The 57110-nt window shown below is 58.6% G+C and carries 56 protein-coding genes (1 of these 56 running past the window's edge); 39 read left to right on the forward strand and 17 right to left on the reverse strand.

From position 1 onward, the window contains the following. Positions 1-192 precede the first annotated feature (192 nt). The 5 genes from F3H58_RS27295 (at position 193) to F3H58_RS19995 (ending at position 5635) form a co-directional block, all read left to right on the forward strand. Complete coding sequence (locus tag F3H58_RS27295) at positions 193-399, forward strand: hypothetical protein (protein ID WP_188128995.1); 207 nt, start codon at positions 193-195, stop codon at positions 397-399. Further along, the gene (locus F3H58_RS19980; RefSeq protein WP_149743458.1) at positions 396-1196 is read left to right on the forward strand and encodes a phosphoenolpyruvate hydrolase family protein; all 801 of its coding nucleotides are present in this window, start codon (positions 396-398) and stop codon (positions 1194-1196) included. The genes F3H58_RS27295 and F3H58_RS19980 overlap by 4 nt, the downstream gene beginning before the upstream one ends. Before the next feature lie 39 nt (positions 1197-1235). Beyond that, positions 1236-1955, forward strand: coding sequence for an alpha/beta fold hydrolase (locus F3H58_RS19985; RefSeq protein ID WP_149743459.1), 720 nt, complete (start codon positions 1236-1238; stop codon positions 1953-1955). A gap of 1441 nt (positions 1956-3396) precedes the next feature. Continuing rightward, positions 3397-4098 carry a carbonic anhydrase gene (locus F3H58_RS19990; protein ID WP_149743460.1) on the forward strand — a complete coding sequence of 234 codons (702 nt, stop codon included), beginning with the start codon at positions 3397-3399 and terminating at the stop codon, positions 4096-4098. 4 nt (positions 4099-4102) lie between these two features. Then, positions 4103-5635 carry a SulP family inorganic anion transporter gene (locus F3H58_RS19995; protein WP_149743461.1) on the forward strand — a complete coding sequence of 511 codons (1533 nt, stop codon included), beginning with the start codon at positions 4103-4105 and terminating at the stop codon, positions 5633-5635. Between the two features lie 443 nt (positions 5636-6078). On the opposite strand, the gene F3H58_RS20000 is transcribed toward F3H58_RS19995, so the two are convergent. After that, a complete protein-coding gene (locus F3H58_RS20000; protein ID WP_286169834.1) occupies positions 6079-6678 on the reverse strand; it encodes a TetR/AcrR family transcriptional regulator in 600 nt (199 codons plus the stop codon). A gap of 66 nt (positions 6679-6744) precedes the next feature. Between F3H58_RS20000 and F3H58_RS20005 the strand changes: the two genes are divergently transcribed. Both F3H58_RS20005 and opgC read left to right on the forward strand, forming a co-directional pair. Continuing rightward, the gene (locus tag F3H58_RS20005; protein ID WP_149743463.1) at positions 6745-7770 is read left to right on the forward strand and encodes an NAD(P)-dependent oxidoreductase; all 1026 of its coding nucleotides are present in this window, start codon (positions 6745-6747) and stop codon (positions 7768-7770) included. A 308-nt stretch (positions 7771-8078) separates the two neighbouring features. Beyond that, entirely contained in the window at positions 8079-9284 is a 1206-nt protein-coding gene (gene opgC / locus F3H58_RS20010) for an OpgC domain-containing protein (protein ID WP_149743464.1), read from the forward strand. 300 nt (positions 9285-9584) lie between these two features. Here opgC and F3H58_RS20015 read toward each other — a convergent pair whose 3' ends face one another. The 5 genes from F3H58_RS20015 to F3H58_RS20035 form a co-directional block, all read right to left on the reverse strand. Beyond that, positions 9585-10310 (reverse strand): SDR family NAD(P)-dependent oxidoreductase, encoded by a 726-nt coding sequence (locus F3H58_RS20015; RefSeq protein WP_149743465.1) that lies wholly within the window; start codon positions 10308-10310, stop codon positions 9585-9587. Positions 10311-10568: 258 nt separating this feature from the next. Further along, a complete protein-coding gene (locus tag F3H58_RS20020; protein ID WP_149743466.1) occupies positions 10569-12227 on the reverse strand; it encodes a thiamine pyrophosphate-binding protein in 1659 nt (552 codons plus the stop codon). Positions 12228-12648: 421 nt separating this feature from the next. Continuing rightward, on the reverse strand, positions 12649-13059 hold the full coding sequence (locus F3H58_RS20025) for a DUF4260 domain-containing protein (protein ID WP_149743467.1): 411 nt from the start codon (positions 13057-13059) through the stop codon (positions 12649-12651). Positions 13060-13179: 120 nt separating this feature from the next. Beyond that, on the reverse strand, positions 13180-14079 hold the full coding sequence (locus tag F3H58_RS20030; RefSeq protein ID WP_149743468.1) for a hydroxymethylglutaryl-CoA lyase: 900 nt from the start codon (positions 14077-14079) through the stop codon (positions 13180-13182). Further along, positions 14072-15469: an aminotransferase-like domain-containing protein gene (locus F3H58_RS20035; RefSeq protein WP_149743469.1), complete on the reverse strand. Its 1398-nt coding sequence runs from the start codon at positions 15467-15469 to the stop codon at positions 14072-14074. The genes F3H58_RS20030 and F3H58_RS20035 overlap by 8 nt, the downstream gene beginning before the upstream one ends. A 125-nt stretch (positions 15470-15594) precedes the next feature. Here F3H58_RS20035 and F3H58_RS20040 point away from each other — a divergent pair, with 125 nt between their 5' ends. From F3H58_RS20040 to F3H58_RS20060, 5 genes are all read left to right on the forward strand, one after another. Then, positions 15595-16887: a hydroxymethylglutaryl-CoA reductase, degradative gene (locus tag F3H58_RS20040; protein WP_149743470.1), complete on the forward strand. Its 1293-nt coding sequence runs from the start codon at positions 15595-15597 to the stop codon at positions 16885-16887. Between the two features lie 60 nt (positions 16888-16947). Further along, positions 16948-17406: a hypothetical protein gene (locus F3H58_RS20045; RefSeq protein ID WP_149743471.1), complete on the forward strand. Its 459-nt coding sequence runs from the start codon at positions 16948-16950 to the stop codon at positions 17404-17406. Positions 17407-17408: 2 nt separating this feature from the next. Next, positions 17409-18791: a tripartite tricarboxylate transporter permease gene (locus F3H58_RS20050; protein WP_149743472.1), complete on the forward strand. Its 1383-nt coding sequence runs from the start codon at positions 17409-17411 to the stop codon at positions 18789-18791. Positions 18792-18840: 49 nt separating this feature from the next. Beyond that, complete coding sequence (locus F3H58_RS20055) at positions 18841-19860, forward strand: SMP-30/gluconolactonase/LRE family protein (protein WP_210246922.1); 1020 nt, start codon at positions 18841-18843, stop codon at positions 19858-19860. Positions 19861-20076: 216 nt separating this feature from the next. After that, positions 20077-21648, forward strand: coding sequence for a methyltransferase regulatory domain-containing protein (locus F3H58_RS20060; protein ID WP_149743473.1), 1572 nt, complete (start codon positions 20077-20079; stop codon positions 21646-21648). Positions 21649-21773: 125 nt separating this feature from the next. Here F3H58_RS20060 and F3H58_RS20065 read toward each other — a convergent pair whose 3' ends face one another. Then, positions 21774-22697, reverse strand: coding sequence for an AraC family transcriptional regulator (locus F3H58_RS20065; RefSeq protein ID WP_188129004.1), 924 nt, complete (start codon positions 22695-22697; stop codon positions 21774-21776). A gap of 162 nt (positions 22698-22859) precedes the next feature. Between F3H58_RS20065 and F3H58_RS20070 the strand changes: the two genes are divergently transcribed. From F3H58_RS20070 to F3H58_RS20140, 15 genes are all read left to right on the forward strand, one after another. Continuing rightward, positions 22860-24173: an MFS transporter gene (locus F3H58_RS20070; RefSeq protein WP_149743474.1), complete on the forward strand. Its 1314-nt coding sequence runs from the start codon at positions 22860-22862 to the stop codon at positions 24171-24173. A gap of 62 nt (positions 24174-24235) precedes the next feature. Then, positions 24236-25081, forward strand: coding sequence for an SDR family oxidoreductase (locus F3H58_RS20075; protein WP_149743475.1), 846 nt, complete (start codon positions 24236-24238; stop codon positions 25079-25081). A 70-nt stretch (positions 25082-25151) separates the two neighbouring features. After that, positions 25152-26201 (forward strand): aldo/keto reductase, encoded by a 1050-nt coding sequence (locus tag F3H58_RS20080; RefSeq protein ID WP_149743476.1) that lies wholly within the window; start codon positions 25152-25154, stop codon positions 26199-26201. A 136-nt stretch (positions 26202-26337) separates the two neighbouring features. Continuing rightward, positions 26338-27321 carry an SDR family oxidoreductase gene (locus tag F3H58_RS20085; RefSeq protein ID WP_149743477.1) on the forward strand — a complete coding sequence of 328 codons (984 nt, stop codon included), beginning with the start codon at positions 26338-26340 and terminating at the stop codon, positions 27319-27321. A 3-nt stretch (positions 27322-27324) separates the two neighbouring features. Continuing rightward, entirely contained in the window at positions 27325-27960 is a 636-nt protein-coding gene (locus F3H58_RS20090; RefSeq protein ID WP_149743478.1) for a DedA family protein, read from the forward strand. After that, positions 27957-28571: a class I SAM-dependent methyltransferase gene (locus F3H58_RS20095; protein WP_149743479.1), complete on the forward strand. Its 615-nt coding sequence runs from the start codon at positions 27957-27959 to the stop codon at positions 28569-28571. Before F3H58_RS20090 ends, F3H58_RS20095 begins: the two co-directional genes overlap by 4 nt. Before the next feature lie 140 nt (positions 28572-28711). Continuing rightward, on the forward strand, positions 28712-29275 hold the full coding sequence (locus F3H58_RS20100) for a class I SAM-dependent methyltransferase (protein ID WP_149743480.1): 564 nt from the start codon (positions 28712-28714) through the stop codon (positions 29273-29275). Positions 29276-29473: 198 nt separating this feature from the next. Then, positions 29474-29947 carry a DUF2147 domain-containing protein gene (locus F3H58_RS20105; protein ID WP_188128996.1) on the forward strand — a complete coding sequence of 158 codons (474 nt, stop codon included), beginning with the start codon at positions 29474-29476 and terminating at the stop codon, positions 29945-29947. Positions 29948-30006: 59 nt separating this feature from the next. Next, the gene (locus tag F3H58_RS20110; RefSeq protein ID WP_286169838.1) at positions 30007-30771 is read left to right on the forward strand and encodes a DUF2306 domain-containing protein; all 765 of its coding nucleotides are present in this window, start codon (positions 30007-30009) and stop codon (positions 30769-30771) included. A 91-nt stretch (positions 30772-30862) separates the two neighbouring features. Beyond that, positions 30863-31330 (forward strand): (2Fe-2S)-binding protein, encoded by a 468-nt coding sequence (locus F3H58_RS20115; protein WP_149743482.1) that lies wholly within the window; start codon positions 30863-30865, stop codon positions 31328-31330. Then, on the forward strand, positions 31327-32019 hold the full coding sequence (locus F3H58_RS20120) for an Isoquinoline 1-oxidoreductase subunit (RefSeq protein WP_149743483.1): 693 nt from the start codon (positions 31327-31329) through the stop codon (positions 32017-32019). The genes F3H58_RS20115 and F3H58_RS20120 overlap by 4 nt, the downstream gene beginning before the upstream one ends. A 43-nt stretch (positions 32020-32062) precedes the next feature. Further along, positions 32063-34282: a xanthine dehydrogenase family protein molybdopterin-binding subunit gene (locus tag F3H58_RS20125; protein WP_149743484.1), complete on the forward strand. Its 2220-nt coding sequence runs from the start codon at positions 32063-32065 to the stop codon at positions 34280-34282. Positions 34283-34455: 173 nt separating this feature from the next. Further along, positions 34456-35073 carry a (2Fe-2S)-binding protein gene (locus F3H58_RS20130; protein ID WP_149743485.1) on the forward strand — a complete coding sequence of 206 codons (618 nt, stop codon included), beginning with the start codon at positions 34456-34458 and terminating at the stop codon, positions 35071-35073. Between the two features lie 3 nt (positions 35074-35076). Continuing rightward, the gene (locus F3H58_RS20135) at positions 35077-36078 is read left to right on the forward strand and encodes an FAD binding domain-containing protein (protein ID WP_149743486.1); all 1002 of its coding nucleotides are present in this window, start codon (positions 35077-35079) and stop codon (positions 36076-36078) included. Then, complete coding sequence (locus tag F3H58_RS20140) at positions 36075-38255, forward strand: xanthine dehydrogenase family protein molybdopterin-binding subunit (RefSeq protein WP_149743487.1); 2181 nt, start codon at positions 36075-36077, stop codon at positions 38253-38255. The genes F3H58_RS20135 and F3H58_RS20140 overlap by 4 nt, the downstream gene beginning before the upstream one ends. Positions 38256-38381: 126 nt before the next feature. On the opposite strand, the gene F3H58_RS20145 is transcribed toward F3H58_RS20140, so the two are convergent. After that, positions 38382-38747: a DUF1330 domain-containing protein gene (locus F3H58_RS20145; RefSeq protein WP_149743488.1), complete on the reverse strand. Its 366-nt coding sequence runs from the start codon at positions 38745-38747 to the stop codon at positions 38382-38384. Positions 38748-38859: 112 nt separating this feature from the next. Here F3H58_RS20145 and F3H58_RS20150 point away from each other — a divergent pair, with 112 nt between their 5' ends. After that, positions 38860-39840 carry an AraC family transcriptional regulator gene (locus tag F3H58_RS20150; RefSeq protein WP_149743489.1) on the forward strand — a complete coding sequence of 327 codons (981 nt, stop codon included), beginning with the start codon at positions 38860-38862 and terminating at the stop codon, positions 39838-39840. Here the strand turns inward: F3H58_RS20150 and F3H58_RS20155 are convergent. Further along, complete coding sequence (locus F3H58_RS20155; RefSeq protein ID WP_286169839.1) at positions 39818-40516, reverse strand: TetR/AcrR family transcriptional regulator; 699 nt, start codon at positions 40514-40516, stop codon at positions 39818-39820. The genes F3H58_RS20150 and F3H58_RS20155 overlap by 23 nt on opposite strands. Before the next feature lie 79 nt (positions 40517-40595). Here F3H58_RS20155 and F3H58_RS20160 point away from each other — a divergent pair, with 79 nt between their 5' ends. The 7 genes from F3H58_RS20160 (at position 40596) to F3H58_RS20190 (ending at position 47011) form a co-directional block, all read left to right on the forward strand. Continuing rightward, entirely contained in the window at positions 40596-41336 is a 741-nt protein-coding gene (locus F3H58_RS20160) for an SDR family NAD(P)-dependent oxidoreductase (protein WP_188129005.1), read from the forward strand. Positions 41337-41817: 481 nt separating this feature from the next. Then, positions 41818-42396: an acyltransferase gene (locus F3H58_RS20165; protein WP_286169840.1), complete on the forward strand. Its 579-nt coding sequence runs from the start codon at positions 41818-41820 to the stop codon at positions 42394-42396. A gap of 117 nt (positions 42397-42513) precedes the next feature. Then, positions 42514-43401 (forward strand): AraC family transcriptional regulator, encoded by an 888-nt coding sequence (locus F3H58_RS20170; protein WP_149743491.1) that lies wholly within the window; start codon positions 42514-42516, stop codon positions 43399-43401. Positions 43402-43549: 148 nt separating this feature from the next. Beyond that, positions 43550-43939, forward strand: coding sequence for a limonene-1,2-epoxide hydrolase family protein (locus F3H58_RS20175; protein ID WP_149743492.1), 390 nt, complete (start codon positions 43550-43552; stop codon positions 43937-43939). 228 nt (positions 43940-44167) lie between these two features. Next, positions 44168-45307 carry an epoxide hydrolase family protein gene (locus F3H58_RS20180; RefSeq protein WP_149743493.1) on the forward strand — a complete coding sequence of 380 codons (1140 nt, stop codon included), beginning with the start codon at positions 44168-44170 and terminating at the stop codon, positions 45305-45307. Between the two features lie 106 nt (positions 45308-45413). Beyond that, entirely contained in the window at positions 45414-46373 is a 960-nt protein-coding gene (locus tag F3H58_RS20185; RefSeq protein WP_149743494.1) for a quinone oxidoreductase family protein, read from the forward strand. A gap of 314 nt (positions 46374-46687) precedes the next feature. Further along, on the forward strand, positions 46688-47011 hold the full coding sequence (locus tag F3H58_RS20190) for a hypothetical protein (RefSeq protein WP_149743495.1): 324 nt from the start codon (positions 46688-46690) through the stop codon (positions 47009-47011). A 152-nt stretch (positions 47012-47163) separates the two neighbouring features. On the opposite strand, the gene F3H58_RS20195 is transcribed toward F3H58_RS20190, so the two are convergent. The 3 genes from F3H58_RS20195 to F3H58_RS20205 are packed head-to-tail and all read right to left on the reverse strand — an operon-like array spanning position 47164 to position 49907. Continuing rightward, entirely contained in the window at positions 47164-47748 is a 585-nt protein-coding gene (locus F3H58_RS20195) for a dioxygenase family protein (protein ID WP_149743496.1), read from the reverse strand. Positions 47749-47801: 53 nt separating this feature from the next. Further along, on the reverse strand, positions 47802-48884 hold the full coding sequence (locus F3H58_RS20200; protein WP_149743497.1) for an aldo/keto reductase: 1083 nt from the start codon (positions 48882-48884) through the stop codon (positions 47802-47804). Between the two features lie 30 nt (positions 48885-48914). Beyond that, a complete protein-coding gene (locus tag F3H58_RS20205) occupies positions 48915-49907 on the reverse strand; it encodes an MBL fold metallo-hydrolase (RefSeq protein ID WP_149743587.1) in 993 nt (330 codons plus the stop codon). 175 nt (positions 49908-50082) lie between these two features. Here F3H58_RS20205 and F3H58_RS20210 point away from each other — a divergent pair, with 175 nt between their 5' ends. After that, the gene (locus F3H58_RS20210; RefSeq protein ID WP_149743498.1) at positions 50083-50991 is read left to right on the forward strand and encodes a LysR family transcriptional regulator; all 909 of its coding nucleotides are present in this window, start codon (positions 50083-50085) and stop codon (positions 50989-50991) included. 26 nt (positions 50992-51017) lie between these two features. Here F3H58_RS20210 and F3H58_RS20215 read toward each other — a convergent pair whose 3' ends face one another. Together F3H58_RS20215 and F3H58_RS20220 are read right to left on the reverse strand one after the other, a co-directional pair. Then, positions 51018-51512, reverse strand: a complete 495-nt coding sequence (locus tag F3H58_RS20215) for a lipocalin-like domain-containing protein (RefSeq protein ID WP_149743588.1) — start codon at positions 51510-51512, stop codon at positions 51018-51020. Between the two features lie 50 nt (positions 51513-51562). Further along, positions 51563-52396, reverse strand: coding sequence for an SDR family oxidoreductase (locus tag F3H58_RS20220; RefSeq protein WP_149743499.1), 834 nt, complete (start codon positions 52394-52396; stop codon positions 51563-51565). 95 nt (positions 52397-52491) lie between these two features. On the opposite strand from F3H58_RS20220, the gene F3H58_RS20225 reads away from it, so the two are divergent. Then, positions 52492-53391, forward strand: a complete 900-nt coding sequence (locus F3H58_RS20225) for a LysR family transcriptional regulator (RefSeq protein WP_149743500.1) — start codon at positions 52492-52494, stop codon at positions 53389-53391. A 97-nt stretch (positions 53392-53488) separates the two neighbouring features. Here F3H58_RS20225 and F3H58_RS20230 read toward each other — a convergent pair whose 3' ends face one another. The 3 genes from F3H58_RS20230 to F3H58_RS20240 all read right to left on the reverse strand — a co-directional run bounded on the left by F3H58_RS20230 (position 53489) and on the right by F3H58_RS20240 (position 55633). Then, complete coding sequence (locus tag F3H58_RS20230; RefSeq protein ID WP_149743501.1) at positions 53489-53818, reverse strand: Atu4866 domain-containing protein; 330 nt, start codon at positions 53816-53818, stop codon at positions 53489-53491. A 107-nt stretch (positions 53819-53925) separates the two neighbouring features. Further along, positions 53926-54480 carry a nuclear transport factor 2 family protein gene (locus F3H58_RS20235; RefSeq protein WP_149743502.1) on the reverse strand — a complete coding sequence of 185 codons (555 nt, stop codon included), beginning with the start codon at positions 54478-54480 and terminating at the stop codon, positions 53926-53928. Between the two features lie 94 nt (positions 54481-54574). Next, positions 54575-55633 (reverse strand): aldo/keto reductase, encoded by a 1059-nt coding sequence (locus tag F3H58_RS20240; protein ID WP_149743503.1) that lies wholly within the window; start codon positions 55631-55633, stop codon positions 54575-54577. 97 nt (positions 55634-55730) lie between these two features. Between F3H58_RS20240 and F3H58_RS20245 the strand changes: the two genes are divergently transcribed. Then, a complete protein-coding gene (locus F3H58_RS20245; RefSeq protein WP_149743504.1) occupies positions 55731-56621 on the forward strand; it encodes a LysR family transcriptional regulator in 891 nt (296 codons plus the stop codon). A 294-nt stretch (positions 56622-56915) separates the two neighbouring features. Then, positions 56916-57110, forward strand: partial view of a MarR family winged helix-turn-helix transcriptional regulator gene (locus F3H58_RS20250; protein ID WP_286169845.1) — the 5' portion only. 177 nt of this gene lie beyond the right edge of the window; the window shows 195 of its 372 coding nt (coding positions 1-195); the start codon lies at positions 56916-56918; its stop codon lies beyond the right edge, outside the window.

The following is a 57110-nucleotide window of genomic DNA, read 5'->3' on the forward strand; positions in this document are numbered from 1 at the left end:
ATCAATCCCATCTGCATCTCCCAGGCATCGTTCAGACCCGGGGAGTGTGACATTCCAACTTTGCAGAAACAGGACACTTTAACTTTGCGGCTACATATTTAGATCGCATAAGGTATCTTATGGAACTGACCGGTGGATGATGGCACGCTGACCCGACCCGCTGAACTGACAAACACTCTTTGGAGTGCTGACTTGACGGAAAACTCCGCGCAACATCGCGACTGGTCGAATGAAAGTCACCCCATCGGCCGGCTACTCGCAGATGAACGCACCGATCCTCTGCCGCAGAGCGTAGTGCCGTTCTGCCTGCAGATCCTCGAAATCAATCAATCCAGCGCGAGCGGCGATACTGGACAGGGTAACGACTCGCGCGTCCTTACGAAGTTCTTCAGCGCTTGAAAGCTGAAACTGAGGGCGGCCGCTCGATCCTTGCTGTTGGAGCCGGGAACGGCCTTTCGGCACGTTGCGCCGAGCTCGGTGGAGCGGATCTTATCGTCGTCTACAATTCGGGTTATTACCGCGTCAATGGGCTGCCCAGCTTGGTCGGCGCAATCCCGGTGGGGGACGCCAATGAAATAATGCTGCGGCTCGGGCGCCAAGCCATCATGCCGAAAAAACGAACCATACCAGTAATCGCGGGCGTCTATGGCATAGATCCGACGCGTGACATCGACGACCTTCTCGATGAGGTCAAGGCAATCGGCTATTCCGGCGTCATCAATTTTCCGACACTCAGCCGGCACGAGAACAGCAATTATCGGATCGACCTGGAAAATGCCGGCCTCGGCTTTGCCTGCGAAGTGGATATGATGCGCAAGGCGCGGGAGCGCGACCTCGTTACCCTCGCCTACGTTTATAACCCCGAGGATGCGCGTGCGATGGCCGAAGCCGGCGTCGATGTGATCGTCGGCCATATGGGACTGACAATCGGCGGCGACATAGGTTCGAAGAGCGCCATCGGGATGGACGCCGCCATCACTCGTATCGGTGAGATCTTCGATGCAGCCCTGGGTACCGATCCCAATGTCATTCTGCTTTCACATGGCGGCCCGATTTCGACGGCCGAAGACGCGGAATATGTGAACGTACACTCCAAGGCCGTGGGCTTCGTGGCGGCCTCCAGCTTTGAGCGCATCCCTATCGAACTCGCGTTGAAAAAGGCCTGTGACGAATTCAAGTCAATCAAAATCGACTGAAAGCCCAGATATGGCGCAGTTCGTAGCAAGGAGATCAGCATGCCCGCCTTTTTCGTGCACGGCGTCCCCGAGACGCACCGGCTATGGGAGCCCGTCATCGAAAGGCTCAGCCGGAAAGACATCATTGCCGTCGACCTGCCGGGATTCTCGTCAGCTGTTCCCGATGGCTTCGATGCATCAAAGGAGGCTTATGTCGACTGGTTGATAACGCGCATTGAAACAGTCGGCGAGCCGGTCGATCTGGTGGCGCACGATTGGGGAGCGATCATGACCCTTCGCTTAGCGTCGCTACGGCCCGATTTGGTGCGGAGCTGGGCGGGCGGCGGCTGCGCGATCAATGCCGGCCATCCGTGGCATCCCTTGGCGAGGATCTGGCAGACTCCAGGCGAGGGCGAAGCGTACTTCGCCGACCTTGACCGTGCTGCGATGGCGACACGTCTGTTAGAGGACGGATCGTCATCGGCCGACGCCAATCGCATCGTCGCGGACGTGGACGGCCGGATGGGAGACTGTATCCTGCGGCTTTACCGCTCGGCGCTGAACGTCGGGCGTGAATGGCAGCCAGGCCTCGCCAACATAACCGCCCCGGCGCTAGTCATTCACGGTCGAAAGGATCGACCGGTTCCGCCGGAGATGGCGGAGGCACTGGCGGGCGACATCCGGGCGCGCGAGCTGGTACTGCTCGACGCGGGTCACTGGTATCCACTCCAGCGCCCCGATGAGATGGCGACGGCACTGAACACCTTCTGGAGCAGCTAATCGATCAGAGCACCCGAGCAGCAGCGAGAGGGTGACACGCAAGTCTTCCGCTGCCGCACGGCTGCTTCGAGCCGCGCCACATTGCTCCCTGTTCCGCTCGCTGTCATGTGCTTACGCGATCGAAACTTGGCAGGGCCGGGCGCCGCTTGGTTAGGGCATTATCTGATAACAAGGATGGGGCTTATTCCAGATACGAGCCGCCCCGCTCTCGAGGCCGGTTTTGAAGTGAGATAATATCCCTACCCATCATGCCTCCGGAGTATCCGCTTTCGAAATGACCGGCACTCGGCACTTGTATCTTTCGTTTCGAACCGGGCCGGATCTTCTACAAGTTCGGTGAATTGGTTGCCGACAGGTCGTTGCATAGGAAGCCAACCTAACCCTCGTGGAATCGACATGAACTTAGCCTCGGCCGACCGCCCCACTGCTACACTTGGTTACAGTTTTGACCCAACATTGAGAAACTTGTGCGACGCCCTCAAGGTAAGTTCCGTCAGTCGAAGCGGATCGATTAGCGCCAAGCGCCATGGCTTCGTTATTGATCTGAAACTTGAAAGGAAACCCTTATGGATGATTTCCGAGAGGACTACCTGAGCCGCTTGCAACCGGAGCGTCATAGCATTGTCCGAACTCTCCTAGCCGACGTCTTTCTTGTAGTCGCCGCTATCGGAACGGGCCTGACGCTGAACTTCTTGGTCGCCTGACTACACGTGAACCAAGAGCATTAGCTAACCGACGCGGTAGTGGACGAACGCATGAGCTGCAACGCGCCCCATCAGGTCACTGAAGATGTTCGCCAACTCTTTTCCCCGGCAATCTTGTAGATCGCTATTGTCGCTCTTCTTAGAGAATCGGGCAAGATTTTTGCATCTTCAGGCATGTCGCCTCGCCTTAATAAGAGGCATATTGCTATTCGAGAGGTTGCCAATCGAGCGCCGCACGAAGTTTCCGCTCTAGCCATTTTAAAAGATGGTAGGCAACCAATGCGACGGAGGGCGGTACACGCTGACGCTCGAGCAAAACTTTTACCTCCTGCACCCAGTCAACGCAAAAAACGAAGACAAGCCGAACGGCCCAATACTGCATTGCAATATACTCGCTTTGATTGAGAATGCACATTCCCGCTTGGTTCGGAAGTCTCTGCGAGCATAGGGCTCGCGGGCGCACTGTTGCGCATCAATATCATCACAATTATCGCTTATTTATTAGTGGATTAGGCGAGCCATCTGCGATAGCCCGCAAGCCATTTACGCGTTCGATGACGTTCAAACGCGACTACACGTTCACCTCTCATGATTGTGATTTAGGCGAAGGAGAAAAATGTAGTCGTGCCCTATTTTTCTCACTCATCGCTGCTCATCTCGCAAATGCGAAGTAACTCGCGTCCAGCAACGAGCCGGTGTGACGTCGCCATCAGCCGGCATGAACAAGGGTTTGAAAAATGGCAAATCTATCTAAAGGGATCTCGCATTTTCGAGGCTCGGTTTTCCCCGAGCACTCCGCACTCTATCGCAAACTGGCACGTGAGGGGCAGCAGCCACAGGCACTCATGATTTCTTGTGCCGACAGCCGCGTTATGCCCGAGACAATCACGCAGTCGGGTCCGGGTGAACTCTTCGTTTGCCGGAATGCCGGCAACATTGTGCCGCCATTCCAGACAGCCAATGGCGGCGTTTCCTCTGCTATCGAATATGCCGTTGTGGCGCTGGGCATCAGCGACGTCATCGTTTGCGGCCATTCAGACTGCGGGGCAATGAAAGGACTTTGCCATCCGGAGCTGCTTGGACCAATGCCGAACGTCGCGGCCTGGCTCAAACACAGCCACGCGGCATATTCCATCGTCTGCGAAGCCTATCCAACGAACCTCGGCGAGAAAGATCGCATCCGCGCTGTTGCAATGGAAAATGTCGTGGTGCAGCTCGATCACCTGCGCACCCATCCCTCGGTCGCAGCAAAGCTTGCCACCAATGAGGTCAGCCTGCACGGCTGGTTCTTTGACATCGAGACCGGAAGTGTCCTCGTCTATGACGGTGCCGCAAGCCGCTTTACCGAAATCGAAGATGGGAAACCTCTGCCCGTTGCTGTCTCTGGTCGCGGAGTAACTCAGGTTATTGAAGCCTTCAACACAATCGCAGCGGAGTAGATCAATGAAACCGATATCTTTTAATGACATCGCTGCTTCTATCGTCGTGTTTCTCGTCGCCATCCCGCTCTGCCTTGGCATCGCGATTGCCTCCGGCGTCCCGGTTGCTATGGGTCTCGTCTCAGGCATCGTCGGCGGGATCGTCGTCGGCACTCTGGCCGGCTCCCCGTTGCAGGTTTCCGGACCCGCTGCGGGCTTGGCCGTGATCGTCTTTGGTTTTGTGGAGCAATATGGCGTGTCAGCGCTGGGGCCTGTTCTTGTCGCTGCCGGAGCTTTGCAAGTTCTTGCGGGCTTCCTCAAGATCGGCTCATGGTTCCGCGCAATCTCTCCCGCCGTGGTTCACGGCATGCTGGCAGGCATCGGCATCCTGATCATCCTTGGTCAGACGCACGTGCTTATGGATGCCAGACCAGCTGCGGGAGGGATCGAAAATGTCGTAGCGATCACCGACAGCGTTGGTAACCTTTGGAGCAACGGCATCACCAACGAGGCGCTGGCGCTGATAGTTGGGCTTGCATCGCTCGTCGCAATGGTCGCTTGGGAGAAGTTTCGGCCAGCCTCGCTAAGACTTCTTCCCGGAGCTCTTATCGGCGTCGCCTTTGGAACAATCGTCACAGTTGTACTGAACCTGCCTATTGCTCGCGTCACACTTCCGGCATCGCTTGCAGAAGGAATTTCCACGCCGGCTGTCGCTGATTTTCTACGGCTGGCAGAGCCGGGCATTTTTGCCACCGTGTTGGTGATCGCAGTTATCGCCAGTGCAGAAACGCTTCTGTCAGCTGCTGCGGTCGACCGGATGCATGACGGGCCTCGTACGCGCTTCAACAAGGAGTTATTCGCGCAGGGCTTGGGCAACGGTATTTGCGGCATGCTGGGTGCTTTGCCGATAACAGGTGTTATCGTCCGCTCGTCGGCGAACATCCAGGCGGGAGCAAAGACGCGGGCGTCGGCGATCATGCACGGCGTCTGGGTGCTGGCGCTTGTTGCGCTTCTGCCCCAGCTCCTCGGCCTGGTACCGCTAACTGCGCTTGCAGCGGTTTTGCTGGTGACCGGCTGGCGTCTGATCAGCCTGCACCACGTGCGCCATCTCTTTGATCATCATGGTTGGCTTCCTGTGGCAATTTGGCTGGTCACGGTGACTTTGGTGGTAACTCAGGACCTCCTTGTTGGAGTCGGTCTCGGCTTCGCACTCTCCTTGATGGAAGTGCTGCCCTATCTGCGCAACAGGCTCCGGATCGACAGCGCGGAAGAAGGAGAAACCATTTCCGTTCGGCTTGGCGGCTCGGCAACGTGCAAGGATGTGCCGGCTCTGTTAACTGCTCTGGAAGGTTTACCGGCAAACCGCAACATCAGGCTTGCTGGACGAGATCTGGGCTACCTTGACCATACCTGCGCAGAAACGATAAGCGACTGGGTAAAGCGTGAAAGTCGGACAGGACGCCTGGTTGAGATCGTCGCCAATGTACGCGACGGGACGCATCCGCGGATCATCTCGATGTTCAGGCGCTATCAAAACGAGGCGCGCAACGCGGCCTAGCGCATGAAGAAGGTCGCAGTCACTTCGAATCGTTAAACCATCCCGATGGAATCGGGGTGGTGCCGATTTTGGCCTCAAGCAAAAGAACTACAGTCGTGCAGCGGCTTGCGAAGAGAAAGTCTCACGATCCTGCGGGCGCAGTTCCGGTATTGTCCACCATCATCAATGCTTATATTCGCGACATCTCCTGCACCAATTTTCTTTCCCCGGAGCCGACGTAACGGCGCATGAAGTTTACAAGATCAGCAATCTCGCCATCACTCAGAGATGCAAATGGCGGCATAGGAGCGGACCGCCCTGGCAACGCGGATGACTCGGTTCCATGAAGGATCACCTGAAGTAAGTTCGCAGCCGAAGGATCGTAAATCGTTCGCAGACGGAAAACGGCCCATTGCGCGCCCACCAAAGCGAGTAACCGAAGATCGCGTAATCTCCTCTCGGGCTTAGTCATATGCCACCCCTGCGATGAGCGTGGTAAACACCTTCGCAGCCTCATCACCGGAGCAATGTTCGCGGTTGACCGCACTTGTCAGAGCGTCGCCGGCCGCAACCAAGGCCACGCTTGCAATTGAAAGCGATGTGTCATCTAACCCCGAGTGAGGTCGCAGAACGTCCACGAACATCGCGATCACATTGTCTAAGAGTTCTTTGTAGACACTAGCCTTTTCCTCGCTTCCGACGAGTGCAGCCCCAACTGTATGAAACTCGTCCCCCTGATCGCTCCCGCAAGCAAGATAGGTTTGCGCCAACGCCGCGATCGTCTCCTTTGTTGTCAAATGACCCTCAGTCATAGCCGTCCGAAACGCAGTGATGCGCTCGGCGTCAATCCAGCGATAGAGTTCAATCAAAAGGCCCGTTCTGGTTTCGAAATGATCATAGGTGACTGGCTTCGAGACGCCTGCCCTCGCTGCCAAGTGACCCAATGTCAGTCTATCAGCGCCCTCCTCCCGGACGATCAAGCGGGCGATTTTCAGCAACTGCTCGCGCCGTTCAGTCTTTGAAAGACGTCCCGTAGTGCGATGATCGACCTTGACTTCTGTCATTTTCACCTGCATACCTACTTTTAGTAACCTACTATTAGTAGATATTGTTATCCTAAGGGTGCCTACGTGTCAAAACTTGTCGAGAGATCGCAAAAGCCAGTTTTGATTATTGGCGGCGCCGGCGAGGTCGGTCGCTGGGCTGCTCGGTTCCTGCGTGAGTTCCATCCGGACGTGCCGATCGTCATTGCGGGCCGCAACGACGAACGCGCGCGCCGGGCGGCGGATACTGTCGGCGGCGCGTCTCCGGTCGTGGTCGATCTTGCAGCTTCCGACCTGGGCCTCGGCGAACTCCGCCCCTCGGCCGTCGCAACCCTCTTCTCCGATGACACGGGGGCAGCCCTCCGATGGGCTCAGCGAAGACAGGCTGGGCACATAAGCATTTCGCCGGCCATTGGCGAACTAGGCCTGGACGTAGCGTCTTTCATACATTGGCCTTCGGCGGCGCCGGTCGTCCTTGGTACAGAGTGGCTGGTCGGTGCGACGAGCGTACCTTCCATTTTGTTTGGCCAGGAATTCGGCCATCTGGAAGAAGTTCGCATCGAAGCCGTCCTCGACGAAGAGGATGTGTTCGGACCGGCGGCAAATGCAGATCTTGAACGGCAGATCTATGCAGGTGCCATGGCTCTCATCCGAAAGGATGGAGCCTGGCGTTGGCTCAGCGGCGATGACACGGCGTCCAAGGTGCGCGCGGTTGACGGGACAGAACTGGACGCGAATGCCTTCTCGCCGAACGATGTCTTACTGTTGGCGAACGCAACGGGGGCACCTAACGTCCGATTTGATCTTGCCGTCGGGATGAGTTCGTCCCGTCGTAAAGGTGGCGCGGTATCGACTGAAATCATCATCAATCTTCGGGGCCAGGACCACGTAGGCAGACCCCTCAGCAAGCGGTATGCGATTGTTCATCCAGCTGGGCAGATGCCGTTGACCGGCCTGGGCGTCGCACTCGTTCTCGAACGTCTGGCTGGCCTCGCCACCGAAGCACCCCGACCAGGTCTCTATTTTCCTGCCCAGCTTATTGAACACTCGACTTACCTCGACCGGCTGCACGGCTCCGGCGGACGGGTCCTTGAACTGGAGCCACTCCCATAATGACGTCAACGGACGGATACCCGATATCCGTAGCTCCGAACACTTTGGCCAATGCCCAGGTGGCACCATTCCGTGACAGGCGGCGTCTGACTGGTCAGCTGCGCTTCACCAACATGCGTTGCGGACCGCTAAGGCAGGAGCAGGGAAAGGCGGTCTAACTGGCGAGCGGTTTCAAGTTGTGACGAAAGCTTCCGGGCTGAAGCAGTCACCAAGGCCGCCTGGGCAGTATTAACGATTGCCGGAGCGTCCTCCAGTCCTGTAGCCTTGTTGCGTCGCAATGTCCTGAAATTCGGTTGAAAGTGCTTTTCATGACGGAAACCGCAGCGAATTCGAGGATCATCGGGATAGACCTAACCCGTTCGATCGCTATTTTTTTTGCAATGCTCAGTCATGTCTGGGTCGTTACCGCAATGGATCAATTCTGGAGTGGCCCATCTGCAGACTTTCTGCGTGCGCTGATGGCGCTGGCGACGCCGACCTTCATTCTGCTTTTCGGCACGATGCTCGAGATCATCTACCGGCCCAAATTCCTTCAAGGTGAACAGGGGGCTGTTACTGCGCGGCTTGTTTCGCGTGCCGTCCAATGCTGGCTGCTATACTGCCTGTCGGTCGTGGTGCTGTACCTTGTCCCGGACGGATATTCGCTGAAATTCTCGATCGCGACCATGATGCTCCTCGGAGTTACACCATTCACCGACATCCTGAAATTCTATGCCGTCGTTCTTTTCCTCGCCCCAATCTTGTTGCTGTTGCGCACCAAAACCGGCCTGCTACCGCTTCTCTTGGCCGCAGTTGCGGTGCATCTAGTTCACCCGGCGCTTCGGGAGATGCCGAGCCCTATTGATTTCCAGATGAGCATGAACGCAGAAAGAGTAGCAACGTTCTTGTTCGGTATTGGCGACGGTAAGCTTGGCGGGCCATCGGTCCTTCATGGACTAAGCCTTATCATCGGAGGGATGGCGTTTGGAAGGCTTATCGCAGGCGACCGGGCCGCGTGTTCTGAAACAACGAGCGGTATTGCAAAAAGAGCGTCATTCCTGCTGGCCGCCTCAGCTCTGGCGGTCCCAATCGGTGCTTTCTTGAGCCGTGAGGGGCTGCTCGCGGAACTCGGCGACATGTCGCTGCGAATGGATAGCGATCCGCTTTATTTTGCTGCCGGGTTTTGCGGCGCTGTTTCTCTTACTTCCTTGGCCGTGCTCGCCACTCAAGGTTTGTCGGACAAGGGCCAAAAACCACTGGAAAAGCTCGTTTTTTTTGGGCGCAGCAGCCTCTTTACCTTCGCCTTTGGCAACATGATACTTTACGCGTGGCGTGATACGCCGGACACCCGTGGATCGGCCGCTCTGCAAGCCGTATTCATAAGCATGGTCATTATCGGCCTGAGTTACCTGTTCGATCGGGAAATGCGACACAGGGGAAGACTGTCCACCGTTGTCAGATCCCTTCAGGCGAAGATAACATCATTCGTGAAGATGCTGATAGCTTTGCGCATACCAAGCGCGGAACAGAGCTGATCTGTTAGAAATGTCGTGTTAACTGAGCGTGCGGGCCACGGACCGCAAGCGTCTTTAGCCTCGCGTTGTCCACGAAGACCAATATTGCCCCGCGCCGAAAAAGAGCTCCACGCGGAAAAATGATTGCAAGCCCCGACTAGCTTCGCGGACCCGGGACAGAGTGTTTGCGTTCGGCGTTCAGGTGTCGACCCTGAGTATCTGCGACTGGCGCCTCTCAAGCGGGACCCGATCGACGGCATTCCTGCGGATTGAACCCTTTGCGGCGGAACACAGCCGATTAAGTGCGCCCCTCCGCATGCATCAGGTCATATATCTACCGGCATCGACATGGATGGTCTGCCCCGTCAGATATTCGGTCTCTATGATCATCCGTGTTGCTGGCCAAAGCTCTTCAGCTCGTCCTAAGCGACCCAAAGGCAGTTTTTCGGTTGGACCGGCATCAATTGCACCGGCCATTCTGCTCTCGATCAGAGCAGGCGCGATGGCATTCGCCGTGATCCGGTGCGGGCGTAGAGCGCTGGCATAGGCGTGCATCAAGCTCTCCACTCCGCCTTTAGATGCAGCATAGGCGGCTGAAAGCCCCCCGCCGGTGCGGGCGGCGGCGGACGACATGAAAATAAGCCGGCCACCATCCCGCGTCATATGAGGCCACGCAGCCTGCGAGACTAAGAACGCACTCGTCAGGTTAGCATGGATCGTCCTTTGGAACAGCGCGAGATCAAGACGGTCGATTGGGCATACTTCGCCGATGCCAGCGTTGTTGATCACGCAATCAATGCGGCCGAAGTGGGCCAGCGTCTCTTTGATCAGACGTTGCACATCTTCCGCGATGCTGACATCCGCGCGAATGCCCACGCCGCCTTTCAGGCCAGATATCAGTTGCTCGAGCTCGTCGCTCTCAGACCGATAATTCGCCGCGATATAGTGACCTTCAGCCGCGGCAGCTTTTGCCAGCGCGGCACCAATGCCGCGGCCGGCGCCCGTGATTAGAATCACCTTGGCAAATGGGTTGTGGGAACGTTGCATGATCACCTACGACCTTTTTTCGGGGTTAATGAGGAGCTGATCGTAGACAGCCTACGGCTGGCTAGCCACATCATTCAGCGCTTCACTGATTGCACGAAGCATTTTCTTAAGGCGGACCTGGCGGCGTCGATGTCATGTCAGGTGATCCGGCCCTTGACGGCTACCAGGCGCAGCCAGCGGGTGCCTTCAAACCGACTATGGGGCGAAGATTGCAACAGCTGAAGATCTCACTGCGGCTGCTATTCCCATGGCCACGCGTCATCCGGATGTTCCTATAACGATTTCCACGAGATTGGGCTGGCCCGAAGTCAGACCTTTGCGAATAGCTGGCGCAATTTCGTCGGCGTATGTCACACGCTGCGATACCACGCCAAATGCTTTCGCGAGGGCCGCGAAGTCGATCGCCGGATCCGTCAACTCCATTCCTGCGATCGTTGAGTTGCCGCCTTTCTCGTATCCCTGGGCCACCGAATATCGCTTGAGAATATTGTACTCGGAATTATTCATGATCACGAACGTGACCGGGACACGCAACCTGGCCGCTGTCCAAAGGGCTTGAGGCGCATAAAGTGCAGAACCGTCTCCCAGAAGGGCGACGACGGGTGAGTAGTTCGTCCCGAGAGATACTCCCACCGCGGCTGGTAACCCCCATCCTAGAATTGCGCTTCGCATAAACAAGTAGCGGCGGACAGGAGTTTGCTCAAGGGACCCTCTAACGTGCATCATGGTGGCTGGCGCCTCATCCACCACGATGACATCCTGGCTCAGCGCCCCCAGCACTTCCCCTGCGGCGACGCGTGGGGAAATGGGCGTGTGGTGTCTTTCCTCCGCAATCCGCGCAGTCAGGGACGCTATCCGCTTCCTTCGTTCCACTACGGCAAATGCTCGAACGGCGTCTGCAGCCTGTTTATGATGCCGTGCCGCATCGACAAGAAGCGGAACCAGAGCCTTCAGCGATGCCGTCAGCTCGCCGACGCATGCAAGTTCCGTGGAATACGTTCGCCCGGCCTCGGAGCCATCATGGGTAAGCTGAAAGATCTTGCAGCTTTGGGGAACTGCCGGTCCGTCACTATAGAGGTAAGAAACGAATGGATTGTCGCCGACCACCAGTACGGCCTCCAGCTCTGACAACAGGACACGCATGTCTGCGGCGGTCGTTGGGAGGTTTCCTTTCCAAAGGGGATGGACCGCAGGAAAAGACATTCCACCCGGCCAAGAGGGGCCATAGACTGGGGCGCCAAGAATCTCAGCGAGTTCGACGAGTTGCGTAGTCGCGCCGTCGGCATCGACCTCGTCCGTGGCGATGACTGCTAGCTGACCCGGCTGGAAGACGGCCAAAGCTTTCGCCAGGTCTTCGAGCCCACCTGCAACAGCAGCGAGGTTTATTGTCGAGGGTGCTCCTGCAGCGGCTGATGTCTCACCGGTTAGAACGTCAATAGGCAGAGAAAGGAAGACAGGGCCAAGGGGCGGCGTCATCGTAGCTTGAAGCGCTCGCCTCGCAAGGGGGGCAATTTGATCGGGATGGAGAGCTTCCCTCGCCCACTTTACCGCCGGCTCAGCCATCCCGAGCGCGTCACCATAAAGTAGCGGGTCACTAAAACTGTGCCGCGTGTCTTGCTGACCCACGGTGACCAGCATGGGCGTCTTGGCGATTTTGGAGTGCAGCAGTGCTCCCATGGCATGCCCCAAACCGCCGGCCGTGTGAAGGTTGGCGACAGCGGGCCTCCGGCTGGCTTTGGCGTAGCCATCTGCCATTGCAACAACAGATGTTTCTTGGAGACCGAGAATGTATTGGACTTCCGGAAATTGCCGGAGCGCGTGCATGATCGGCATTTCGGTCGTTCCGGGGTTACCGAATATGTACTTAACGCCGGCGCCGCTGAGCACCCCTAAAAACAACTCGGATCCTGTGGTCATTCTATGTTCCTGGCTATCAAAAGCCGGGGTCCCGGCTGTATCCTTTCGGGGCGATGGCAACTGAGCGTACCCTGCACGTAGCTACTCGGGATGTGGTCATCAAGAGATCCTGAAAAGGGAGGGCTGGGGCTGTTCCACGAGGTTTCATAGATCCCATGAATTCAGCCAAACGCGATCTCGGTCGGCATCATCAAGCTGTCAGGGAATGATCATCGAACCAGCGTTAACACGCCCGTGCCGGGAAAATATGCCGCGAGCGGGGTGGCGCAACAAATGTATTCCTGACAACCTCCTTTCACGAAAGTCGGCCCCTTCGATCCGGTCCACAGCTTTCGCATGGCAAGCATATGACTGCTCTGTCGCAGGATTTTCCCGTGACGACGTAAAGCCCGCACCGCGATCACGACTGTCAGGGACAAGCCTAATCGAAACGGGACTTTTCAACCACCTGCGACAACCTTCCCCGCATTGTCTCTAGATGTGTCACCCCAAATCCTTCTCCGTATTTAAGCCCGTAGCCGAGCGCTCGGTCCAAGCCGATATGGGCTGCCCACACCAGCCCGAAATTCACCAGCAGAGTTTCATGCCCAACAATTCCCCCCGCGATCAATGCGAGCGGCGGGACGTACCAGTGAGCTGCGTTATAAAGTGCGGCACCAACTCTTTTGTTGGCGAGGTAGCCGATCATTGACAGGTCGGGGGCAACGATTACAGCGGCAAATAGCCACCAGGTCGCGTCGAGCTTCGCATAAAAAACCGTGGCGGCAACAAATACCCCTAGCCCCTCAAGGCGAAGAAGCGCTTTGGGTGCTCCAGTGACAGAACCTGTCATATCATCATCTCCATTGTGCGCATTGATAGCAGCGCCCTGTGACGTGCAAAATGAGACAATTTCTACTGCCTGCGATTCGTCTCTACTTGGAACGCCGATGAGCATCTCAGGCGGATTGACTCAAATTCCTGTCCATTTCGAGGGCAAGAAATCAAATGAGATCGGGTTATTGCGGCCCAACTGGCTTGAGACAGAGGCTGCGACCTTCGACAGTTTTGGAAGATCGACACCCGTCGACAAACCCAGACCCTCAAGCATATAGACGAGTTCCTCGGTCGCAACATTTCCCGTCGCTCCCTTGGCATAGGGACACCCCCCCAAGCCACCGACGGACGCGTCAAACGTGGTCACCCCCGCTTCAAGGCATGCAAGGATATTGGCAAGCGCCTGCCCGTAGGTGTTATGCTCGTGGAGAGCGATGGCTGTAATCGGCATTTCCTCGGCCACGGCCCGAACCATTTCGGCGGCGGCCTTTGGTGTTCCCGTCCCGATCGTGTCGCCAAGCGAGACCTCGTAGCAACCAAGATCATGGAGCCTTCGAGCGACAGAGACCACCGCATGAAGCGATACCCTGCCTTCATAGGGACAGCCGAGAACACAGGACACGTAGCCGCGCACGCGCATACCTGCTTCTCTGGCGCCTTCCAGAACCGGCGCAAAGCGACCGAAACTTTCCCCGATAGAGCAATTGATATTCTTCTGGGAAAAGCTCTCGGATGCAGAGGCGAAAATTGCGATCTCCTCCGTCCCCGCATCGCGCGCCGCCTCGAAACCCTTCATGTTCGGAACCAGCATCTGGAACGTCACGCCCTGACGCCGCCCGAGCGCCGTGAGAACCTCGGCTGAACCCGCCATCTGCGGCACCCATCTGGGTGAGACGAAGCTGCCGACCTCGATTGTCTTCAGTCCGGCGTCGATCAGACCTTCGATCAACTGCACCCGCTGGGCGACGCCAAGGGCGCGCGTCTCGTTCTGCAATCCGTCACGCGGACCGACTTCGACCAGGCGAACACTATCCATTCTTCTCTCCAATATTCCTGCTGTTCCTCACTTCGTCGCGCAGAAAGGCGCAAAACCTGGGGTCCGAGCCATAGGCAACGTTGACACGCATTGCAGGCCTCACCGGAACATCACGGTCGACATGGAAGACGGTCGCCGGTGCGACGAAAATATTGGCCTCCGCAGCACGACGACAGAAGGCGGCTTCATCGATGCCGACAGGAAGCGGAACCCACAGGTAGAAGCCCTGCGCTTTCGGCAGGGAGATGTCGAGGCCGACCTCGCCGAGCGCCTGAGCTGTGGCCTTTGCCCCCTCCTCGATCCAGCCGCGCAGTCGCCGCAGATTTTTCAGATACTGGCCGCTCTCGATCATCTCCAGCACCACCCGTTCGACATGTAGCGACGTGGCAACCATGGTGATCATCTTGAGATCGACCAGGCTGCGGATCGTGTCCGCAGCGCCTGCGATATAGCCGCAACGCAAGCTGGCCGACAGCGTCTTGGAAAACGAGCCGACATAGAGAACACGCTGCTGCTGGCCGAAGGCCGCCAGGCGCGGCAATGTCGGGGGGATCAGGTCGGCAAATATGTCATCCTCAACCAGCCGGAAATCATGCACTTCCGCCATCTGTAGCAGGCTGAATGCATGGGCGGGAGACAGCGTCCCGCCCGTCGGATTGTGCGCCTGGCTCTGCGTGAAAAAGAGCTTTGGATGATGCACCATCAGCTTCTGGCGCATATCGTCGAGGTCCGGCCCGTCCTCCAGCCGCCGGATGGGGATGACATTGGCCTTGGCAAGACGCAGCTTGGCAAAGAGCGGGTAGTAACCCGGGCTGTCAACGAAGACGGTATCACCCGGCTCCAGGAACTGACGAATGATGAGATCAAGGCCATGATTGACGCCGCTCGTGAGCATCACGCCATCCGCCTCGGCGGTTATGGAGCGCTCGGCAAGCGACATGCGAAGCCATTCGCGCAGCGGGCCAAGGCCCCAGCTGCTGCCGTAGCCGAAATCGACCTCGGCCGTTGCATTGCGGCTTGTGCGCAATATGCGGCGCATGTCTGCATCTTCCGTCCAGCTCGCTGGCGGACGACCGTCGCCCGGCCGCGTCTGGTAGTTCTGGTCAAGCTGCTCGCGTAACAGCGACATGATGCTCATCGCCTCGGTGACGTCGGGCTTGACCTTCGGCACGCCCGTTGGCCGGTTCTCGGAGACGTAATAACCAGAGCCCTGCCGCGAGAGAACGAGGCCACGCGCAACAAGTCGATCAAACGCCTCGGCCATGGTGTTCTTTGAAACGCCGAACTGCTCGGCGCCACCTCTGACGGACGGCAGCTTTTGCCCCGGCCGGTAAATTCCGGAGGCAATCTGCGAACTCAGATGTGCAACGACCTTATCGACGCGCGTCAATTGTCCCGCTCTTTATTTGGGACAGTGCCCCGAATATTTCAGACAACTGTCCCTTGAATCTCACGGTCATTTTAGGACAGTTTGCGGCGACTGCAAGCAGGCATTCATTGGTTTGGGAGAGAGCCATGACAAAAAAGACCGCCACGTCGCGTATCGAGAACATGCGCAATCTGTCTCCGGCGGAACGACTGGCGCAAGTGGCAGCGGCGACTTCACTCGATGAAGCCGCACGCGCTGTCCTCGGCTCGACAGATGCGTTGCCGGTTTCGCTCGCCAACGGGATGATCGAAAATGTCATCGGCACATTCCAGCTGCCGCTCGGCGTCGCCACAAATTTCCTGGTCAACGGAAAAGACTATCTTGTTCCGATGGCTGTTGAAGAGCCCTCCGTTGTGGCCGCGGCTTCTTATATGGCACGCATCGTGCGCGGGTGCGGTGGGTTCCAGACATCATCGACGGCGCCGATCATGCGCGCCCAGGTTCAGGTCCTTGGCACGTCCGATCCGTTCGGCGCCCGCCTGGCGATCCTTGCGGCACGTGACGAGATCATCGCCGCAGCCAATGGGAAGGACCCGGTCCTTGTGAAATTCGGTGGTGGATGCCGCGATATCGAAGTCCATGTTTTTCCGTCGACCTCTCGCGGCGCCATGGTCGTGCTGCATCTGCTCGTGGACGTACGTGACGCCATGGGAGCCAACACCGTCAATACAATGGCGGAGACGATCGCACCGATCGTCGAGCGGATAACCGGCGGCGAAGTCCGGCTTCGCATCCTGTCCAATCTCGCGGACCTGCGGCTTGCGCGTGCGCGTATCGAGGTGACCGAAGAGGCTTTGGCGACAAAGGAGTATTCCGGCCTCCGGATGATGGAGGGTATCGTTGATGCCTACGAGTTCGCGGCGGTGGATCCCTACCGTGCCGCGACACACAACAAAGGCATCATGAACGGCATCGATCCAGTCGTCGTCGCAACCGGCAACGACTGGCGGGCGATCGAAGCTGGAGCCCACGCCTATGCCGCGCGTTCGGGACGCTACACCTCTTTAACGACTTGGGAGATCAGCGCGAAAAGAACGCTTGTCGGCACGATCGAAATGCCGATGGCGCTTGGGCTTGTGGGCGGTGCGACCAAAACGCATCCCGCCGCACAAGCGGCGCTTCAGGTCCTCAATGTCGAAACCGCCGTCGAACTGGCCGAAGTCACCGTGGCCGTCGGTCTAGCGCAGAACATGGCCGCGCTGAGAGCGCTGGCCACCGAGGGCATTCAACGCGGCCACATGGCGTTGCATGCACGGAACATCGCCATAGGCGCAGGCGCCGAAGGCGATGAGATCGATGCGGTCGCGCGCCAGCTTGCGGCAGACCATGATGTGCGCACGACCAGGGCGGAGGAGATCCTGGCCGAATTGCGCGCGTAGGAGCTAATTGGGGCCGGCATACGAGGAGCGTTGCCGGCCTGTCACATCTGGGAGGACATGATGACAGAACCAGCCACGTTGCGGGACGCAACCGCGCAGGGACAGCTAGCCGAGATATGGGGGGACGTGGTGTCTCGTCCACAACTCGGCAAGGCCATGACTATCGGCGCTATCCTAAGCGTTGCCGTCTACTTCGTCGCCCTGCACACCATCGCGCCGCTGGCCGCCACCCCGGCGGTCGGCAAGGCGCTTGCCATGCTGGCCGGGATCGTCGGTTCCGTCGGGAGCGGAGCCATATGCGCCCGGATGTTTCCGCCAAAACGCGTGGTATCGGAGCATGTTGCCGGTGCAAGCGCCTGGCAGGCGGAAGTGCTTGAGCAACTAGAACAGGAGAGCGGCCCGATCGGCAAGGTGCGTGATCTTCCGCCTGCGGTGGTCGAGGAGATGCGGCAGGTCGGCCTATACGAGGTCTTCCAGACCTTTGAGCAAGGCCGCCGCTCTGGAAAGAAGGAGGCTTGAACATGGAGGGTCTGCTATATGAAATAATCCTCGCCGTTGGTCTCGGCCTTCTTGGGGCCATCCTGTTTTCCGCCATAGGGCTGATTTCCGGAACAGACGAAACGACGACGATTGCCCCGGTTACGCTGCTTGTCGTCCTGCTTGGCGCTCCGCCGGCAGCGGTATTTACCTTCTGGATGTGCGCTGCCATTTCCAAGCATATGACGCATGCCGTTCCGACTGCGCTTCTTGGCATCCCTGGAGACACGATGGCATTGCCCCTGCTCCAGCAGGCAACGGCACTTCGCAATCTGGGCGCACCGCACGTGGCCTTGCGCAAGATGCTGGCCGGGTCGGTAATCTCCGCCTTTATCGCCGTACCGCTTGCTGTTCTCTTCGCCGTGATCCTCGCGCCGTTCGGCACCTACATCACTGCGTCAGCTCCCTGGCTTTTTGTCTGCGCAGCGATCATCATCGCTTATTTCTCCGCCGGTCGCTGGGCATCGGTGATTGCACTCGTACCTTTCACGCTGATGATCGTTGCTCTTCAGGGCTTTACGGCCGCCAACAACGTCAAGCTCGGTGTCAGTTACTTTCTTGGCATCGCCGTTGGACCGCTGGTTGCCGAACTTGTCTCGGCGGTCTCTCCCCTCGAGAAGAAACGTATGAACCGTAGCGAACTACGTCAGACCACACTGGCTCCGGACGTCAGAAGCTGGGGCGGCTATTTTCCTAATCCCTTTCGTGTTCTCGACCGTAGCCAAGTTACGACAACAGCTGCTGCCGCCGCCGTGACGAGCGCGACTTTTGTCTTCAGTCCCGTTGCCGTAACAGTTATCGCCGGCGAGATTGTCGGCGCGCGCATCAAGCACGCCTACCACCGCTTGACCTCGGTTCTCGCGGTTCGCAATGGGGTCACGGAATCAACCTACATTGCCGAGGCGCTTATCCCGCTGATCGCTTTCGGTCTGCCCCTCAGCCCGGTTGCCGCCGGGCCTGCCGCACCTCTGTTTAACGCGCCGCCGCGTTTTACCGTCGACACAGCAACCGGTGCTGTCAACAACCTGCATACGATGATGTCAGTGCCGGAGTTTCTTGTCTGGGGTCTGCTTTCCGTCGGGATCGCCACTGCCATTGCCTATCCGTTCGCCATGAACCATGCGCGCAGCGCTGCCGCTTTCGTGGCCAGATATATTAGCCACGAAGCGATCATCGCGACGTTTGTGGGCTTGGTGCTGGTTATCGGCCTCTGGGAAGGTGGAATTCTCGCCCTTCTCGTCATTGTGACGGTGGGCCTTGTTGGAGGCATTCTTTACCGTGTGCTGGGCATGAACACCGGCGTCCAGTTTATGGGCTACTACGCGGCCATCCTGAGCGTGCCGGCGATCATGAAGCTCATCGGTTGATCGCTAAGTCTCTGTTTCAACTTCGTTTCAAGAGAATAGGGAAAAGACCATGAACAGATTGCTGTGTGGCTTGGTTTTGACTGCGGCATTTGCGTTCATGAATGGTGTCGCGAATGCAGGAAACGAAACCGGCGAGCTTCCCGCACTCAAAATTCCGGACAGGTTGAAAAGCGCAGTGCCGTTGCCGATGGCGGAAGCCGATCTGCCTTCCGTTGTGGCGCGAGAATATTTCAAAGTCTCCGAGAAGGCGCTGCAACTCGAATGCCCAACGTTCGACAAGCAGGGAGACCTGATCTTTTGCGAGGTGTTTGGTGGAACCGTGTTTCGCCTGACGCCAGACAAGAAACTTTCAAGCGTAGTGCCGGATCCCGAACTTCGGCCAGCGGGACTGGCCGTCCACAAGAGTGGCCGAATTTACATGGCGGAGCTCGGCGACTTCGCGTCACGGGGTTCGGTGATAAGCATGGCGCCGGATGGCACCGACCTTCAGCAGCTTGTGTCTCGCGAAATGGGTTTCTTGCCCGATGACCTCGTCTTCGACCGCGACGGCGGCTTCTACTACACCGACTTTAAGGGTGGGTCGAGTACGCCGACCGGCGGCGTGTACTATGTCGCCCCGCAGGGCGGCAAGCCGGTCCTCGTTGTACCAAATCTCAGAATAGCGAATGGAGTCGGTCTTAGTCCGGACGGGAAGACTCTCTGGGTGACAGAACTGGCCGGGGGGCAGCTGCACAAGATTTCATTGTCAGACCCAACGACGACAGCGCCTTTTGGATCGTCGGTGGTTTACAGTTTTGTAGGCGGAGGACCGGATTCGCTCCGGATCGACGCCGACGGCAACATATATGTCGCGATCTACGGCCAAGGCCGGATCATGGTGTTCAACCCCGCAGGTTTCCCGATAGGGCAGTATCTTCTGCCGGGTCGGGATGAGGGGCATAACCTGCGCTCCACCTCGATGGTCATTCGTCCTGGCACCGATGAATTGCTGATTCTTACCAATGACTGGGACAAAGGACAGGGCTCCCGTATCTTCGTGGCACGTGCACTGGCCCAAGCGGCGCCGTGAGCGTGTTTCCTTCCGGCTTCTCGCACAATCCGACGTATTGCTCCGGATCCGGCACTGGTAGCTCATCTTCTCTGCGATAGCAGATTAAAGGATTAGGCATGTTTTCTGGCGGTTTTGGCATGGTCTTTCGCCGACGAGACGGCATTTTGATCGCTGCGGCCATCGGTAGAATTCGAGGTGCCCGCACGAAAAAAAGTACGGACACAAGGTCAATACATGGACTGGACGCAGGGCTATTTTACCGAACTAGGATACACTTTTGGATACTATCGGGAGTTGAGCCCCGCGATGCTGCGCCTTGCCTGCCTGTGCCGGGGCGTTGAAACCGGGTTTGGGGATGCTCCGAACTATCTGGAGCTCGGCTCCGGGCAGGGCGTGTCTCTCAATATTCATGCAGCAGGCTCCAGCGGGTCATACTGGGGATGCGACTTCAATCCGGCTCAAACTGTGGAAGCGCGCAAGCTCGCTGAAGCCTCTGGGGCCGACGTTCAGATTTCCGATGATTCTTTTGAAGAGTTTGCGGCTGGAAGCGACCTTCCGCAGTTTGACATCATCGCGCTGCATGGTGTCTGGAGTTGGGTCTCAGCGGCGAACAGAGCGATGATCAAACAGATCATCAGAAAACGACTTCGCCCGGGCGGCATCGTGTATGTGAGTTACAACTGTTTGCCCGGCTGGGCGCCTATTGTTCCGATCCGACACCTGATGTCTTTATATAAGCGTCAAAGTGGGGACATGTCCGGACCTACCCAGCTCATTGAAGAGGCGCTCCGGTTCACCAAGGAAATCGCTGATGCGGGATCGATGTTCTTCAGGCAGAACCCGTTCGCGGGACATCATTTCGGCCAGCTGGTTCGGCAAGATCCCAACTACATTGCCCACGAATATTTGAATGCCGATTGGCATGTCGATCATTTCTCTGATGTCGCAGAGAGCCTTGCGGAAGCAAAGCTGACATTTGTCGGTTCGGCTCGGCTGCTTGATGACATCGACTCCTTGCAATTAAGCCCGGAAGGGCAAGCCCATATTGCCAAATTCAACACTCCCCTCATGCGCGAAACGGTGCGTGACCATTTGGTGAATCGCCGTTTCCGTAGCGATATCTTTGTGAAAGGTCCGCGAAAACTCTCCAATATCGAACAAAGAGAGGCATGGTATTCTCAGACCTTCTTGCTCTCCATCCCAGCCGACGAGATTCCAAAGAAAATTCCATCCGGACAAGGCGAGGTAGAGCTGCCCGCAGAGCTGTATGATCCCGTTATCGAAGTATTGGGCAACGACCTCGGTCAGATTAAGCGCGTCCGGGAGCTTGCGAAACATCCGAAGCTCGGCGGGATAGATTTTCACCAACTTGTCGAGAGCCTTGTTGTGTTGACAGGTGCTGGCTTCCTTCAGCCTGCGCAAGAGCCGACAGATACAGCGCTCGATCAATGCCGCGCGCTCAACCATTACATCGTTAAACAGGCGCGCGTTAGCATGGATTTGCACCATCTCGTTTCTCCTGTGACGGGATGCGCAATAGGCGTGTCACAAATAACCCAGTTGTTCATATTGGCGCTCGATGACGGCTTAAAAAATGCAGACGAACTGGCGACCCACGTCTGGGACTTCTTGGAGGAGGTTGGCGAACGCCTAGTGAAGCAGGGGAAGAAAATCGAATCTGATAGCGAGAATATCGCCGAGCTCAGAAAAATGGCTGAACGGTTCCTGAAAATTGAATTACCGACCCTGCAAAGCCTGCGCATTCTCGAAGGCCGAGTGTCGACCGGAAAAACTGCCACAGTGTGACTTGCGTGCTCGACCAAAACCAACCAAGAGCGGCTGGTTGTCAGTGACGGGATCTCCGCAACTGACAACCAGATTTCGGCGGTTCACATTGGGCTTGTTCTACTTCCACCTGAGCGCAATTCGGATTATGCGGATCGAACGGTGCGGCTGGCGTACTCGTTGTGGAGGCGCTGTTGGTTCAAAGCATCCTGTTTGGGCGCCACTCCAAAAGTTCGTGAATATTCTCGGCTGAATTGGGATGCACTCTCGTAGCCGACTTTGTAGGCTGCCTCCGTGACATTCGCAGCTTGTGTCGCCATAAGCCGGCGTGCTTCCAGCAAGCGAAGCTGTTTTTGAAATTGAAGCGGTGTCATCGACGTCAGCGCCTTGAAATGCTGGTGGAACGACGACGGGCTCATCCGCGCAATATCAGCCAGTTCTTCCACCCGCAGTGTCTCTGCAAAATTCGTATGCAGGACTGATACGGCTCTGACGACGCGCTCAATGTTCGACTCTGGCAAAGCCAACTTGCAGATTTCGCCACCATGTGGCCCGCTCAGCAACCAATAGCAGATCTCCCGGACGATCGAAGGGGCCAATACAGGAATTGCTTTGGGCGTAGCCAGGAGCCGCACGAGGCGAAGGATGCAGTCAGCCAAGGGCTGATCGACCTTTGCAACGAACGCGCATGGACCTGATTCATCCGTTTGCGGTGGGAGCGATTCTAACTGTTCGAGGACTTCCCTTACGGTCGCCACATCAAAGTCAATCATCACGCCAACGTAAGGCGCCTCGTCACTAGCCTCGACGATCCGGCCAGTCGCTGGTACCCCGACACTAACAACGAGGCACTCCATCGTTCCGTACCGCAGCAGCTCCTCTCCAAGCTGCAATTCTTTGCCGCCCTCAACGACGACGCAGAGCGACGGTCGGTAAATATTGCGCATTGGCATCATCGACTGGTACGAGCGGACGATGTTGAAGCCTTCAATGGCTGTCGGGAACAGGCCCTGCCCGCCGCCCTGGTCTTCGATGTAGGCCGTTACGGCCGAGAGCAATGGGATATTCAAGCGTGGCTCCGGTTGTTTCAAGGGCCACGGCAATATGTGACTCCTCGCCGGCATCATCGCCTCTTCTGCAGGAATAGGCAAGTTTCTTGAAGGTTCGGGCATTCTGGTCATTGGACACTCCGTCTAGCTTAAGGGTGCAACCAAGCGAGGAGTGACCTCAAGATGACAGAATTCGCCGCCCGGTCAATAGACCCATCAACGACACGAGCGCCGACTGCTACCTCCAGCGGCGCGTACGTGAAAGGCCTGCGCATGGCCGCCATATGCATCGTGCTTCTGCTGATCAACGCCTTCTCGCAGATCGATCGGATACTGCCGTTCATTCTGGCGGAGAAGATCAAGACGGACCTGTCGCTCAGCGACACTCAGATGGGCCTGCTCACCGGCCTCGCGTTTGCGGTCTGCTACGCACTTCTCTCATTGCCGCTTGCCCGTGCAGCAGATCGGGGATCGCCGCGGCTCGTGCTGGTGTCATGTGTCCTGATCTGGAGCGTTATGACGGCGCTCGGCGGTTTTGCCGGCAGCTTCGTGTTCCTGGCGCTCACACGCTTCGGCGTCGCATTCGGGGAGGCAGGTGCCGTCCCGGCGGGCCACGCTCTGATCGCCCGCAAGATCAGCCCCGAGCGGCGCGGACTTGCGATCGGATTGTTCGCAATGGGCATTCCGCTCGGCACGATGGTAGGGTTTGCGGCGGGCGGCGCCATTGCGGATATCTTCGGTTGGCGTGTCGTGTTGATGGGGGCAGGCGCGATAGGTGTCGTGATTGGCCTGCTGACGATCCTGGTTATGGGTCCGACACCGCGCCTACAGGGTATGAGGAGCCACGAAGAGCCGTTCCTGCGGACAAGCCTTGACCTGCTGTCATCTCCCGCTTTCCGCTGGTTGTTTCTGGGGACGATCTTCCTCGGCTTTGCCGGTGCACCTTTCTACGCATTTTCCATCCCCTTTCTGATCCGCACTTACGGCTTCACCGCCACTGAGGTCGGAATGACCTTTGGGATGCTCCAGGGATTGATGGGGATTATCGGGACTTTAGGCGGCGGACGATGGTTTGATCATGCCGTCCGCTCCGGAACCGGCAGGGTCCTTGGACCGCCTGCCGTACTCTTTCTCGTCGCCAGTGTAACGACGACGGCTGCGCTGTTTGCTCCGGGCGGCTGGATTTCGATTTTGCTGTTCGTGCCGGGAATGCTGTCATTCTCATTCATGTTGCCATGGGGCTTCGGTGCCGCCCACCTCGTCGCCGGACCGGGCCGGCAGGCCCAGGCATCAAGTCTGGTGATGATTGGAAGCGGTCTCATCGGACCGGCACTTGGACCCTTGTTCGTCGGCATGGTCAGTGACGCCGCAAACACGGCCAACATTGCAAACGGCCTCGCGCTCGGCCTGTTGATCGTGCCTTTGGCGAGCGTTTTGTCGGGCTTTGCCCTGCTCGTCGCAAACCGCCGCGTCGGCGCGTTCCTCCGCCAGAACTAAGTTTCTAACGCAGCTTTCGGAACACATCTGCAGCTTCTCCCAACTCATAAGGAGCCAATACTTTGTCCGACACCGACAACTCCCGCCGCACATTCCTGGCTCTCGCAGCCGCTCTTCCCTCAGCTCTCGCCATGACTGGCGTGGCGTCGGCCCAGACGTCCGGCGCCGGCACGGCACCGAATGAGAAGCGTGGGGCGGTCGTCACTGGGTCTTCCCGCGGTATTGGCGCAGCCACTGCCCGACGTCTGGCGCGGGACGGGTTCGCGGTGACTGTGAACTACCTGACGAACCGGGATCTTGCTGAAGCCGTGGTCCGCGAAATCGAGGCGGCCGGCGGCCGTGCCATCGTTCGCCAGGGGGACGTCGCAGATCCGGCCGCGGTCAAAGCCTTGTTTGACGCCAACGACGAGGCTTTCGGTGGCGTGGACGTGGTGATCAACAATGCAGGAATCATGAATGTTGGTCCGTTCGCTCAAATGACCGACGAGGCGTTTGACCGAATGATGGCCACCAATGTCAAGGGGAGCTTCAATGTCCTGCGCGAGGCGTCACGACGCGTTCGCGATGGTGGCCGTATCATCAGCCTGAGCTCCAGCATCATCAAGATGAGCCCTCCCGCCACGGCGGCCTACGCTGCAACCAAGGCGGCGCAGGAGATCTACTCCAGCGTTCTTGCCAAGGAATTGGGCGGACGCAACATTTCTGTCAACGCGATTTCGCCAGGTGCTGTCGATACCCAACTTCTGCGCCAGCACGGGGAAGAAGCGCTTCGCGGCATACCGGAGGCAACCCCGCTTCGTCGCTTGGGCCAGCCCGAAGACATCGCCAATATCATAGGTCTTCTATGCTCGCGGGACGGAGCGTGGATCGATGGCCAAAACATCTTCGCAAATGGCGGCATCGCCTGATCTGTGCGCGACGACGCTTTCATACGCCGAAGCCGTTCGGCACCAGATGCTCTTATAGGACACTCTCGTCATGAAATATAACACACTTGGAAATACCGGCCTCTTCGTCTCGGAGCTCTGCCTCGGCACGATGACATTCGGCGGTAAAGGGGTATGGTCCAATATGGGCAATGTCCAGCAGGACGACGCTCAGGGCCTGATCGCCCGCGCGCTCGACCATGGCATCAACTTCATCGACACAGCCGATATCTACTCCGGCGGCGTAGCAGAAGAGATCGTCGGTCAGTCGCTGAGAAACCTCGGTATCCGACGGGAGGACGTTGTCATCGCAACCAAGGTCTGCGGTCCGATGGGCCAGGGCCCGAACGATGCCGGCAATTCACGCGGTCACATCTTCGATAGCGTCAAGGCCAGTCTGAAACGGCTACAGGCGGATTACATCGATCTGTATCAGCTCCATAACGTCGATAGCGTCACGCCGATCGAGGAAAGCCTCGCGGCATTGGATGCCCTGGTCCGGCAGGGTCTGGTTCGTTATGTCGGCGTGTCGAACTGGTCGGCTTGGCAGATGGCGAGGGCGCTGGGCCACAGCGAACGGCTCCAGATCGCGAAGATCGCTACCTCCCAGAACTACTATACGCTTGCAGGTCGCGATATCGAGCGGGAAATCGTGCCGCTCATCAAGGCAGAGAAACTTGGTCTTCTGGTTTGGAGCCCTCTGGCCGGCGGGCTGCTCAGCGGCAAGTTCGGCCGCGACAAGCAGGGCGAGGAAGGTAGCCGCCGGACTATTTTCGATTTCCCTCCGGTCGCTATGGATCGAGCTTACGACGTGATTGACGTGATGGAGCGCATTGGCGCCGACAAAGGCGTCAGCGTCGCAAGGATTGCGCTGGCGTGGCTGCTGCATCAACCGCACGTCACAAGCGTCATCATTGGGGCGAAGACCGTTGCGCAGCTCGATGACAGCGTGGGGGCGTCAGAGATCACGCTCAGCGCTAGTGAGCTCGCCGAGCTGGACACGATCAGCAAAATCAATCCCGAGTATCCGGCATGGATGCAGCGAACGCGAGAGGTTGCAGCAAAGCCGCCCCTCAGTGAACCGATCAATATCAATGCATAGGCTCGGATCCGGATCCGTCCCCTCCGGATCCTCGAGAGGTCGCCTCCCCCAGGCGACCTTGCGTCCGCCGAAGACGTCCCCCGAACAATGCGTCTTCGGCGGACCATTTCGCCCCAAAGAAACGAAAGGACTGACGATGACGAAATCGTGGACACTCGATGATATGTCGCCTCAAAACAGCCGGACGATCCTGATCACAGGAACCGGCGGTCTGGGCTTCGAAGACGCGCTCGCGCTGGCTCGATCCGGCGCCGACGTTATCATCGCAGGACGCAATCCGACGAAGGGTGCCGACGCTATCAGGCGCATCAAGGAAAAGGTGCCCAACGCATCGGTCACTCTGGAGATAGTCGATCTCGGCAACCTCGCGTCGATCGAGGCACTTGCGAAAAGACTGAAAGAAACCCGCGACCATATCGACGTTCTCATCAACAACGCCGGCGTGATGACGCCGCCGACGCGTCAGACGACGAAGGATGGTTTCGAACTTCAATTCGGCACCAACTATCTCGGCCACTTCGCCTTGACCGGCCACTTGCTGCCGCTGCTCAAGCTTGGACAAGCCCCACGCGTCGTCACGCTTTCCAGCATTGCTGTTCGAAGCGCAAGCGCGGCAATCAATTTCGACGACCTGCAAGCGGAGCGTGGCTATAAGCCCATGCCTGTTTACACTCAGTCGAAACTGGCGTGCCTGATGTTTGCGTTCGAACTGCAACGGCGGAGCGAAGAAGCGGGTTGGGGTATTACCAGTATCGCTGCCCACCCAGGCGTATCGCGCACCGATCTCCTTCACAACGGCCCTGGTCGACGCAGCGTTCAAGGCTTCCTCAGGTCGTTCATGTGGTTTCTGTTCCAGCCAGTCGCACAAGGCGCGCTGCCGACCTTGTTCGCGGCCACATCCCCAGAAGCCCGAGGGGGCGGCTATTACGGTCCCGACAGGCTCAGTGAGACTCGTGGACATCCAACGGAAGCACAAATTCCGCGCCAGGCGCTGGAAAAGCATGTGGCACACAACCTGTGGGAAATCTCGGAACGACTCACGGGTATTTCGTTCAACGCCCAGGCTCTCGCTCCAGAGCTTTCTGGTCCGGGCGCGACAACGATCGCACGGGAGGCGTGAGAGATGGACCCGCTCGGAAATCTTGTCGAATGGATTGCGATATACGGCATATTCGGTCTCTTCGCGATCGGGCTGGCGGAGCGCTTCCTGCCTGCCCTGCCCTCCTATGGCGTTCTCGTTGCCATAGGTATCGCGGCCGACGATCTTTGGTCCCTCCACACCGCTGTCATCGCGACGACGCTCGGGAGTTTTATGGGCGCTCTCGGTCTCTATTTTCTCGTGCGTGTTATCGGGAGAAAGAGGTCCGCAACGCTTCTCTACGCGGCCGGCAGATGGGTGGGTCTATCGCAACCTCGTATCGACTGGACACTGTCCTCCCTGCGCGACCGGGAACAAGCGCTGACGGTCCTGTCGCAACTCATTCCCACGGTTCGGCTGATCGCGCCTGTGGCAGCGGGGCTTTTGGGCACAAGTACGCTGCGGTTCGTCGCTGGCGTAGCAGCCGGCATAGTCTTGTGGAACGGCTTGTTCATCGCAGCAGGTCATCTCGCTGTTTTGGCCATTCCCGGTATCAATTCATCCGCGCTCGCGTTGAAGATACTCATCCTGCTCGTTGTCGCAGAGGGGCTTGTGGCCCTGGTATGGCGGCTTCAGCGACGATATGCGATGCGCGTTAATCCGGGAGCCGGTGAGCGATGACGAACAGGACAGCTGATGCCTTTTTGTTTTTTCGGGCGTGGCTTTCCGCGCCCCTTCGCGTCGCCTCGGTTACGCCATCGGGACGCGCGTTGTCTTCACTCATGACGACCGAGATCTCTGCGGACACAGGCACAGTCATTGAACTGGGTCCGGGAACAGGCGTTTTTACCGAAGCATTGCTTAATCGAGGTGTCGCTGAGGAAAATCTCGTACTGGTCGAGTACGGTGCTGAATTTGCCAACCAACTTAACGATCGCTTCCCAGCCGCTAAAACCGTCCGGATGGATGCTGCACAGTTGCGCAAATTACCGCTTCACGCCTCGGCGCCTGTAGGTGCGGTCGTGAGCGGCCTTCCTCTTCTATCGATGCCATTGCGCAAAGTGCATGCTATCCTGGAGGGGGCATTCTCCCATCTTCGTCCAGGCGGAGCATTCTACCAATTCACCTACGGCCCGAGATGCCCGATCGCCAGACCCTTGCTCGACCGTCTGGGCCTGAAGGCGACGTATATCGGGTGGACCTTCGCCAATATTCCACCCGCGGCCGTCTACCGGATCAGCCGACGACGACCGCGAAGCGCTCGAACGCACCCATCGGAATCTGTTGTTTGATGGCATCAAAACCGGTCTTAATGAGAGCCGACTCGATCTAGATGGCCCTCATTGTTCCGGTTGCGACAGTCGAGCCTCGGACATCGCACTATGGCCGAAGGCTCCCGATAGCGCATGACAAGCTCAATGTTGAGAAACAAATGCAGCAAGCATTTTCCATCGTTCTGCTCACCGCTGTCTCGACGGTCTGCCTTTCGTTGCTGATCTTCCACGCATTGACGCGGGTTCCGTCATGGCCGCTGGCCGCATCGGAAGCATCCGACGTGATTGCCTTGTTACGCGAGGCAAATCTTTCTGGCTCGGCCGTGATTTATGATCTTGGGTGTGGATGGGGCTCACTTCTGATCGCACTCAACAAGGCTTTCTCCGACGCGCAGGTGAAGGGGGTGGAGGTCTCGCCTTTCCCGTGCTTCGTGGCCTGGATCCGGACGAGACATCTCCGCAACGTTTCGATTATGAGAAAAAACTTCTATGCCTGCGACGTGGCGGATGCGGATGCGGTGACATGTCATCTCATGCCCGGTGCGATGTCTCGCTTATCGGAATTCCTGGACAAGACCGTGCACCCCGGCACCGCTGTCGTCACGGTGACGTTCTGGTTCCGAGATAGGTCACCTAAAGCGACAAAGGATGGTCCTGGTCTGCGCGGGGCTGTGGCCCTGTACGTCTGGCCAGCGACTTCTACACCACGCCACGCGGGATAAACTCCCTATGCGCGGGCTCCGCGACAATCAGGGGCGGGCATCGCTCGATACGACAAGAAGCCTACGATGCAGGGCGAGGCGGCGAAGCTGCCAAAGGATCAGCCTCGGAGCATCAGGCACAAAATTTGAGGTTTTTGACATTTTAGGGCGAGCCCTCTCGCCGTAGTTTTTCTCCGCATACGGAAAAAGGAGGGCAATATGCCGAATTCGAAAATCAGAAAATTCTCGTTGGCAGTCATGCTAACGGCAGGAGTGACAGGGTTACAGGTCGCTTCGGCTTCCGCTCAGGCTTCGTCGCCAAACGAGATCGAGGGCGTTTGGGAAACAGAGGAAGGCAATTTCAAGTTTGAAGTATTCGACGCTGGCGGCACCTTTGCTGCGCGTGTCATTTATGGCGATCGGCTCATGGAAGCGGACCGTAAGACCTTCAAGAAGGACATCCACAATCCCGATCCGAAGCTACGAGGCCGTTCTCTCGAGGGCATCACTTTCCTCACCGATCTGAAATGGGATCCACAGGATCGCCGTTGGGAAGAGGGGAAATTCTACGACGGATCGTCGGGGCGCACCTATTCAGGGCAGGCAGAGATACAAGACGGGGCGCTCGAACTGAGAGGCTATGCGGGGATCCCGCTCCTCGGACGGACGATGGTTCTGTATCGCTCCCAATGACGGCTTTTTCCAGAAATTGCCGCCGCTTCCACGGTCTTGCTGCGAACTGGAGCGCGGGATTGCTTGCGGCGGTAAGTTGGCTGAGCGGCGTTATATTCGCCGCCTACATCATTGCCTTTTTCGGCGGTACCCTTGTTGGCGGCGAGGCCTATCGATGGAACGAGGCGTTGCCCGACTTATACGATCCGGCCTCGCCCCTGTCGACGAGCGCCATCGGCGCCCATTTCGTGGCCGGCAGTATCCTCGTTCTGCTGGGTCCTGTTCAACTGATCGGCAGGCTGCGGCAAAGAATCCCCTGGCTTCACAGGTGGATCGGGCGGATTTACGTGGTTTCGGCCGCCGCAGCCGGCGTGGGAGGTTTGGCTTTCATCGTTGGACAAGGCACCATCGGCGGCCCTCTGATGGATGTCGGGTTCGGCCTCTACGGCGCTCTCATGGTGCTGAGTGCAACCATGTCCTATCTCCACGCGCGGTCGGGCCGTTACCATTCACACCGTGCCTGGGCGATCCGGCTGTTTGCACTCACCATCGGCTCCTGGCTCTATCGTATAGAATATGGTGCCTGGTTTTTGCTGTCACGTCTCTTCGGCTCCCTGGCGGAATTCGGGGACTGGTTCGACGCCATCATGGTTTTCTTTTTCTACGTCCCAAACTTGATTGCCGCGGAATTCGTCATCCGTGCCGGTCGGAAAAATCGCACAGCGAGCGCCAACCTCTCAGTATCGGTCTTTTTCGTGGCCGCAAGCACTTTCATCGCCTTCGTCACGCTGATGTTCACCACTCACACGTGGGGTCCCAAAATCGCAAGTGGCATAACGCCGTAGCCGTCGAGGATTAGGCAGGTTTTTTGTCGGATCGGGTATGTCCGCGCAAGCGCGCACGATCCAAACTACCTTTGTCAAAGGGATGTAGTCCATGTCTTATACGCTTTCGGTCAATGGCCGGACCCATGATGTTGACGAGGATGGCGAAACTCCGCTTCTGTGGGTGCTTCGCGATCACCTGTCGTTGACGGGGACAAAATACGGGTGCGGCGCAGCTCAGTGCGGCGCCTGCACCGTCCATCTCGACGGGAGGCCGGCTCGATCCTGTTCGATCCCATTGCGGTCGGCTGTCTCGGCACAGATCTCCACGATCGAAGGCGTTGACGGCGTGGAAGCAGCAGCTCTCCGTGATGCCTGGGTTGAGCGCGATGTACCGCAATGTGGCTTTTGCCAATCCGGTCAGATCATGAGCGCGGTTGCGCTGTTACGAGTGAACAAGCGACCGACGGATGAGGACATCGATATTGCGATGAGCGGTAACCTCTGTCGCTGTGCCACCTACACTCGAATTCGCGCGGCCATCCACGATGCGGCGGCAAGGCTCGGTGCGCCGACATGACTCGACCCCCGCCCAAAAAGGGAAGATGGCGTCGCCGGCTAAAGCTCGCGATTGCCTCGATATTCGGAGTGATCGTTGTCGCAGCGGCGGCAGGCCTCGTCTACGCTCTTTATCCGCGTACCATGCCGCAGACACAAACAATCGAGGCCAGACTGCAGCCCGCAGAACTTGATCGGTTGCGTCAGGTGGCAGACTTCGATGGGATTGCTGACGCAACCGCAAGGTCTGTTGCGTTGTTCGAAGAAGCAGGCCGTGTGATCGAGCATCCGCGCTGCATGAACTGCCATCCGCGCACGGATCGCCCCACCCAGACAGAGGCGATGCGCCCGCATACGCCCTGGGCTACACGTGGCGCCGACGGCGGCGGGGTCCCGACGCTTCGTTGCTCAACCTGCCATCAGTCCGAAAATTTCGAGGCGTCCGGTGTGCCCGGAAACCCCAAGTGGAGGCTCGCGCCGATCGAGATGGCCTGGCAGGGCCAGACGCTCGGGAACATCTGCAGGCAGCTCCTGGATCCGGCACGTTCGCATATGACGCGCGAAGAATTGCTTCATCATATGGCGCAAGACGAACTGGTGGGCTGGGCCTGGCATCCGGGCGCAAACCGCAAGCCCGCCCCCGGCACTCAGGAAGCCTTCGGGTCATTGATCAAGGCCTGGCTCGATACGGGTGCAGCATGCCCCCAGTGAGCTCGGTTCAAGTGAGAGCAAGGATGGCAACAGGAGAATGTCCGTGACCGACGCCCCAGACAGGAAGCCACGATTTAGGTTGACCCGTCGACGCTTGATTTTGGGTGGATCCCTGATCGGCGGCGCTCTCGTGGTAGGCTACGCCGCAACCCATCCAATGCAGGCTGTCGGCGCCATCCTGCAAGGTGGCGGCGACGACCCGGAGCCGAGCGCTTTCGGACCATTTATCCGCATTTCCGATGACGGCTGGGTGACGATCGTCAACAAGCAGCAGGAACTTGGCCAAGGCATCCACGCAGGGCTCGCCGCGATCGTCGCGGAAGAACTCGACGCGGACTGGGACAAGGTGCGGGTCATCGATGCGCGCAGCAACGTCCGCGCCTACGGCGTACAAATGACTGCCGGTTCAAATTCAATCGCCTCGAACTGGGATCTGATGCGCAACGCAGGGGCTGGTGCGCGCGCTATGTTCGTAGAAGCTGCAGCCGCTCGCTGGGGTGTACAAGCCAGTGACATCGTCGTCCGCGATAGTGTTGTGTCCCACCCCGGCTCCGACCGAACCGCGACCTTCGTCGAGTTCCTGGCCGACGCCGCCCGGCAGACCCCACCCGAGACGCCGCTCCTGAAACGCCGGCAAGACTATCGGTTAATCGGCACCGAGCGCGTTCGCCGAAAGGACAGTCTGCCGAAGAGCACAGGCGCCCAGGTCTACACACAGGATATCCAGCGTCCGGACTTACTGGTCGCAATGGTCGCTCATAGTCCCCGCTTCGGCGGAAAGCTTTTGCGCTTCGATGCATCCGACGCCCTGGAAGTAAAGGGCGTGAGGCAAGTGTTCGCCATTGAGACGGGTGTCGCCGTCCTTGCGGAGACGACGTTTGCCGCCAAGCGGGGCCGCGACGCGCTGCGTATCGAATGGGACGACAGCGAAGCCGAGATGCGTTCGTCTCCCGACCTCGTGGCGTATTTCCGCGACATCGCAGCCGGTCGTACCGATGTGGAGCCCGGCAGTTTTCAATCAACGGGCCTGTCGCCGGAAGCGCCGTTCGATGGCGATGTCGTCGAGTTTGCATTCGATTTTCCCTATCTGGCACATGCGCCGATGGAAACGCTCGATTGCGTCGCCAGGGTCGATGGCTGGGATGTTGCAATTACATCGGGCGCTCATCTGGTAACGGTCGATCAGGTTCAGGCAGCACTGACCGCTCGGACCGTTCCGGGCCGGGTCGATATCGAGGTGATCCCTGCCGGCGGTTCGTTCGGCCGCCGCGGTGGAATGAGCTCCGACTATGTCGTCGAATGTGTGCGGATCGCAAAGCGGGTCGAGGGTCGTCCGGTCAAGCTGATCTGGAGCCGCGAGGACGACATGAGGTTGGGCTACTTCCGACCAATGTCGCATCATCGGGTATGGGTCCAGGTTGGTTCGGACGGGTTCCCGGAGCGTTGGCGCTTCCATTCGGTTTGCCAGAACCTGCTTCCCCTAGGCCCGAATTTTACGGCGACCGAGGGTATCGCGGACTCGCCTAATCTATCCACCGCGACAACTGTTGATGGCAGAATCTTCACGCCATCTTTTCCAGTCACTGTCGGGTTTTGGCGATCGGTCGGCAATTCGCATACCGCCATGGTGATGGAGCACATCGTGGATCAGCTGGCGCGCAAGGCGGATAGGGACCCAGTCTCATACCGTCGTTTTCTATATCAGAAGGCTGGCGATACGCGTCGGCTGGCGGTCCTCGACGAACTTTACGCCAGGGCCGGCTGGGACACACCGCTCGAAGCCGGGTGGGCTCGGGGCATGGCAGTCCACCAGGCGTTCGGAACGATTGTTGGCCAGGTTGCCGAAGTTCGGCTGCTTGATGGCCGACCGATCGTGCGTCGCGTTGTGGCTGTCGTCGATTGCGGCATCGCGGTTGCGCCGGACCAGATTGCTGCTCAAATGGAAGGTGGTATCGGTTTTGGCCTGTCCGCCGCGCTGTATGGCAAGATTACTCTCAAGGAGGGAATCGTCCAAGAAACGAATTTTGACCGGTATCAGATCTTGCGAATGAACGAGATGCCGGCTGTCGAAACCTACATCATCGCGTCTGACAACAAGCCGACGGGAATGGGCGAACCTGGAGTGGCGCCAATCGCGCCGGCCGTTGCCAACGCTATGCTCGCTTTATCGGGTACGCCGACACAGCGCTTACCATTCGTTAATGGCGCAAGGAACGCCGGTTTTTCGATTTTCCGATCGGGAACAAAACCTTCGGGAGACTAGCCGCGGCCCCGCGCAATACCGGTATTGCGAAGTGCAGCTAATCAGTCCGCGCGATATTTGTGGGCTAATCCTCCCGGCTAGCCTGATTTACGTTGAAAGGTATATGCGGTTTCGGCAACGGCCGGAACGGATGACGCCAAAATTGTTGCAACCCAACAGGAGACGAAATCCAGATGTCAGACACGCACGATAGGCAGTTTCTTGAGATCACCCGGCGACAGGTTTTAGAGGCCGGAACGATTGTCTCGGTATCCGGGCTCCTGCCTGCGGCAGCGCAGGCCCAAGCGCCCCGTCCGCAGCTGGTACCGGAAAGCGGCGCGACAGTTAAGGTCAGCTTCCATGTCAACGGCCAACCGAGTGCACTCGAAATTGATGCGCGAGCATCTCTGCTGGATATGTTGCGAGAGCGACTGGGCCTGGTCGGCGCTAAAAAGGGATGCGACCACGGTCAGTGCGGCGCCTGCACTGTCCACATAGACGGGCGTCGCGTGGCCTCCTGCCTGACGCTTGCGGCCAAAGTCGATGGCCGTAACGTTACCACCATTGAAGGAATCGGTAGCGCGGACGCTCTCCATCCTATGCAGCAAGCATTCATCGATCATGACGCGCTGCAGTGCGGCTACTGCACACCTGGCCAGATCATGGCAGCGATTGCTTGTGTCAAGGAGGGACACGCGTCTACGCCCGACGAAATCCGGGAATATATGAGCGGCAACATCTGTCGATGCGGAGCCTATGTCGGCATCGTTGCCGCGATCGAGCAGGCAGCTCCTCAGATCGAGCGAGGCTGAACCATGAGATCATTATCCTACGTGAACGCCAAAACTGTTGACGAAGCCATCCAAGCATTTGCTGCGGCAGGCGAAGGTGCGCGCTACATCGCCGGTGGTACCACGCTCTATGATCTGATGAAGCTTGGTGTCGAACGTCCCGCACATCTGGTCGATATCGCCTCTCTGGAGGGAGCCAGCCGGATTGATACAAACGGCGACGTTCTGTTTTTCGGCGCAGGGGCACTGATGGCGGATGTTGCCGAACATGCCGTCGTCCGACGTGAGTACCCCGTCCTGGCAGAGAGCCTTTCGAAAGCCGCCTCTCAGCAGCTCCGCAACATGGCGACGGTTGGCGGCAACCTGATGCAGCGCACCCGTTGTCCTTATTTCAGAAACGGAGCAATCGGCGCTTATCCCTGTAACAAGCGAGACCCCGGCTCCGGATGCGCAGCGATCGGCGGGCTCGATCGAAGCCAGGCCGTGCTTGGCATCAGTGACGCCTGCACGGCCGTGTCACCGGGTGACTGGCCCGTCGCGTTAACAGCGATGGACGCGACGGTGGAGATCCAAGGTCCGGCGGGGCCACGATCAGTTCCGATCGCCGAATTTTACCGGTTGCCTGGCGATACGCCCCATCTCGAATTCGCGATCGAAACCGGCGACATCGTCACCGGGATATCAGTTCCGAAGACGGAGGCCGGCCGAAACTCGACCTACCTCAAAGTGCGTGATCGCGAATCCTATGCTTTTGCCCTCGCCTCGGCAGCCGTGGCGCTGGCCATGGATGGGGAGCATGTTCGGCACGCGCATATCGCGCTTGGCGGCGTTGCCACCCGGCCATGGCGGGCACGCGAAGCGGAGGCCGTTTTGAACGGTCGAACGATTGACAGGGATACCGCGTTGGCTGCCGGCAGAGCGGCGTTCGCCGATGCCCAAGCCGGCGAACACAACGCATTCAAGATCGAACTCGGTGCTCGCACCCTTGCCGACGCCATCATGACAGCTGGAAGGAAGATGCAATGACGCAGGAACGGACTGCTGACCGCCCCCGGGTCGATGCTCATGAAAAAGTGCTGGGTCGGCCACTATACGCGGCAGATCAGCCAATCACCGGTCTGCTGCATGCGATGACGGTTCCCGCAACAATCGCCAGGGGGCGTATTGAGGCAATCGAAGTAACTGCCGCGACGAATGTTCGGGGCGTCGTTCGCGTTTTCACGCATGAAGATTTCTCGCAGATCAAGACCACACCCGCGACACGCGGCGCCTATGGCCGACCTGGTAAAGGTTATCAGCCGATGACAAGTCCGGTTGTCCGCCATCGCGGAGAGCCGGTCGCCCTTGTCGTCGCGGAGACGCTTGAAGCGGCAATCGAGGGTGCGGAAGCCGTCAAGGTGCGTTATGCCGAAGAGGCGTTCAGCGTGGCGATGGAAGACGACCGGGCGGCCCGCGAGCCAGAGCCCGAAAGCCAGCTGTCTTCCGGTGATGCGGAGGCAGCTTTCGCATCCGCCAATCATCGCGTCGATGTCGAGTATCTACATCCCCAACAGCATCACAATCCTATTGAACTCATTTCGACGACCGCTGCATTCGAGGACGGTCAGCTCAGAATTTATGAAGGAACCCAGGCTGCGGCGGCGTTTGCCGGCGGCTTGGCGGGGATGATGGGTCTTGAACCAACGCGCCTGCGTGGTGTGAGCCCTTACACGGGAGGAGGCTTTGGACAGAAGAACGGCATTCAAGAGCAGAGTGTGCTCGTCGCAAGTGCCGCTTCCTTGCTTGGCCGTCCCGTGAAGCTTGTGATGCCCCGCGCTCACTTGTTCCATACGGCATCTTATCGGCCCCGTAGCCGTCACCGGGTTCGGCTTGGGGCAGACGAACAAGGGCGTCTGCTGGCCGGGCTTTACGAAACTGTGCAGCAGAACAGCCGCTATGACGGATTCGGTTGCGAGCACGGCGCCAATCCACCGCGCATGTACGGATATGGCGCCTGGCAGGGCCGTGACCATATCGTCCGAGTTGATACCCAGACACCCGGCCACCAGCGCGCCCCTCATGAGCATCCCTCAAGCTATGCTACCGAATGTGCGATTGACGAGCTCGCCGAGGTTATCGGAATGGATCCCGTCGAGCTCCGCATCCGCAATGATGCGCAAAACGACCTGATCACTGGCAAACCATTTTCGTCCCGCCATCTTGTGGACTGTCTGAGACGCGGGGCTGAATTGATCGACTGGGGCCGACGAGCCCGTGAAGCAGGCTCTTTAGTGGCAGAGAATGGCGATCGGATCGGGTTCGGTGTTGCCTGTGGAAGCTACAAAGGATCGATGACGGCGGCCGTCACGACACTTCGTCTCTCGGCAAGCGGACGATGTGAGATCTCGACGTCCGGCCATGAGATGGGACAGGGCATCCGTAGCGTCATCGCCGCGGAGCTAATCGAAATTCTCGGTCTGGATCCATCCAAGCTCGATATCCGCATCGGAGATACTGGACATGCGCCGCAGCATATAACGGCGGGCTCATGGGGGACAGGAAGCGTTGCGCCGGCAGCGCGAAGCGCCGCCATGAAACTTCGCGAAGAGCTTAGCGTTCTAACCGGCGCGCCATTGTCCGAAGAACCGGTCCATGTCCAGCTTGCCCGGACCCGCCGCCCCTTTTTGGAGGTCACGGTCAACACGATCCCGCTCGGCAAGGACGCACAGGTGATCGAACAATTGCGCAGAGGCATTCCTTCCACCACGGGCCCGGAGTATCCGGAGTTTATGGCCTTCAGCTGGATCGCCCATTTTGCCGAAGTTCACGTTGAGACGTCGACCGGGCGTGTACGCGTCAAACGCGTCGTTAGCGTTGCCGACTGCGGTCGGGTCATGAACCGGCGCACGGCCGAAAGCCAGGTCAGGGGCGGTGTGGTCTGGGGTATTGGCGCGGCTTTGCGCGAGGCGGGTGAAACAGACCCCCGCTTCGGCGGTGTGCTCAATAACGATCTCGCCGAATATGTCGTACCGGTCAACGCCGACATAGGCGCGATCGATGTCGATTTCATCGATCGTCCGGACTTCAAGCTCAATCCGTCAGGCGTGAAGGGTCTGGGAGAAGTCGCCATGGTCGGAGCGGCCGCAGCCGTCGTCAATGCCGTCTACAACGCCACCGGCAGACGGGTGCGGCATCTACCCATCAGGATTGAAGACCTGCTTTAAGGCAGGTCTTAACGGCAAGGCACGGAAGAAGGAGAAAGGGCACACGATGCCCTTTCCGATGCGCAGTCAAGCGTGGGAAGAGATGCACGACCTTACAGATTTCGGAACGCGCGCCTATCTCATCCCTCATCGACTAATGGTGCGGATTGGCTGCAGTACCGCCTCTTCCAGGGCCGACATCCGGATTGGATCGGCAACGGCGTAGGCGGGGTCAGCGATCATCTCGACGAAGGCTGCCCGTTTTGGGTAGCGTACCAGCGCCACCGCGTCCCAGGATTGACCGGGTTCGGCGCAGAGCGCGGTCGCGCCATCACCGGTGAACACGATTTCCGCGCCGTACCGGGCGACGATCGGGCCGGCCATGGCGAGGTAGTCGAGATATCGCTGGCGCCCTCCGTCTTTCTTGAACCGAAGCAAGTTGAGCATCACGACGGGCTGTTCGTCATCTTCGGCAAGAAACCGGTCAATATCAGCGGCGGTGACTTTGATCATGATAAATCTCCAGCGAAAGGGGCCTAAGCCTCGTAATCGTCCTCAAGATTATGCTATCGCTGCTACACGCTCCATAATGGAAGCCCCGGAATACTTTATCTGAAGCCCTAGAATGGATCCTTTCCTCGATCTTATCGGACTGCTGCGGCCGCGCGCTGCGCTTCTGGGTCGCGGGATCGACGCCGCCGGCGACTGGGGCCTGAGCTTTCCAGCGCTGGGAGACCTGTTGTTTTTCTGGATCGAAGACGGCGCTTGCCAATTGATACGACCTGATTGTGATCCGGTGTCGCTGGAAAAAGGCGACTTTGTGTTGCTGCGGACAGCGGTTTCCTTCACGCTGACCTCCAGTCAGGAAGTAGAACCGTTGGACAGCGTCATGGCGGTGGCCGCCAAACATGAGGGGCGGTTGAAGCTGGGCTCCGGTCAGGAAAGACCCATCTCGCTTCACATGGGGAAATTTCTGTTCTCGAGAGCCAACCAGGATCTCCTGACAGGGCTTCTCCCGTCCATCGTTCAGATTCCCTCTCGTTCGCCTAAACTCGACCGGCTTCACAATCTGCTCACTCTGATGGAATCCGAAGGCCGCGATCCTGGACCGGCCAGCGAGTTCATAATCATTCGGCTTGTCGAGCTGGCGCTGGTCGAAATTCTCAGGATGTCTACATCAAACCTTCGCCAACAATCTATTGATCCCTTGAGCAGCGGTCTACTCGCCGGCCTTCGAGATCCGGTCACGACCAAAGCAATTCGTGCCATGCACGAAAACGTCAGCCACGAATGGACTGTCGAGTCTCTGGCGAGGCTTTGCGGTGTCTCGCGGTCCGCCTTTGCCACACGCTTTCGAGCCGTCGTCGGGATCGGTCCGATCGCGTATCTTTTGCGGTGGCGCATGGCGCTGGCCAAAAAAGCGCTTAAGTCCGGCACGACAAGAATCGAGGAGATCGCCTTTTCAATTGGCTATAAGTCAGCAAGTGCATTCAGCACCGCCTTCACTCACGCCGTCGGCTGCTCGCCAAGCCGTTTCGCGGAAAGAGCCACCCGCTCCGAGGAAGGGAGCAGTCGCGGAACCGTTAACGTCTTGCGTTGCCTTTAGTCTTGTTTTCCATGCGATGATCGATGCCGCTAGTGATAGTGTCCCAGCCGGCTAGCGCAATTTCCGCCACAGCATGCAGCTCGGCGCGATCGGCTCCGTCGCGGGCGCGAATTGCCATGCCGCTTTGAACCGTTTGCACGAACCTCGCCAGTTTGGTCGTGTCCGCCGTCGCCCTTAGATCACCGTCGTTCTTCGCTCGATCGAAGCGCGCTTTCAGAATATCGAAACCGCCTGCACGCGTCTCTCGCATGAGTTCGCCCAGCTCGGAGTGTCCTTCGCTGCCAACGGTAGCGAGCGTTGCCATGCAGCCATGCGGAAGATCGAGATCTCCACCGGTCATGGCGGTCGCGGAATCCTGGAGGAATGCGAGAGCTGCCTCTCTCGCACTCGAAGCAGCCCTAAAGCGGGTCCAGACCAACCCTTCGTAGGTCGTGTAATAATACTTGAGCGCTTCCGCATAGAGCGCATCCTTCGAACTGAAAGCCGCATAAAGGCTCTTCGTTCCGATCCCCATTGCCTCCGTCAGGTCGGCGATTGAGGTCGCCTCGTATCCCTTGATCCAGAATAACCGGGTTGCCGTGGCAAGTGCAGCCTGACGGTCGAACTCCCGCGGCCGGCCTCGTGAGGGGCGGGCTGACTGTGAGCTGGCTGGCGGTATCGAAACATCATTTTGCATTGACCACTGCATAAATCAGTTGACGACAGATTGCAATGCCTTTACCGATTTGTGCATCGATCACTGCATAAAAGGAAAAATCATGGATCTGCATGGGAAACGCGCGCTTGTGAATGGCGGTTCGAGGGGAATAGGGGCGGCGATTGCGACCGCCCTTGCCGAGAGGGGGGCCGACGTTGCATTCACCTATCACCGCTCGGCGGAACGGGCTGCATCAGTTGTCAAGACGATCGAGCAGAAAGGCCGGCGCGGGCTGGCCATACAGGCCGACAGTGCCGACCCGGGCGCCATCAATCGCGCCGTCGACCAGACGGTCGGTACGCTCGGAGGGCTCGATATTCTCGTCAACAGCGCGGGTATTGGAACCGCCGGCATGAGCGCGGATCTGGCACTCGCCGACTTGCAGGCCATGCTTGATGTGAACGTTCGTGCGCCCTTCCTCTTTGCTAAGGCAGCAATTCCTCATCTCTCATCGGGGGGCCGGATCATCTCTATCGGCTCTTCGCTCGCAGAGCGTGTGCCTTTTCCGGGTGTGACAGCATACGCGATGTCGAAATCGGCGCTTCTGTCGTTTACGCGCGGCCTCTCGCGCGAATTGGGGCCTCAAGGTATTACCGTCAATCTTGTTCTTCCTGGTTCCACAGACACTGAAATGAACCCTGCCAACGGCGAGAATGCTGACTACCAGCGGAGCCTCACATCGCTTGGACGATTTGGCGAGCCCGCAGAAGTTGCGAGCGCAGTCGCTTTCCTGGCTGGTCCCGCCGCAAGTTTGATAACGGGCGCGGTTCTCAACGTGGACGCCGGGTTCAACGCCTGATCCGGTTGAGAAGAAGACACAGGGTCGAAGGAGAAAGTAGCCTCCGGCCCCTCAATCGAAGGGACCGGCGCGGCTCTTAATTGCGTAGGAAGGTACGCGCTGGCTATCAATGCCGCGATCGCAGCGATCCTATTTCAATCCGGCATCGTCGATAGAGCGAACGAAGGACATTGCAGGCTTCTGCTCCTTTCTTTCGCGGCTAAGTTCACAGGCGGTTTGGATCGGACGAGCGGGGCCGGCTTCGGCAGAGCATTAGGCAAATTTTTCGGGAGATTAGGCATGGTTTTTCAGGCCGATCCCGTGTCAACGTCCTGTAAAAACTTTGTCGGATCTGGAGCCACTCCCGTCAAAGCCCTTGTTTTATATCGGCCTTCGCCGAAGGCTTCTCGTCAGGAGGTAATGATGACGCGGTATTGGTCGGATGCTCGGCAGGTCAATGTCTCCGATGACCTGGAGCGGCAACAAGCTATCGGACGGTTCCATGATCAATAAGGTTCTTAAGCGTTTATTGAGCATTGGATCCCACAAGTGTGTTGAGTTGAGAGGAAAGGGTCGCGCCGAGATAAACGGAAGCGTAATGGGAACCGGAACCATCGTCGTAGGTGAAGGGTGGAAGGGCCTCATCGCTGAGCCGACACAGCTTGTAATCAAAGGGAACGGTCAACTCATTCTAAATGGCCAGTTTACCCTTCATTCGGGCGGCACGATCGGCATACAAAGTGGCGCCAAACTCACGCTCGGGAGCGGGTTCGCCAATCGCCATTCGTGGATCTCATGTGGCTCCGAAATCACCATGGGTGACGAGGTTTTCATCGCCGACCAGGTGATCATCCGCGACTGGGATGGTCATACTATGGTTGGCAGGCCGGATAAGGCGCCCATCAGGATCGGCAACCATGTCTGGATCGGAATGCGAGCCGTTATTCTCAAGGGTGTGACGATTGGCGACGGAGCCGTTGTTGCGGCTGGTGCCATTGTCACGAAGGATGTTCCTCCCGGCGCTGTGGTCGCCGGCAACCCGGCCAAAGTCGTTAAAGAGGGCGTTCAGTGGGTTGCCTGATCGCGTCGTTCCCCCACAGTACAGTTAACAAGGGCAGCCAATGAAGGCCGCAGTTTACCAATCCCCGTCACTCCCGAAGTCCTGCGCTAAATCGACGTTGCGCCAGAAAAGGCTACAATGGATCAGTTCGGCTTCTTGACCAAAACCATTGCTCGCCACTGCCCGGAAGATGGCGCCTATGCATCTGATATTCCCGGCGTGACGCTAATCCGGTCTTCAATGCCGACCACGCCAATGCCAGCACTTTACGAGCCCACGCTCTGCCTCGTTGCTCAAGGCCAAAAGCGTGCAGTACTCGGCGATGCGGCCTTTACATACGATCCATCGACCTACCTGATTGCATCGGTCGAGTTGCCGGTGATGGCATCAGTTATCGATGCAGTTCCGGAACGGCCTTATCTTTGCTTACAGTTGCATTTGGACACTTTTACCATAGCTAAACTCGCGATGCGCTTCCCGGCTTCGAGCGTAGAGCCCGCCAGACCATTCACCGGACTTGCAGTTTGCCGCACCACCCCAGCGGTAGTCGATGCCGCACTTCGTCTCGTGGGTCTGCTCGACACCCCGGAAGACATCGACGCGCTCGCGCCTTCTACCATGCGCGAAATCTTCTATCGGCTATTGGGCGCTGAGAGCGGCGCAATTCTTCGGCAGATGGCCCGCGCGGACAGTCGCCTGAATCAGATTGCTCGAGTGATCTCGTGGATTCGGACGCATTTTCGTGAGAATTTCTCAATTGAGCAGGCCGCGGCGGAGATCGCCGGAATAAGCCGGTCGACTTTCCACGCGCATTTCAAAGCGGTCACGGCCATGAGCCCGCTTGAATTCCGCACTCAGCTCAGGATGCAGGAGGCACAGCGCCTGATGGTCAGCAACAAGATGGACGCGACCAGCGCGGGCTTTAAAGTCGGTTATGGCAGCCCATCGCAATTCAGTCGCGACTACGTGCGCATCTTTGGGCTTCCACCGGCGCGTCACGCCCGCCGACTGCGGAACTCCGCCTGAGGTGCTCTGCCTTTAGGACGCTCTGTGCGTTTCGGCGTGGAATATTGGACCCATCTCAATCGGTGGCCGGGTCACGCAGTTCCCTGGCCGCCCATTAAAGGCAAACAATTTCGTCAAGTTTTCGCAAAACCCTCTCTGGAGAGCAACCATGTCCACCAACCCTATTGATATCGCCATCACTTTCTTCGGTCACTGGAGTGCAAATCGCATTGAGGACGCCCTTGCGATGCTGTCGGACGACGTCCTCTATGACAACGTGCCGCTGCCCGACATCATAGGGAGAGACAACGTTCGCAAATTCCATGAGGACTTCGGAGTTGGAACCGCCTTCAGGGTAGACTGGGCTGTGACCAACATCGCGGCATCGGGGAATGTTGTTCTCAACGAGCGGATCGATGTGTTCACCCATGAACGTGGCGCGACGATCACATTGCCGGTCATGGGTACGATCACCGTGGAGAATGGGGAAATCACTGTCTGGCGCGACTATTTCGATCTGGCCGACTTCGAGAGGCAGGTCTCACTTCTCAAAAGATAGCCAGTTCGCAAGCCCGCCGCCGCGGAGCCGCGGCGGCGCTGTTCTCGCCGGCATGCCGCGCTCGAAGCCAAGGTGCTTTGTTGACCGACGGAGCCGTACCTGGCTTCCCGGCCCTCGCCCCGGCAGATCCGTGGCTCCTGTAACAGGGATATTGATAGAAATGACCCGGGGTTTCTGGGAACTCGCCGCGCTAGAGCGGTTTCCTTTCACTCTAAGCGGAGAACAATCATGATCTCACCCTACACGATCAACATCCCTGACGAACGGCTCGCCACGATCAGAGCCAAGGTCGAGGCTTATGACTGGAGCCAGCTACCGGATGCGGGAGGCTGGTCGGCTGGGGTCGGGGTTGATGACCTAAAGAGGCTAACCGCTTACTGGCGGGACAGCTATAACTGGCGTGCGGTCGAACGGCGACTTAACGCACTTCCCAACTTCATGGCCGACGTGGAAGGCGAGCACATCCACTTCGTTCATGTGAAAGGCGACGGCTCCAAACCGCCCGTCCTGCTTCTCCACGGCTGGCCAGGCTCGTATCTCGAGTTCGAGCGGCTCTTGGAACCGCTCGCAGCGGACGGGCACGATGTTGTCGTTCCTTCGCTTCCTGGCTTCGCGTTCTCAACCCCGATCACGGGCCCGATCGGCCCGCGGCGGGCTGCTGCGCTCGTGCATGGGCTGATGATCCAACTGTTCGGCGACGCGCGGTATTTCATTCAAGGGGGCGATTGGGGCCACGCCCTCGCGGTCTGGGCAGCGCATGATCGACCGGACGCTCTGCTCGGCATCCATATCAACATGATGACCGTTCGTGCGGAGGATGCCGCTCCGACGACCGACCAGGAGAAGTCCTTCGCCGCCAAGCGGGCCGCGATCGCCGATCAGGAGAGCGCCTACTTTCACGAGCAGGCGACCCGTCCGCAGACGCTTGGCGTCGCAATGGCCGACAGCCCGATCGGAGCAGCGGGCTGGATACTCGAAAAGTTCGGCAAGTGGTCCGATCTTCCGACAACCGCCGACGGCGACCCGGACATCTGGAGCAAGTTTTCGGAGGAGGAACTCCTCACCAACATCATGCTCTACATCGCATCCACATCGTTCGTGACTGCAACCTGGATCTACTACGGCAGCCGGCTTGAGGGGTCGCGGATGCTTCTGGCCGGCACCCGCATCCAGGTGCCGACCGGTTTTGCGGCCTTCCCCGATCCGGTGTTCTTGCCGCCGCCGCGCTCGCTCGCGGAGAAGACCTACAATATCGTGCATTGGACCGACATGCCGCGGGGCGGGCATTTTGCCGCGCTGGAAGAGCCGGAACTGATGCTGGCCGACCTGCGCGCCTTTATCGCGACGGTGTCGGGAGCGCGCGCCTGAAGGTGAAAGTAGCTCCCCCCTCAATCGGGCGGTATTCGGCCTGGCTCTTGGTCCCGGCCAGGACGTTAGGCGCCCCCACACACAATACAGTTAACAAGGAAAGCCAATGAAAGCCGCAGTTTACCAATCACCCGGCGCTCCTGAAGTCCTGCGCTACATCGACGTTGCGGATCCGACTTGCTCCACGGACGGTGTCTTGATCAAGATCGAGGCAGTCTCCATCGAGGGGGGAGATCTCATCAACAGGGCCTCGTCGCCTCCGCCCGATCCAGGCGGGATCGTCGGATACGCAGCCGCAGGCGAAGTCATCGCTGTCGGCTCTGATGTGCGTGATCGTTTCGTCGGACAGAAAGTTACGTCGTTCGACATGCACGGGTCGCATGCGGCGCTGCGCGCGGTCGCTGCGAGCAGAACCTGGGTCATACCTGACGGTTTGAGCGTGGATGCTGCAGCCGCATTGCCCATCTCCTTCGGTACTGCACACCATTGTCTATTCCCGCGCGGACAGTTAGCCGAACGCGAAACTGTGTTCGTCCAGGGCGGCGCGGGCGGCGTGGGCGCGGCTGCTATTCAACTGGCGAGCAGGAACGGGGCAGAGGTGATCGCAACCGTTTCCGGAGGAGAGCGGATTGCAAAATTGAAGGATATCGGCCTGACCCATGCGATTGACCATCGTCAGACCAACGTCCACGATACGCTTATGCACCTAACGGATAGTCGGGGTGTTGACCTTGTCATTGATCCTATAGGCTCGACTTTACGGACCTCGCTCTCGGTATTGCGGCCGGGCGGACGCCTCGTGTTTGTCGGAAATGCTGGACGTTCATCTCTTGAAGTCGATCTGTGGCCAGCTTTGCAAGCAAACCAGACTCTGATCGGTGTTTTCATGGGAACGGAGCTCGACAAGCCAGACGTTCACGCATCCGTCGCCCACATGCTGAAGAGAGCCGCAGCAGGTGAACTTGAGGTGCTTATCGATCGTACGTTCTCTCTTGCAAATGTGGCGGACGCACATGCCTATGCCGAGAACAACTCGGTCCTCGGGCGGGTGATCCTTCGCCCTTAAAGAGGCCGACACAGCGAAACCACGCTGCGCGGCTGTTGTAACCAACGGACATGCACATTCCGTGACGTTATTTGAAGGCCCGATCAGCCCAGAGCAAGCCAGCAGTGCGATAACCAGAGAGCAGAACATCCAAAGGAATCAATCAAATGCTTGTTTCGGGTAACTCACGGGTCCCTCTGCTGTTACAGTCATCCTCCCGGTCTCCGGAACAAGACACGATCCGGGAAGCGCACGAAGGAAAAGCGAGTGGGAACGTCCTCACTGTCTCTCTTGATTCGCGGCACAGTTCGAAGCTCGCGGAAGCCCTCTGGTCTATGGAGAGCAACGACGTTGTATTGGACCAAAAGCCCAATCGCACCGCTGTGAGCAAGGACCAGAAACCCGATGCTGCGGACGAGTTCCTCAAAGTGTCCAACATGACGCCAGCTGAGCGTGTCCGTTATTTCTTCCTGAAAGATCGCGAGCTTAATGAAGACAAGCTGGCCGCGATGAGCCAGAAGGATCGAGACGCGATCGAACAACAAATCAAAGACCTTATCCTTCAACAACTCGGATTGGAAAACGAGGACGGCAAGCCCGACGATGCTCCCCAGCCCGCGCCAGAGGGCGATCCGGTACCCGTGGATGCGACGCGATAAGGCCTGGTCAGGTTGAGTCGCAGCAGGGCGATTACCGAAGGTTCGAGACCTGAATGCAGCGCTGGACATGGGTGGTCGATAGTAAGTCCGCTATCGTGACCAGCCGAATTGAGCTCTTCGGCCGGGTTGCTCGATCGAGAAAGGCACCTTCCTCAGATCACGAAATCGAACCGTCCAAACTTTCCGTCACGGGTTTGCTTGATCTTCAGGAGGAGTGCCTCGTCGAACAACCGGTCCCCGGCATTCCTGGCCTCTCCGGGAAAATAGAGCTGCGTGGTCAGGAGGCGTCCTCCCGGGCGCTGGACTTTGAAATGAAAATGGCGTGTTCGGCCGGGATAAAGCGCCGGTGTGATGGTGTTGAACCACCAGCGTCCTTGAGCGTCGGTGAACTGGTGTCCGCGCAGGCGAAAGCCCACGCTGTCATAGTCGCCTTTCTCATCGGCGTGCCAGATCTCGATGAGACTACCGGCTAGAGGCCGACAGCGTTTGTCGAAGACGAATCCCGCGACGGTGATCCGCTCGCCATTGGGCGCGTCGGGATATAGATCCCGCTCGAGCGGCGAGTTCGGCCTGAAAAAGGGACCCGCTTCCCGTTCGATGGTCAGTTCCTCTTCATCGTCACATGCTGGCGTCAGCGGCAGTTCGGGAGCGGCTTGCGCAAACGCCCTCGTTCTCGCCACGTCGATAAGGGGCAGCGTCAGAAAGGCCGTCAGAAGCGAACGTCTGGTGGAAGGCAAGGCGGATCTCCCAGTGAATGTTCCATCGTGATGGCGGGTTAACTGACGCGCCGTTACCGCAGGCGCTGTGCGGCATTCGCCTGTGCTTCCCGGATCAGGCCGGAATACATCTTTTCTTTGCCCGGGTACCACGGCATCGTCCCGATGGAGCCGAAGCCAGGAATGGTTTCCATATGCGCAACCATGCGGGCGCGCATGCGCTCGTCCGGAAGTGGGCCTGTCATCGCCTGGACATTGTCGCTCATGTGATCGGGGTTGGACGTGCCGCAGAGCACGGTACTGACGGCGGGATGCGCAATAACCCATTTCAGGAAGAACTGCGCCCAACTCGTCGCGCCGAACTCTTGCGCAAAGGCGGGGAGCGGCTGCCCCTCGACGACCTTCATCAGACGGGCCTTTTCGAGCGGCAGATTGATCAGGACACCGACACCCTTGTCAGCGGCGGCTGGAAGGAGGCGTCGCTCCGCATCGCGATTGAAGATCGAGTAGTTCGTCTGAATGAAATCGACATCGTCGCGTTGAACAATCGCCAGCAGCTGGTCCTGTGCCGCCGACTCGTGATGGGTCACGCCGACATTCCGTATAAGACCTTCCTTCTTCCATGCCTTCATCAGCGGAATAACGACCGGCGCATTGGTGATGCTGTGGCATTGCATCAGGTTGATCGTGTCACGCCATGTCCGCATGCGTGACTGCCGAAAGCTTTCAACGGCATGGCTTTCGTCTCCGAGATATTCTCCCGTCGACCATACCTTGTTGGCAAGGAATATCTCGTCGGATCGTTCAAATTCTCCCATGAACTGGCCGACGCTGACTTCCGCCGACCCGTAGAGCGGCGATGTGTCGACCACGCGACCGCCTGCGGCAACGTAGCGTTCGAAGACCTGTCGCAGGGCATCGCGGCGATCCCCGGGCTTTAGATCAAATGTCAGAAAGGTGCCGAGACCGAGGGCTGTGACCCGTTCCCCGGTGCGAGGCAAGGTCCGGGTCAGCACCGCCGGGTTCGAGGCAGATGCGGCCGACGACACGCTCGTGCCTTGAGCCTGCGCGGTAGTGCTGCTAGCGAGTGCAAGTCCGGTTGCCGCCGCACCCACCGTGCCGAGAAAGCCGCGACGATTGATCTTTGACTGATCCATGGGAGATTTCCTGCTCGATTGTTGTTGACGTCAAAACTGCCAGTTGGCGGGGACCCAGGCATAGCCGCCATCGGTCTTCAGCATCCGGCCAAGACCGGGGAAAGGATAATGAAAGCCAAGAACCGGCATGCGCTCGGCCGCTGCCCGGTCAAAGATGCGCCGGCGGGAGGAAAGGGCGGTTTCCTTGTCGCGGTCCGGGCCTGGGAGCCATGGCTTGTCGACGTTGACGACAGGGTGATAGGCAAGGTCTGCCGTCAGCAGCAACTGGTCGTTCCCGGAATGGACGAGGAAAGTCGCCATGCCTGGCGTGTGGCCGGCTGCAACGATTGTCGTCAGGCCAGGGACAATCTCGGCGCCGGCTTCATAGAGTTCGACATCATTCGTGAACGGCTGAAGGCTGTTCTTGATGTTTGCTGCAAAGCGTTGGCGGAACTCCTCAGGCACCGGCATGTAGGAGAGATCGGGGTCAGTACGAACGAAGAAATCCCAGTCCGCCTTCGGGACGAAGACAATGGCACGGGGGAAGGCCTTGCCACCGTCTGCAGTTCTTAAGTTGCCGACATGGTCGGGGTGGGTGTGCGAGATGACGATGGCGTCGATGTCCGCGGCCCCAAGACCGATTGCCGCGAGGTTATCGAAGATTCGGCCCCCATTCGGGCCCATGGTCTTGCCCGCGCCGGCCTCGATCAGAATCCGCCGGCCGCCGGTTTCGATCAGCAGCGTGTTGAGATTGAGCGTCATGTGGTCGGTCGGCAAGAATGCTTGGCGCAGCACCTCCTGAAGCTCGGCCTCCGGGGCGTCGCCCGCATAGACGCGAGGCGGGCCACCAATTACGCCGTCGCTCAACACAGTGGCGCTGATCTCTCCAACGCGGAAGCGATAATGCCCCACATTGCCAGCCATCGGGGCCGCAGCCTGGGCATTGGCTAGACCGGAGCCGCTCAGACTTGGGATTAGCATGCTTGATGCCCCCGCGACAGCGGAGAGCATGATGGCGCGTCGGTTGAGAGTGAAAGCCTTCATCGGTCTTCTTCCCTTGTTCTTGATCGGGCGCGCTGCGTCGCCTCTTCTTTGCTCGAACATAGGCAACGAGAGGAGTTCGGCAGAACGCAACACTTGAGTTCGACCGATAATGACATGTGACTATTGTTCTGATAACCTGCGTTAAAATGATCAGCTTGATTAGAAAAACTGCGCAATGGATCCTATTCGTTTAGACAGCTTTGACGTTTTCGTTGCCATCGTGCGCTGTGGTGGTTTCCGCGCTGCTGCCCTAGAGCGCGGCGTTTCGTCGTCGGCTTTGAGCCAAACGATGAATACCCTAGAGGAAACCCTTGGGATCCGACTCCTTAATCGAACGACGCGGAGCGTCTTCCCTACAGAGGCTGGTCAACGCCTCCTCGAACGCTTGGCACCGGCCTTGAGCGACATCAGGCTCGCGATCGCAGAGGTCGACGAGTTGCGTGATAGTCCATCCGGAACTCTCAGGATCAACGCGCCGGCACCAGCCGTCGACCATTTTCTCTGCCCTCTCGTATTGGACTTTATGGATGCCTATCGGGAGGTGAAGATCGAGATCATCAGCGATGCGGCCGTCATCGATATCGTGGAACAGGGTTTCGATGCCGGCGTCAGGTTCGGTAAGCAGCTGGCGCAGGACATGATTGCGCTTCCGCTTGGACCCGCACTTCGTTATGCAATCGTCGCTTCACCCGACTACATCGCGAGCAGCGGGCAGCCGCAAACGCCCCACGAACTCATCAATCACGAGTGTGTGCGGCGTCGTTTCCCAGGGGGCACGTTGGTCACTTGGCGGTTCAAAGAGCGCGGCGAAGATATCGAAGTTACGCCTACGGGCCGCCTGACCGTCAGCTCTGCTCACAACGAACTGCAGGCTGCATTGGCGGGCAAGGGAATAGCCCATGTCTTTGATGACTACGCCAAACCATATGTTCAAATCGGGCGGCTGGTGGAGCTTCTGGCGGACTGGAGCCCCACCCTGCCACACTGGTTTCTATACTACCCTAGCCGCCGTCTTCCGAGCGCGGCAATGCGGGCGTTTCTCGATTATATGAGGAGTTACGACTGGCAGCCCAACGACATATAGTCGTTAGCGTCAGGCCCTTGCGCGCCTCATTTGACGCGCTGCCATTCGATCCTTATTTCGGTCCCTTCCGGCCTACGGAACTGTTCAGTCATGCGGTCACCGGTCACGACAAGCGTGAGGTCATCGCGCGTTCGCACGCTGCCGACCCAGTTCGGAAAAGTCGCGCCTTCAACACGGTTTCCGCTGAATTCGCCTTTCTCATCGACGGTGTAGGTTCCGAAAAACCCGATACTGCGCGACATGGCCATGCGGTTTTCATCGTCCGTACCCTCTCCGCGAGCATTGGAGGCAAACCTCGGGACGTCGGCGTCGGTCAGAACTTCCACGAAATGCATGTCGGGAGTGAAGACCAGAAGACCGTTGGGCTTCTCTCCATAAGCGGCAATATTTTGCCCGCCGGGATCGATCGTCGCCGACATCATGCGCCAGGTTCCGACAATCTGATTTTCTGTAGCGGTCTGCGCGAAAGCGGAAGATGAGATGCTAAAGGCGAGAGCCAATACAGCTGATCGGATAAACATGTTGTTTCCTTTCCTGTTCACGAGGTCTTTGTTCGCAGAGATGTCGCAGTTCACAGGTCCTGCCGATCGGCGGAATTCGCCACTTCCTGCTGCACCTCAAGGGCAGATAGGCGTGCGGAAAGCGCCATTGAGATCGACGAATAGGCGGTGCTGCCCAGCGCGAGCCGCAATGGTGGCGTCTCGCTCCCGGCGGCCGACAGGATTGCGCTCACGGTGCGCGCCGCATCTCCCTTAATCTCGAAGCTGCCCTCGGTGATTGCCCGGCGAACGGCGCCGGCCGGGGTTTCATCGTAGGCATCCATCGGTGTCGCGTGGACAAGATTGGCCGCGAAATTCGTGCCGGTCGGTCCCGGCTCGGCGATAATGAAGTCGATGCCGAAGGGAGCCACTTCCTGTGCGACCGCTTCGACGAAACCCTCAATGCCCCATTTAGTCGCGTGATAGAGGCTGAAGCCTGGATAGGCGATCTGCCCTCCTTCGGACGACACCTGGACGATGCGTCCGCCGCCTTGCTTCCGAAGAAAAGGCAATGCTGCACGGATCAGATGGATCGACCCGGTAAGGTTGGTGGCGACCTGCCGGTCGATCTCTTCATTCGTGAGCTCTTCCGCAGCACCGAACAGACCATAGCCGGCATTGCTGACAACCACGTCTATCCGGCCATGACGCTCGAAGGCGCCTTCGACGGCAGACGTAATGCTCTGCGGCTCGACCAGATCAAGTGGAACGATATCCAGCCATTCGTGGTATTCCTGCTCAAGTTGCGTCAGCGTTCCTGGGCGGCGGACCGTTGCGATCACGGTGTTCCCCTGGGCGAGCAACCGTTGCGTCATCTCGAGACCAAGCCCGGAAGAAGCGCCAGTGATGAACCATGTCTTTGTCATGTAATTTCCCTCATTGTTCATCTGCGAATGTAGATCTCGACGATTGGTGCTATAAGATCTTCAATTTGAGATGACGTGGTGAGGATAATTCACGAATGGTACGCCCCAGCCTGAACGATCTTGCCGCCTTTGCCGCGGTTGCCAGTCACCAGAGCTTCCGCAGAGCGGCCGACATCATGGGTGTCTCGCGCTCCGCCCTCAGTCACACGATCATCGGATTGGAAGCAAAACTGGATGTCCGCCTCTTCAACCGAACGACACGCAGCGTATCGCTGACGCAGGCCGGTGCACGCCTGTTCGCGCGGCTCGATCCGGTTCTTCAGGATCTCGATCAGGCGCTCGATACGCTTTCGGAAGAGCGCGGCACCCCCAGCGGCACACTGCGGATCAATGCCAACAAGAGCGGCGCCCGCATTCTGCTTGCAGACGTCGTTCCGCGCTTTCTGGATCTCTATCCCGATGTCGAGCTCGACCTGGTTTCGGAAGGCCGGCTTGTCGATATCGTGGAACAGGGTTTTGACGCGGGGGTACGTCTACTGGAGGCCGTCCCGAAAGACATGGTCGCGGTGAAGTTCGGTGGTGACGTCCGTTTCATCGCCGTGGCGGCACCGTCCTATCTCGACGGCAGAGCAATGCCGAACACACCAGACGACCTGAATGCGCACTGCTGTATCCGACAGCGCCTGCCGAGCGGAAAGCGCTATCGCTGGGAGTTTTCCAGACACGGCGCCGAGGTCGCGATCGACGTGCCGGGAAACCTCACCCTTGATGACAGCGATCTTCTCGTGCAGGCGGCGGCAGAGGGCCGGGGCATTGCCTATGTGCCGGAGTACTTTGCCCGGCCGTTTCTGGAGTCCGGGCAGCTGGTGACCGTCCTTGACGAGTGGTGCCCACCGACACCGGGGCTGGCGCTCTATTATCCGCGCAGTCGCCACCTGCCGTCACCGTTGCGGGCCTTCATCGACCGCCTGAGAGAGGTAGACAGATCACGATGAGGGCGCCGATGAACGGCGTCCCTGTCAGATGAATTCAGGCAGACCTGCTGCACCCATCGCTCTGAACCGTACCGCATCGCGGAGGAGCGCCGGTATGTCAGGGCGTCGCTGGCTTGCGACGCAAGATCATGCCGCCATGATGCAATGTGTTGGCGTCGACGAAATCGCCGTCGGCCGTGAAACCCGTGTCGTCCCAGTACTCGATATGCGTCCCGTCGACCTCGTAGCGGCCCTGATAGGCTCGTTCGCGCTGGCCGCGGGCCTCGACGTACCGTCCGTTCGGCAGGAGTTCATGGCGAACACGGTTGTCGTCGGTAACCCACATGCCAGCGTATGGATGGCTCGGCTGCAAATTGTTCTCCTGTGCTTCTACGGGTTGAATCGAAAGGGTGGCCGCCGTGATGAGTGTTGCAAATGCCTGTCGCATGGTCTGACTCCATTAATTGTTGCTGTTCTCGGTTTCGAGACGATAGCGCATAGTTGCGTAGATGTCGGTTCGGCAGACGTCCTGGTCTGCCGAACCGTAGGCGTCGGTCACTCGGACCGTGGAGCGTTGTTGTCGACGACCTGCTGATAGGCAACGAGGTCCAGAAAGGCCTCCGCGTTGACGACGAGGCCATCCTTCATCTCGAATATCCAGACAAACTGGTTGCGATAAGGAGCACCTGAGGTCGTGGTCGCTGTTCCGTCGAAGCGGATGATGATGGTGTCGCCGTCGGCAAAGATGTTGTGCACCTCGGGCTTGATCGGCGTCGCGAGCCGGCTGGTCAGGGGACGCGAGGCTTTCTCGAGGAAGTCCTTCTGGTTGCGATAGGTGCCGGCGACCGGCCCTGAACCATGGATAGTCCAGACGACGTCTGGAGCGAGGAGTTCTGCGAAGACATACGTACCCCCACGCCATTTTTCGAACGCGGTTTCGACAATTGCCTTGTTCCGTTGCTCGATGGCGGCGCTGTCCGTAGCCTGCACCTGCGTTGCCGCGGTATTGGCGATGGCTGCACCCGGTAGGGCGAGTGACAGCAATCCCAATGCGATCAGAGCTGTTCGGCTTGCGCCGGCAACCCGCTGGCGTGTCGGAAGAATGGTCATGGTATCGATCCTTTCCTGTTGCTGAGGGCTTGTTCGGGCTTATAGACCGGCATGAAGATCGTGCACCGTCGACAGCCTCGTGTCGTCTCCGCGGTCAGTCGCGGCGTTCGACCACGGCGCCACCGAAGATCAGTTGTTGGACAAGGGGGCGCTGCGTGAAGCGGGCGGGAAAGACGGGACTCGGTGCGCTGATCCGGTCCAGTCGCTCCAGTTGTTTCGGTGCAAGGACCAGATCCAGCGCTTCGAGATTGTCTTCGGCCTGGGCGAGCGTGCGGGCGCCGATGATGGGAGAGACGACGCGCGGATTGGCCAGCATCCAGGCCAGCGCCACGCGCGACGGCGTCGAGTTCACTTCCTCAGCGACGGCTCGAACCTCGTCCGCGATCTCGATCGCACGTCGGTTCAGGTGACCAGAGGACGCTATGACACCCTTTCGGTTGGCAGACACGGTCGCCTCTTGCGAGTCCTCCACATCGGCAAGGGAATATTTGCCGGTGAGAACGCCGCCGCCGAGCGGCGACCATGGAAGAACCCCAAGGCCAAGAGCTTCGGCCGCCGGCAAAAGCTCGTGCTCCACGGTCCTCTCCACAAGGCTGTACTCGATCTGCAGCGCCACGAACGGCGACCAGCCGCGCATGTCGGCAAGCGTCTGCAACTGTGCGATCCGCCATGCGGGCGCGTTGCAGATGCCGAGATAGAGGACCTTCCCGGATTGGACGAGGTCGTCGAGCGCTCGCATGACCTCGTCCGGCCGGGTGGTCATGTCCCATGTATGGAGATAGAGGAGGTCTATGCGATCAGTACAGAGTTGCGCGAGGCTCTGCTCGACGGAGCGTATCATGTTGAAACGATGGTTGCCGCCGGAGTTCGGATTGCCCGGATCGCGTGCCATGGTGAATTTTGTTGCCAGGACGATCCGCTCGCGTTTGTCGCCGATGAAAGTTCCGAGCAGCCGTTCGGCACCACCGTCGGTATAGTTCACTGCCGTGTCGATGAAATTGCCGCCGCGATCGACGTAGAGATCGAAGATGCGGCGTGCCTCGTCACCATCCGCACCCCATCCCCATGCAGAACCGAACGTCATCGTCCCGAGGCTCATCGGCGATACCCGCAAGCCCGAACGTCCAAGAAGTTTGTAATGATCAAGGGTCATATAAGTTATCTCCTGAGTGTGTGAGACAAAGGTAGACATGCCGATGCGTGCGGACAATTTGCCTAGTGATAACCATCGTGGTAACTTGATCTAACCAATGATGACCGATCTGAACGGCATTTCCGTTTTCCTGGCCGTCGCCGAGGCGCGGAGTTTTCGCGTGGCTGCAGAGTATCTGGGCGTCACACGGTCGGCCGTCAGTCAGACCATCCGTCGCCTCGAAGATCGGCTGGGGGTCGCGCTGGTCCACCGCACAACGCGCAGCGTCAGCCTCACGGAGGAGGGAGAGCGGCTGTATGAGCGGGTGGCTCCGGCCATTTCCGAAGTCGGACTGGCGCTTGACGCCGCGGCTGACCGCGACAGCGCACCGAGCGGACTGTTGCGCCTGGCGGTGTCATCTATCGCCGAGCAGTTCATTTCGGGGCCGCTCCTGGCACGTTTCGCGGATGACTTTCCCGCCATTCAGATCGACGTGACCGTCACGGACGAGGAATTCGACATTGTCGCGGGAGGCTATGACGCGGGGGTACGGCTGGGGGAAGTCATCGATCAGGACATGATTGCCGTTCCGGTCTCGGGTGACCAGCGCCAGGGAGCCTTCGCTGCCCCGTCCTATATCGAACGTTTCGGTAAGCCTAGGCATCCTTCGGAACTCTCCGCCCATCGGTGTATCGGATGGCGCCCGGCGCCACACAGCGCGCCCTATCGCTGGGAATTCGGCCAGCATGGACGTGAGTTCGATGTGGCTGTCGACCCCCAGATCACCACCAACGACATGTGGCTTATGATCCGCACAGCATGCGCCGGTGGCGGCATCACCTTCGGGATGGAGGACACGTTCAAACCCTACGTCGAATCCGGCCAGCTCGTCCCGCTGCTTGATGAGTATTGCCCGCCGTTTGCCGGCTTTTTTCTCTACTACCCCAGCCGGCGCAACCTCGCTCCAAAACTGCGTGCACTCGTCGACCATGTGAAGCGGTGGCGATAGTGCCCGACCATCAACCGCTGTCGATAAACACATCTGGCGCGGCCAGGTCGACGCGAAACGGCCCGAGGTTCACGCTTGCGTTAGCGCCATTCCCGCGTCGCGGATGGCGGCTTGGTATATTCCGTCGCCTGCCTGGACCTCACGTATCTGGCCTTGACATTCGTATGCTACCTTGCGATTATCGTTCGGTAGCATACGAATTTGCAAGGGCGTCCTGTGCGAGATTTAGCCGACACTGAAAATCACTCCATAGGGGCATGGACGAAGCGTTGTTACTTCGCCGGTCGAGCCGTCATGGACGAGCGCCTGCGTCCCTTCGATCTCGGATCCACGCAATGGTATGTTCTTTGGTATCTCGTCAACAACGGCTCCTCGGTCCAGCGTGACCTCGGCCGCGCGCTCGAGCTCGAACGCGCCACCTTAAGCGGAATCGTCGCGACGCTTGTCCGAAAGGGTCTGGTTGCGCAGACCGCGAATGACGGCGATCAG

The organism is Rhizobium sp. NFACC06-2 (genome assembly GCF_900101425.1).
Classification (GTDB): Bacteria; Pseudomonadota; Alphaproteobacteria; order Rhizobiales; family Rhizobiaceae; genus Agrobacterium; species Agrobacterium leguminum.

Bases quoted from the DNA above. Each gene is read 5' to 3' on its own strand.
- F3H58_RS19985 (WP_149743459.1), top strand. From the start codon at position 1,236: ATGCCCGCCTTTTTCGTGCACGGCGTCCCCGAGACGCACCGGCTATGG.
- F3H58_RS19990 (WP_149743460.1), top strand. From the start codon at position 3,397: ATGGCAAATCTATCTAAAGGGATCTCGCATTTTCGAGGCTCGGTTTTC.
- F3H58_RS19995 (WP_149743461.1), top strand. From the start codon at position 4,103: ATGAAACCGATATCTTTTAATGACATCGCTGCTTCTATCGTCGTGTTT.
- F3H58_RS20000 (WP_286169834.1), bottom strand. From the start codon at position 6,678: ATGACAGAAGTCAAGGTCGATCATCGCACTACGGGACGTCTTTCAAAG.
- opgC (WP_149743464.1), top strand. From the start codon at position 8,079: ATGACGGAAACCGCAGCGAATTCGAGGATCATCGGGATAGACCTAACC.
- F3H58_RS20015 (WP_149743465.1), bottom strand. From the start codon at position 10,310: ATGCAACGTTCCCACAACCCATTTGCCAAGGTGATTCTAATCACGGGC.
- F3H58_RS20020 (WP_149743466.1), bottom strand. From the start codon at position 12,227: ATGACCACAGGATCCGAGTTGTTTTTAGGGGTGCTCAGCGGCGCCGGC.
- F3H58_RS20025 (WP_149743467.1), bottom strand. From the start codon at position 13,059: ATGACAGGTTCTGTCACTGGAGCACCCAAAGCGCTTCTTCGCCTTGAG.
- F3H58_RS20030 (WP_149743468.1), bottom strand. From the start codon at position 14,079: ATGGATAGTGTTCGCCTGGTCGAAGTCGGTCCGCGTGACGGATTGCAG.
- F3H58_RS20040 (WP_149743470.1), top strand. From the start codon at position 15,595: ATGACAAAAAAGACCGCCACGTCGCGTATCGAGAACATGCGCAATCTG.
- F3H58_RS20045 (WP_149743471.1), top strand. From the start codon at position 16,948: ATGACAGAACCAGCCACGTTGCGGGACGCAACCGCGCAGGGACAGCTA.
- F3H58_RS20050 (WP_149743472.1), top strand. From the start codon at position 17,409: ATGGAGGGTCTGCTATATGAAATAATCCTCGCCGTTGGTCTCGGCCTT.
- F3H58_RS20055 (WP_210246922.1), top strand. From the start codon at position 18,841: ATGAACAGATTGCTGTGTGGCTTGGTTTTGACTGCGGCATTTGCGTTC.
- F3H58_RS20060 (WP_149743473.1), top strand. From the start codon at position 20,077: ATGGACTGGACGCAGGGCTATTTTACCGAACTAGGATACACTTTTGGA.
- F3H58_RS20070 (WP_149743474.1), top strand. From the start codon at position 22,860: ATGACAGAATTCGCCGCCCGGTCAATAGACCCATCAACGACACGAGCG.
- F3H58_RS20080 (WP_149743476.1), top strand. From the start codon at position 25,152: ATGAAATATAACACACTTGGAAATACCGGCCTCTTCGTCTCGGAGCTC.
- F3H58_RS20085 (WP_149743477.1), top strand. From the start codon at position 26,338: ATGACGAAATCGTGGACACTCGATGATATGTCGCCTCAAAACAGCCGG.
- F3H58_RS20090 (WP_149743478.1), top strand. From the start codon at position 27,325: ATGGACCCGCTCGGAAATCTTGTCGAATGGATTGCGATATACGGCATA.
- F3H58_RS20095 (WP_149743479.1), top strand. From the start codon at position 27,957: ATGACGAACAGGACAGCTGATGCCTTTTTGTTTTTTCGGGCGTGGCTT.
- F3H58_RS20100 (WP_149743480.1), top strand. From the start codon at position 28,712: ATGCAGCAAGCATTTTCCATCGTTCTGCTCACCGCTGTCTCGACGGTC.
- F3H58_RS20105 (WP_188128996.1), top strand. From the start codon at position 29,474: ATGCCGAATTCGAAAATCAGAAAATTCTCGTTGGCAGTCATGCTAACG.
- F3H58_RS20115 (WP_149743482.1), top strand. From the start codon at position 30,863: ATGTCTTATACGCTTTCGGTCAATGGCCGGACCCATGATGTTGACGAG.
- F3H58_RS20120 (WP_149743483.1), top strand. From the start codon at position 31,327: ATGACTCGACCCCCGCCCAAAAAGGGAAGATGGCGTCGCCGGCTAAAG.
- F3H58_RS20130 (WP_149743485.1), top strand. From the start codon at position 34,456: ATGTCAGACACGCACGATAGGCAGTTTCTTGAGATCACCCGGCGACAG.
- F3H58_RS20135 (WP_149743486.1), top strand. From the start codon at position 35,077: ATGAGATCATTATCCTACGTGAACGCCAAAACTGTTGACGAAGCCATC.
- F3H58_RS20140 (WP_149743487.1), top strand. From the start codon at position 36,075: ATGACGCAGGAACGGACTGCTGACCGCCCCCGGGTCGATGCTCATGAA.
- F3H58_RS20145 (WP_149743488.1), bottom strand. From the start codon at position 38,747: ATGATCAAAGTCACCGCCGCTGATATTGACCGGTTTCTTGCCGAAGAT.
- F3H58_RS20150 (WP_149743489.1), top strand. From the start codon at position 38,860: ATGGATCCTTTCCTCGATCTTATCGGACTGCTGCGGCCGCGCGCTGCG.
- F3H58_RS20155 (WP_286169839.1), bottom strand. From the start codon at position 40,516: ATGCAAAATGATGTTTCGATACCGCCAGCCAGCTCACAGTCAGCCCGC.
- F3H58_RS20165 (WP_286169840.1), top strand. From the start codon at position 41,818: ATGATCAATAAGGTTCTTAAGCGTTTATTGAGCATTGGATCCCACAAG.
- F3H58_RS20170 (WP_149743491.1), top strand. From the start codon at position 42,514: ATGGATCAGTTCGGCTTCTTGACCAAAACCATTGCTCGCCACTGCCCG.
- F3H58_RS20175 (WP_149743492.1), top strand. From the start codon at position 43,550: ATGTCCACCAACCCTATTGATATCGCCATCACTTTCTTCGGTCACTGG.
- F3H58_RS20180 (WP_149743493.1), top strand. From the start codon at position 44,168: ATGATCTCACCCTACACGATCAACATCCCTGACGAACGGCTCGCCACG.
- F3H58_RS20185 (WP_149743494.1), top strand. From the start codon at position 45,414: ATGAAAGCCGCAGTTTACCAATCACCCGGCGCTCCTGAAGTCCTGCGC.
- F3H58_RS20190 (WP_149743495.1), top strand. From the start codon at position 46,688: ATGGAGAGCAACGACGTTGTATTGGACCAAAAGCCCAATCGCACCGCT.
- F3H58_RS20200 (WP_149743497.1), bottom strand. From the start codon at position 48,884: ATGGATCAGTCAAAGATCAATCGTCGCGGCTTTCTCGGCACGGTGGGT.
- F3H58_RS20205 (WP_149743587.1), bottom strand. From the start codon at position 49,907: ATGAAGGCTTTCACTCTCAACCGACGCGCCATCATGCTCTCCGCTGTC.
- F3H58_RS20210 (WP_149743498.1), top strand. From the start codon at position 50,083: ATGGATCCTATTCGTTTAGACAGCTTTGACGTTTTCGTTGCCATCGTG.
- F3H58_RS20215 (WP_149743588.1), bottom strand. From the start codon at position 51,512: ATGTTTATCCGATCAGCTGTATTGGCTCTCGCCTTTAGCATCTCATCT.
- F3H58_RS20220 (WP_149743499.1), bottom strand. From the start codon at position 52,396: ATGACAAAGACATGGTTCATCACTGGCGCTTCTTCCGGGCTTGGTCTC.
- F3H58_RS20225 (WP_149743500.1), top strand. From the start codon at position 52,492: ATGGTACGCCCCAGCCTGAACGATCTTGCCGCCTTTGCCGCGGTTGCC.
- F3H58_RS20230 (WP_149743501.1), bottom strand. From the start codon at position 53,818: ATGCGACAGGCATTTGCAACACTCATCACGGCGGCCACCCTTTCGATT.
- F3H58_RS20235 (WP_149743502.1), bottom strand. From the start codon at position 54,480: ATGACCATTCTTCCGACACGCCAGCGGGTTGCCGGCGCAAGCCGAACA.
- F3H58_RS20240 (WP_149743503.1), bottom strand. From the start codon at position 55,633: ATGACCCTTGATCATTACAAACTTCTTGGACGTTCGGGCTTGCGGGTA.
- F3H58_RS20245 (WP_149743504.1), top strand. From the start codon at position 55,731: ATGATGACCGATCTGAACGGCATTTCCGTTTTCCTGGCCGTCGCCGAG.